Below are 55,364 nucleotides of genomic sequence, written 5' to 3'. Positions count from 1 at the left end.
GAGTCGCTTCTGATTATTTCCGAGAGCAGGGCGAACAGATTGAAATCATTCCACTGAATGGATCCATTGAGCTCGCGCCTCTGATCGGTTTGGCAGATCGAATTGTCGATATCGTATCGACAGGACGTACGTTGAAAGAAAACGGGCTGGTGGAGTATGAGAAGATTACAGAGATTACATCGCGTTTGATTGTAAACCCGGTCAGTTACCGTTTGAAGAGTAACGAAATTGAGGAAATGGTAAGCAAACTAAGTGAAGTGATGGAAGGGGAGCGCTGATGAAGATCATTAATAAGTCTGATTTACAGTCATTGAAGCGTTCCGTCGACCAAGGAACAGAGGAACAGCGAAAATCTGTCCAGGAGATTATTGCACAGGTGAAGAGCCGGGGAGACGAAGCGGTTAAAGAATACACAGCGCGTTTTGACAGGGCCACTATGGAAACGTTCAAAGTCTCAAAAGAAGAGTTTGAACAGGCGTATGCTTCTTTAGATGGGGAGTTCGTCCAAATCTTACAGGAGGCCGCAGCAAACATCCGAGCTTTCCACGAAAAGCAGAAGACCTCTTCTTGGTTTGATGCTTCAGAAGACGGCACTCTATTAGGGCAAAAAATCACCCCGATTGATGCCGCAGGGGTTTACGTGCCGGGGGGAACGGCCGCTTACCCTTCTTCTGTTTTTATGAATGTGATTCCGGCTCAAGTGGCAGGTGTAGAGCGGGTTGTCATGGTGACTCCTCCCGGACAGGATGGAAAAGTACCAGACGGGGTCCTTCTTGCTGCACAAATCCTTGGCGTGGAAGATGTGTTTAAAGTAGGGGGAGCGCAGGCCATTGCCGCTCTTGCTTATGGAACAGAAACGATTCCCTCTGTGGATAAAATAACGGGTCCTGGAAATGTCTTCGTTGCGCTTGCGAAGCGTGAAGTATTCGGGGATGTCGATATTGATATGATCGCCGGCCCAAGCGAGATTGCCATTCTTGCCGATGATTCCGCCCGTGCGGAAGAAATCGCTGCCGATCTTCTATCTCAAGCGGAACACGACGCCCGTTCTTCAAGCGTCCTTGTGACAACAAGTGAGCGTCTTGCAAAGGCTGTGGAAAAAGAAGTGCAGGTACAGCTGGATTCCCTGCCTCGTGCTGATATCGCAAGAAAGAGCGTGGAAGACTATGGAATGATCGTGCTCTGTGAGACTTGGACAGAAGCAGTTAGCACCATCAATGAAATAGCGCCCGAACACCTGGAAATAGTGACGGAAGATCCGTTCCAGGAACTGGGGAAAATCAAGCATGCGGGAGCGATTTTTCTAGGGCCATACAGCAGTGAGCCTGTCGGGGACTATTTTGCAGGACCCAATCATGTACTGCCAACGAATGGAACGGCGCGTTTTTCAAGTCCTCTCAATGTCGATGACTTTGTAAAAAAATCGAGCGTCATTTCATACAGCAGACAGGCTCTTGAAACGAACGTCGACAAAATTGCCCGGTTCGCCCGGCTGGAAGGGTTGGAAGCCCACGCACGCGCAGTAGAGACACGTAAGGAGCGATGGAAATGACAGAAACGAGAGCAGCTAGAATTGAGCGAAAAACGAGAGAAACAGATATTCAGCTTGAACTTGGAATCGATGGAGGAGGTAAAGCGGACTTAGATGTTCAAGTTCCTTTTCTTTCTCACATGCTGGAATTGTTCACAAAACACGGTCTCTTCGATTTATCCGTTGTCGGTCGAGGCGATGTAGAAGTGGATGATCATCACTTAACGGAAGATATCGGGATTTGTCTTGGACAGGCGTTACGAGAAGCGGCCGGCGATAAATACGGCATGAAACGTTACGGCTCCATGACTCTGCCCATGGACGAGACGCTTGTCACGGTAGCTGTAGATTTGAGTGACCGTCCGCACCTGGAGTGGCGGGCAGAGCTTCCCAAGGATCGTGTGGGTACCTTTGATACGGAAAATGTTCATGAATTCTTCTGGAAACTTGCTGTAGAAGCTCGGATGAACTTACATATCGTCTTACATCATGGGCATAACACCCATCACATTATTGAGGCGATGTTCAAAGCCTTTGCACGTGCTTTGGATGAAGCGACTCAAATCGATCCACGCGTCAAAGGAGTTCCGAGTACGAAAGGAAGTTTATAATGATAGGCATCATCGATTATGGAATGGGCAATTTATTCAGTGTTTCAAAAGCGCTTGAACGACTCGGCGTGGATTACAAAATCGGGGACCGCCCCCAGTCGTTGGGAGAATGTGATGGGTACATCCTCCCTGGTGTAGGCGCATTTCCGGATGCCATGAGAGCACTTCAAGAGCATGGATTCATAGATTTTATAAAAGATAAAGTGGCCGAGGGGACACCGGTCTACGGCATATGTCTCGGCATGCAGCTGCTATTCGAGAGTAGTGAAGAAGGTGGATTGACGGAAGGATTAGGATTGTTACCAGGCACCATATCCCGTTTTCCAGGAATGGATGAGCGAGGACGTTCTTATAAAGTTCCGCATATGGGCTGGAACGAGCTTGAGATTCATCAGCCGGACAAACCTTTGATGACAGACGTAAAGGAAGACCACGTTTACTTCGTCCACTCTTTTGTTGTGAAGACGAACAATCCTTCTATTTTATATGCGACCTCTGATTATCATATGGAAGTGCCTGCAATCATTGGAAAAGGAAACCTTGTAGCGAGTCAGTTCCACCCGGAAAAAAGCGGGAGAGCCGGCATGCAGCTATTAGAGAACTTTTGTAAAGTAATGTGTAAACAGTGAGGAGTTTTAACGATGAGCTTTACGATCTATCCTGCAATTGATATGCGTGACGGAAAGTGTGTGCGTCTTGAGCAAGGTGACTTTGATAAAGAAACCGTTTATGGGGAGAACCCTTTTGAAGTGGCAAAGGAATTTGTAGACGCAGGGGCCTCATGGATCCATATGGTGGATCTTGATGGTGCGAAACAAGGTTCCAAGCAAAATGCGGAGCATGTGCTGCGAGTGGCGAAGGAACTGGACTGTCGTGTGCAGATTGGCGGAGGGATTCGATCAGAAGAAGATGTCCGCTTTTACTTGGACGCTGGTGTCGACCGTGTCATCATCGGTTCTCTTGCTGTCCGCGATGTGGAAACAACCAAACAGCTTCTTTCCAAGTATGGGGAACGGATTGCCATTGGATTGGATGCGCGTGACGGTTTTGTTTCGACAGCTGGATGGCTGGAACAATCGGAAGTGAAGGCGGTGGATTTAGGGAAAGACCTGGCTTTTGCTGGAGCGAAAACGTTCATATATACAGATATTGCGAAGGATGGCATGCTTTCAGGTCCGAATACGAAGGAAATCGTCCGCCTGGCTGAAGAAACAGGTGTGAATGTGATTGCTTCTGGAGGCATTAAAGGTTTGGATGACCTTAACGAACTGAAAGAATATAAGGATCGAAATGTAATAGGTTCGATTGTTGGGAAAGCTTTATACACGAACCAGTTCACCTTAAAAGAAGCACTTGATGTGGAGGTGGACTGAATGTTGTCAAAACGAATCATTCCCTGCCTGGATGTGAAGGAAGGCCGTGTGGTAAAAGGCATACAGTTTGTTGATATCCGTGATGCCGGCGACCCTGTTGAACTTGCGAAAGTGTATGATGAACAAGGGGCAGATGAGCTTGTGTTTCTCGATATCTCCGCCAGTCACGAGGGAAAGAAAACGATGATCGATGTCGTCCGTTCTGTTGCTTCTGAACTTGCTATTCCTTTTACAGTTGGGGGTGGCATAAGGACACTTGAAGACATCAAGGAAACTCTCCGAAATGGAGCAGATAAAGTATCCTTGAATTCTTCCGCTGTGAAAAGGCCGGCTCTGATTACGGAAGGAGCGGATTACTTCGGGAGTCAGTGCATCGTGGTAGCCATAGATGCCAAGTATGATAAAGAGACAGCGAACTGGCGCGTTTATACGCATGGGGGGCGCACACCGACCGATTGGCTTGTGACAGACTGGGCGAAAGAAGCGGTGAAGCTCGGAGCAGGAGAGATTCTGCTGACCTCCATGAATAAAGACGGAGAAAAATCCGGTTTTGACCTTCCTTTATTAAAAGCCGTGCAGGAAGTTGTGAATGTTCCTGTCATCGCTTCCGGAGGGGCAGGATCGAGTGACCATTTTTATGACGTATTTACGGAAGCTGATGCAGATGCTGCGCTCGCCGCATCGATTTTCCACTATAAAGAAACATCTGTGCAAAACGTGAAAGCGTATTTGAAGGGAAAAGGAGTGCCTGTGCGATGAATATCGATGAAATTCAATTTGATGAACAAGGTCTAGTTCCGGCGATTGTGCAAGATGCCAAGTCCAAAGCTGTACTGACCTTAGCCTACATGAATGAAGAATCTTTGAAAAAAACGTTGGAGATCGGTGAAACGGTATTTTACAGCCGTTCCCGTCAGGAATTGTGGCACAAAGGGGAAACTTCCGGAAATACACAGGAAGTAAGGAGCATCCATTACGATTGTGACCAGGATGCTTTGCTTGTTCAAGTGGTACCGTCGGGTCCAGCTTGTCACAAAGGGGATTACAGCTGCTTCTCTGAAGAGCTTACAGATTCCGAAAAGAAGCTGAAGGAAAATCGTTATCACATTCTGGACGAGCTTCAAACTGTTCTGGCAGATCGAAAAGCGACCCTTCCTGAAGGATCTTACACATCCACTCTGTTTCAGGAAGGTGTCGACCGGATTGCGAAGAAAATCGGTGAAGAAGCAGGGGAAGTCATCATTGCTGCGAAAAATGATGATCCAGAGGAAATTGCTCTGGAGTCTGCCGATCTATTGTTCCATCTCTTATTAATTCTTACGGATCGTCAAGTTCCGTTGGATGATGTTCTTGATGTTTTGGAAAAACGTCATTCCTAAAAGGATTACATTTTTCTCCTATTTCTCTGTAAACATTTATGTTATACTGCATAATTAGTGAGATTTGAAACGGAAACAGGGGGACAGTCATGACGACAACACTTAAAGGAACTACAGCACAACAGGATACGAACATCATCCCATTTGTACCTACAGGTTCATTTTATTTTTCTCATGGGATTCAGGCTTTTCAAAAGCGTCGTTTCAGTGCTGCTGTCAAGTGGCTGAAAAAGGCGGTTGAAGCTTCTCCCGAGGAACCATTGTATCCATGCCAACTTTCTGTTGTTTACACGGAAGTTGGCTCTTATCATGCCGCCAATCAGGTACTGACTGAGGTGTTGGCTGAACACGGAAAAGAATACGTTGATTGTTACTATCTGATGGCAAATAATTACGCACACCTCGGTCTTCTTAATGATGCCAAAAAATATGTAGACACCTATTTAGAACAACCCGGTGACGGCGAATTTGAAGAAGCGGCTAAACAATTGAGGGATATGCTTGATTCTTTAGAGGAAGAAGATGAAGACGATGATTGGGCGTTTGAGGACGAAGATGAGCTCATCATCTATCAGGAAACTGCCTTTTACCATTTAGAACACGAAGAATGGGATCAGGCCTTAAGTGTTCTTGATGAAATGATGGAGCTTTTCCCAGAATTTAAAATCGCCAAACACCGATACGCCTACGCGTTATTCATGAACGGAAACCGTGACGAAGCGATTCAATTTGAAAAAGAGACCCTGGAGAAGGAACCAGCGAACATCCACTGTGACGTGAATTTGGCTGCCTTTTATTTGAAACAGGGCATGAAGGAAGAAGCGGCTTTTCACATTGAACGGCTCCGTAATGTATTTCCAATGCATGAACAGCAAAAACTAGCCGTAGCTGAGACGCTAGCGAGAGCGGGCTATTACAAGGAAGCGGTCGAACGGTTCAAGTCGCTTCGCGATAAGCAGGTCACTCGACGCAGAGTGTATTACAAATGGTACAGCATCTCTGTTTATCATACAGGTAACCCATCTAAAGCCTTGCAGCTTTGGGAACAGGGATGCAAACAGTTCCCGAAGATGGGAAAAGAAGGCGGGCCCTGGGAACAGGAATAGGTGAACATGCATTTCTTTTCTCTGTAAGCACATTAATGGACTGTTTTCGTATGATTTACTATGATATGTACAAGAAATGCAACTGAGATTATTCGGATTCATAAGGAGTGAAGATTGATGAGTGAAGATCGCATTTATGATGTCATCATTGCCGGGGCAGGCCCTGCTGGTATGACAGCAGCTGTTTACACTTCCCGTGCCAACTTGGATACGCTTATGATTGAGCGTGGGATTCCAGGTGGTCAGATGGCTAATACGGAAGATGTTGAAAACTATCCGGGCTTTGAAAGTATTCTTGGACCAGACTTATCCAACAAGATGTTCGATCACGCGAAAAAATTCGGTGCAGAATATGCGTACGGCGACATCAAAGAGGTCGTAGACGGCAAGGAATACAAGACAGTCAAAGCTGGTAATAAAGAATATAAAGCACGTGCTGTCATCGTAACGACAGGTGCTCAATATAAAGAACTTGGTGTGCAGGGTGAAAAAGAACTCGGAGGCCGCGGGGTTTCCTATTGCGCGGTTTGTGATGGCGCATTCTTCCGTGATAAAGAACTGGTTGTTGTAGGCGGAGGAGATTCTGCAGTAGAAGAAGGGGTCTACCTTACACGCTTTGCAAGCAAAGTGACAATCGTTCACCGTCGTGATGAATTACGCGCCCAGAAGATTCTTCAGGATCGCGCATTTGATAACGACAAGATCGATTTCATCTGGGATACCGTTGTCAAATCCATCAATGAAAAAGATGGTAAAGTAGGAAGCGTCACGCTTCACAATAAAAAAACAGATGAAGAATATGATTTCGATACCAATGGTACGTTCATTTATATCGGAATGATTCCATTGTCCACACCTTTCGAAAGCCTAGGCATTACAAATGAACAAGGATATATCGAAACAGATGAAAACATGGAAACGAAAGTACCTGGTGTATTCGCTGCCGGGGATATCCGTGAAAAAGAATTGCGTCAAATTGTGACAGCAACTGGTGATGGAAGTATCGCCGCACAATCGGCCCAGCACTATATTGAAAATCTTTTAGAGGAATTAAAGGTCGTCAATTAAAAAGAAACACCATCTTAACTCGGGTGTAACACCCATGAAATATTTTCCTGTTACGATGGAAATGATTAATTGACCCCCTTTTAATAGATTAATCTCTATGAGGCACAGGTGCTCGTCATCTGTGTCTTTTTTTGTTTTGATCTGTTAAATCGGGATGTTTGAATAGCAGGACTTTAATGGGTTGATTTCGAGATGGAATGGGAAAGGAGTGGCGGGGTATGACTCGCCTTCCCGTAAGCTTCCGTTCACACATGAATTTTGAAACCGGGTCTTCCAGGGCGACCTGTATAGATTCAAGATAAGTTTAAGGAAATAGTTTTCAATTCAGGCTGTGGAACATAATATTGTAGCAACCTGTGTATTCATTGTATAATGGGTGGAGATGCCCTCTAGAAAGAAATTGAGGTGACCATAACGATGCAGCGTGTAGCGAATTGTATTTTGAAAGTTGATGGTTCCGTATTGATGTTAAAAAAACCACGCAGAGGCTGGTATGTTGCCCCTGGCGGGAAGATGGAAGCCGGAGAGAATATTAAAGATTCTGTCGTCCGTGAGTTTAAAGAGGAAACGGGTCTTTCCATCGAAAATCCAGAGCTTCGTGGTTCCTTTACATTCGTCATGCGGGAAGAGGAGAAAACCGCTCAAGAATGGATGATGTTTACATTTTACAGTACGAGCTATTCTGGAGATCTGCTTGATGAAAGTGAAGAAGGTGAACTGGAGTGGGTTCCGGTTAGTGAAGTTCTACAAAAGCCGATGGCAGAGGGAGATCGGAGAATTTTCAAGCACATCTTAAGCAGTGAAGAGCAAGTATATGGAACATTTGTATATACGACGGACTTCCGCTTGATCGATGAAGATTTGGATCCGTCACGACCTGACTAATGGGGAGCGATGAAAGATGCCAGTAAATGCCAACGATACTCAGTTAGTAATCATCACAGGAATGTCAGGGGCAGGAAAAACCGTAGCTGTTCAAAGTTTTGAAGATCTCGGTTTTTTTTGTGTCGATAACTTACCACCGGCCCTGCTTCCGAAGTTTCTTGAACTGATGAAAGATTCCAGCAACAATATCCAAAATGTGGCTCTTGTGATGGATTTGCGTGGACGAGAATTCTTTGATGCGCTCTTTGATTCTCTTGACCGTCTTGGAAAAGAAGAATGGCTGCAGGAACACATTCTATTCCTTGATTCAGAAGATCAGGCGCTTGTTTCCCGCTATAAAGAAACACGAAGATCTCATCCACTTGCAAAAGAAGGGTTGCCCCTTGAAGGTATTCGTAGAGAGAGAAAAATGCTGGATGAGCTGAGAGGGCGTTCGCAGACGATTATTGATACGACATCGTTGAAACCGAAAGAACTGAGGGAGCGGATCATTGAAAAGTACCGTCAGCAGGAACAACAAGTGTTTTCCATTCAGATGGTATCCTTCGGTTTCAAGTATGGCGTTCCGATTGATGCAGACTTAATGTTTGATGTGCGTTTCCTTCCGAACCCGCACTATGTTGAACATATGCGGCCGTTGACAGGGTTGAATACAGAAGTCTCCTCCTATGTTTTTAAATGGACAGATACACAGAAGTTCCTTGAAAAACTGAAGGACCTGCTGCATTTCATGCTTCCTCAATATAAACGAGAAGGAAAAAGTCAGCTTGTCATTGCTATCGGTTGTACAGGCGGTCAACACCGTTCTGTAGCTCTTGCTGAGCATTTATCGGAATACTTCTCTACAGACTTCGTGACTCATGTCACGCATAGAGACATTGATAAAAGAAAGGGTTTGTAACGGATGGATCATAAGACCAACCCGCGTGTCGTCGTTGTAGGTGGCGGGACCGGAATGCCTGTGCTGTTGCGCGGATTAAAAAATTTACCGATTGATCTCTCAGCCATTGTCACGGTTGCTGATGACGGTGGAAGTTCCGGCCGCCTGCGGGACGAGATGGCCATTCCCGCCCCGGGGGATATCCGGAATGTCGTGGCCGCCCTATCCGATGCTGAACCTATGCTCCTTGAGCTTTTTCAACACCGGTTTGCAGCGGGGAATGGCCTGTCCGGTCATTCTATGGGGAATCTTCTGCTGGCTGCGATGGCATCAATGACGGGAGACTTTTATAAAGGAATTAAGGAAATCTCCAGAGTCCTGAATGTGCGTGGTCATATTTATCCGATTGCCAATCATTCCATGAACCTCCATGCGGAGATGGAGGATGGAACGGTCGTTACCGGTGAATCAAGTATTCCGAAACAAAACAAGAAAATAAAAAGGGTGTATGTAAGTCCTACGCCAATTCAGCCTTTGCCAGAAGCCGTAGAGGCCATTAAGTCTGCAGATTTAATTGTGATTTCTCCCGGAAGTCTGTACACCAGCATATTGCCGAATATCATCATTCCAGAAATCGGGCAGGCATTGAAAGAAACGAAAGCGATGGTCACTTATATATGCAACGTGATGACACAGGAGGGAGAGACTTCCGGTTACACGGCTGCTGATCATATCCAGGCCCTATTTGATCATATTGGAGAAGGTGTGTTACAGTCAGTGATTGTGCATAATCAACCCATTGATCAAGGAGTAAGGGCTGCGTATGCAGAAGAAAATGCAGAACCCGTTGTTTACGATATTGAAAGAATTAAATCCATGGGATTGAAAGTCATAGAAGAAGATATCATCGACCATAGCAAGCCTATGTTACGTCATGACACAGATAAATTAGCAAAATTATTGCACTCTATGCTTTAGGTGTTGCTTGGTAGGTAGAAGGGGGTGTACATCATGTCATTTGCATCAGAGATTAAAAAAGAATTAACGAACGTAGAAGCAGATACCTGCTGTATGGAATCGGAACTGGCTGCCCTTGTGCGCATGAACGGAACCTTTTCCCTTTCCAATCGTGAATATATTCTGGATGTACAAACAGAGAATGCAGCGATTGCCAGAAGGATCTACACGTTAATCAAAAAGCTTTATCCCTACCCGGTAGAACTCCTTGTCCGGAAAAAAATGAGGTTAAAAAAGAACAATGTTTATATTGTCAGGATGACGGAGAAAGCGAAAGTCGTTCTTGAAGATCTTGAAATTCTGAAAGGTCCTCTATCCATTAATCCAGACATCCCTCAAAAGTATTTGAACGATACGTGTTGTAAAAGGGCTTATTTACGAGGAGCATTTCTTGCAGGCGGTTCCGTCAATAACCCGGAAACCTCTTCCTATCATCTTGAGATTTACTCTTCTGATGAGGAACACAACGAGGCGTTGTGTAAGCTTATGAATAGCTTCGGGTTGCACGCAAGGACACTCAGTCGTAAAAAAGGATACATCACTTATTTGAAAGAAGCGGATAAAATTACGGAGCTCATTAGCAATATTGGAGCACACCAGGCCCTTTTCAAGTTTGAAGATGTAAGGATCGTCCGGGATATGAGGAACTCTGTCAATCGTCTCGTCAACTGTGAGACGGCGAATTTGAATAAAACGATCGGGGCCGCTTTCCGCCAAGTGGAGAACATAAAATTCATTAAACGGACAGTAGGTCTAGAAGCTCTGCCAGATAAATTGCAGGAGATTGCATCCTTAAGATTGCAGCACCAGGAAGTTTCCTTGAAAGAGCTTGGGGAGTATGTTTCCGGCGGGTCGATTAGTAAATCCGGCATCAATCACCGGCTGCGTAAAATCGACGAGTTCGCCGAAAAAGTAAGAAAAGGCGAAGTGACAGAAAACACAAGAAATTAATGTTTCCTTAACAAATTCATGCTATAATGAAATACAATTATAAACGCTTTCGAAAAGAGAGCGTTCTTTTTCCTAAGTATTGAATCCGCTTACAAAGAAGTTGAAATATAGAATGAGAGGAGAATGACAGGTGATTGAAAGGACGATCGTAATTGAGCTAGAGACAGGTTTACAGGCAAGGCCAGCTGCACAATTCGTACAAGAAGCGAACAAATTTACCGCAGACGTTTTTATTGAAAAAGGTGAAAAACGGGTGAATGCCAAAAGTATAATGGGGTTAATGAGCCTTGCTGTCGGAACTGATGAAGAAATCAAATTGATTGCAGATGGTTCTGATGAGGAAGAAGCGATGCAGGTGCTGACAGACTTCGTAAAGAATGAATAATCTGTATTTATGTGAAAAAATGAACGTTCTCCAGTGAGGGAACGTTCTCATACAGAACAAAAAAATCCGCTGTGGAATTCACAGCGGATTTTGCTTTTTATTATTGTTCGTTTTTCTCCATGACTTTGTCAATCAAACCATAGTCTACAGCTTCATGAGCAGACATGAAGTTATCACGATCCGTGTCGCGTTCGATGACTTCCATCGGTTGTCCAGTTCGCTCAGCAAGAATCTTATTCAGCTTCTCACGCATTTTGATGATACGCTTGGCGTGGATTTCGATGTCAGAAGCCTGACCTTGTGTTCCTCCAAGTGGTTGGTGAATCATGACTTCACTGTTAGGTAGTGCATAACGTTTGCCAGGCTCACCGGCGTTCAGCAAGAATGCTCCCATTGATGCGGCCATACCTGTGCAGATTGTAGATACGTTCGGTTTGATGAACTGCATCGTGTCATAAATCGCCATACCTGCTGTGATCGATCCACCAGGAGAGTTGATGTATAGGGAAATATCTTTCTCTGGGTCGTCAGCAGCAAGGAAAAGCAGCTGTGCAACAACAGAGTTTGAGATGTTATCATCAATCGGGCTTCCCAGCATGATGATGCGGTCTTTAAGTAAGCGGGAGTAAATATCATAAGCACGTTCTCCGCGGTTTGTCTGTTCAATAACTGTAGGGACTAAATTCATTTGAAATTCCTCCTTAACATCAAATTAATAATGATGGAATACATTCATCATACCTATAAGGTCAATAAAGGTCAAACAAAAACAATCGACCTTTTATTCTTTCATTCAGCAAGGGTTGCTGCGCCTTTTAAGTATGAAAAACGGTTATTATTATTCGTTCTATGTGATGTGTTCCAATTCCTTCTACCATCATACCCTAAATTTACCTATATAAACGTCCATACCTATATTTAAGCTATATGACAGGACCGGGTAAAACTAAATTTCGAGATGTTTGTGGGATTCTAGAGGCTCCGGGAAAAGTTTCGCTTCCCATGGACGCCCTGAACCGCTCACGCAAATGTCTCCTAATTAAGCCTACTAAAATAGTAAGCTTATCTTGAAGATCAAAAAATGGGTTGCGTTTTTTGCTGATTCTACTTATAATATTAAATGCATGTCGCTTTTGCGCCCGTAGCTCAGTTGGATAGAGCGGTAGATTCCGGTTCTACGTCAGTCGGGGGTTCGAATCCTCTCGGGCGCGCTAACCGTAAACAATCGTTGTTATGACGGTGTTTACATTCGAAAATTTCAGCGTAATCGTCTCCGGTAAGATAACGGAAGGACGTAAACCTCGTAAAACGGAACGCATATTTTCCGTGGGGTTATCGTCTTTATCTTACGGAGTATTTACGTCAATCCGAGGCCTCTCGCGCAACCAAACGGTTGTGAGCGGGAGGTCTTTTTTGTTATGCCGAAAATGAATCGTAGAGCAGCTCGTAAGCCTGGCGTAATGAAACGTTGGGATTCGACAGTTTATTCTCGATCGAACGAATCAATTTCCGTTTCAGATGCTTTGGAGAAAGTAATGCTCGTCTATGAAACGGAAGGTTATCGAGAAAAGACTGTCCGTAGTTATCGTTCTTACTATGAGGAGTTCATCGAGATTGTCCGCAGAGAGAACGTGTCAGATATCACAAAAGATGATGCGAGGCGTTATATAAAGTTTTTATTGGATAAACGAGGGTTATCTCCCGTCACCGTAAACATACGCCTTGCAAGCCTCCGTAGTGTCTTTAATCGCATGGTTTCCGAAAACATACTTGAAGAATCTCCTTTAGACAGTGTGAAAAAGCTTAGAACAGACGAAGGGAAAGTATTTTCACTTACAGATAATCAGGTGACGAGGCTTTTTAATGCAGTAGATACTGATACGTTTGCTGGATACAGAGACTATGTAGCTATGCTTGTTATGTTAAAAAGTGGGCTTCGTTCAAATGAAGTTAATTCACTAGATATCATAGACCTTGACCTAGATAATCGCGTGATGATGTTACCAGGTGCAAAGAACAAGAATCGTAAATCTAGAAGCGTGCCGATGACCGTGCAGGTTGCACAAGAGGTTAGAAATTTAATTGCAGAAGAGAGGGAGTATTTCGGACCCGATATTCAAAAAGTTTTCGTGAGTCAGTTCGGCCAACAATTAAGAGATGACCATCTTCGGAAGAGGTTGGATAAGTATGCGAGAAAAGCAGGTTTAAAAGGTGAGTGCCGCGCCTCTCCACATTCTTTGAGACATACTTTCGCTGTCAGGTTTCTGAGTTCTGGGGGCGATCTCAAATCACTTCAATCCATATTGGGGCATTCAGACTTAGCTTCAACTGAAGTCTATGTGAAGTACACAGATGAAAGAGTTAAGGAGAATTTCGATAAAGTCACAGCTAAAGACACAAAGAGACTTTAAGAATAAAAAAAGGGTGCAACCGCCGAAGTATGGACTTGCCACACTTGACGATATACACCGCTATGCCTAAGTGAAGTATATCGAAAAATTAAGGGACTGTCAATATTCTGCCAGTCTGCGCATTTTTAAGAACATACGTTCGGTATTGCCTCAAACGAGGAGCGAACCGCAATGACGATATATCTATCCAAATATTCAACGTTCAACAGCGTTGAGGAGATGAATCACCAAGTCTCCGCGCATGAGAAGGCGCAGGCAGACGAATTAACTGCGACCATGCGTACTGTTCTCCGTTTCATTTCGCGCTATGCCGTTAAGTACGCAGGAGCCGCGCATTTGAAGACGACAACCATAGCGGAATCCATCGGAAAGACTGACCGAACTATCAGACGCATATTAAGCCGCCTGGAAGCGTTAGGGATTATCGAGCGTATTCCGTTCATGCGCAAGAAATCAGGCGGATCAGGGGCGAATATTATCCGTATATTGCCGTATATGTCAGAGCGCATGTCCGACCGTGAAGTCGAGGAGAAGGCACGTCCAACAACGGTTGAAAGCGACAATTTGCGAAAAGAAACATTACCCAAGCGTAAATCAAATAATACATTATTAGATACGAGGAGCTTGCGCCAGTCTATTCCGGAATCCATCTATAACGTCATGGCTCCGTTCTTCAATGCGGAGGAGCTTTACGAGGTTTACGGCGTGCTTTTGAGAGCAAAGGCGAGTGTCGATCGGTCCATTAGGGCGGAAGATCATACGGAGTATATAGACGCATTCCTAGCGTGTGTGAGGCGTTATAAAGCGAGAAAGGTACGCAAGCTAACCGGTTATCTATATCGCTCATGGGTACGAGTTAGTCGGCGTATAATACTGCAAGAGATGGCGGACAGCGTGTATAATTAACGTAACTGTACGTAACAGATACCGCAAATACCAGGCGCAGGCTCCCGACGGACGCGCACGCTAAAAAACCGAGGGCTCAACCGTTTATGGACGTTCCCTCAGCGCTGAGATATATGCAATATTAACCGATGAGTCGATCGGTTAACCACCGCACAAACCGCGCCAAATCAACGATGTATGAATAAGTGAATAATCGATAATATCGCCAAGTCGAATAAACACCGTCAAATCAACGTTTATACAGCGATTGTATTCAGTATAACGGCGATTATGTTAACTAGAAATGAATATACTATACGTTAATTTGCATGCTGGAACGGTGTAATATTACCCGCCGGGGAGGGGTCGATCTGCGGGCCGCTGCCGGCTGTCGAAAGTAAGCGAGAACTAATTTTTGACCTCGGGGGTAAAAATACACAAACTAAGTTGTTACCTTGAGAATTAGTTGGCAATTATGAAATATTCACCATGCTTTTCGATATAAATATGAGGAAATTACGCCGCCTATAAAACTATTTCCAAAAGTTTAACAAATACATATTTGTTGGTGCTATATTAAAGTTAGAGGAGGAATTAAGTATGTCTATTTACAGAGCTAACGACAACGTTTATTCTGCAGTGGATGAATTGGTAGAAAGTGGAGTGGTAGCTATTTTGGATACTACACAAGCTGCGGAAAAATACATGGAAAGAATAATAAAAGCTGCTAAACCGTACAATGTTGATAGTCGAGCAGATTTTATGAAACACCTTGAGAATCACGATTATTTATACTTCGTATATGATGGTGAAAAGTATCCTCCAGGCGAGAGGTTAGAAAACAAGATAATAGAAATAGATAAAAATAACCCCTAAAAAAGCTCAATTTTGAGCTTTTTTTTATTTCCCAGTATTCGATCCTCGTTTATCGTGTGGAGTGGATATAATCATAGAAAAAAGACGCCTTACTTTTCGACGTCTACAATCTTCAATATCTTACCAATATCATCAATCTCTAAAGTTTCACAAACCTTCGCTAAAGTATCCCGTTGAAACCGCATAGTATCATCGTTATATAACCTACGTACAGATTCAAACTTACAGTCACTTCTTTTAGCTAGCTCCCTAATTGACCAACCTTTCTTATCCAATACTTCCTTTAATGTACACTTGATTTCAACTGTCATCCTAATCACTCCTTTACTTATGTAAAGATTTATCTTAAGTTTACCATATTTTATCCGATTGACTACGTATAATTGTCAGAAAGTTATTGACAACGTAAATTAGTCAGTTTATTATAAGGGTGTGACAACGAAAGTTAGTCAAATGTGAGGAGGGTTTTTGATGGTAAGAGAAGAAACGCAAGAGGTAAACGTACTGTTCCACGTTAAGGAAGAAAACGGCAGCACTAAGGTATTACCCGCAGACAAGGGGCGCATCCTGACGCCTGGATACGTCTTAGCTTACGGAGAAGGGTCCGAAGTTGATATTTACGCGTATGATCGTAGGGATGGCGATACGGTCGAAATCTGGAACGACAATCACGCATTGTTTTCGTTCAACTACCTCGTAGGTAACGAAGAAACACACGATAGGATTACGGCGATGATTAAGGAAGGCGTAAGTGTGGTCGACTGGTTGCGCTGTGCCGTTCAACTGAACAGCGAAGCACACGAAGGAGGTACGTACTAATGAGCGACTTCGTTTATCTGACGCCATCACCAGCAGAAACAATCGAGTTTCAAGTCGTATTCAAGCGCGAAAAGACGGGGAATATCTCCGCAAGGTTATTCGTAGCTGGACGAGTCTTTGCGAAAAGGGTTATATCAGCCGGTCGATTCTACGAGTTATATCCGGAAACGTCGAGGTACTTTACGGTGAAAGCCGATGAAATTTACCTGACGGAAATTACTGCGTTGTTCGGCGATTCTGTAGCGAGTCAATTATTCGATCAAATGGAGGTTGTTTAAATGAGTGAAGCGCAAATTTATTTCGAGGAGTTCAAGGCGTTGTCCGATCAGGTTACGGTAAGGTTCGAGGAATTAAACGCAGCCCAATCGGAACTCGACAAGGCTTTATCTCGGGCTTATCACGAGTTGGAACGTATCTCCGTGGACTTTTCACCGGACGAAGGGTATGAGCATTCTAAGCGCATCAAAACGATACTTCATCGACGTAGGGCCGTTAAGGACGAGCTAGTTCGAATCCAGCCGATGTACGACTTATTAAATAAGAACGTCGGAAAGGTCGAGGCGGATTATGTCCGGAGGGTGGAAAAAGGCGATGCTATGAAAAAAAGCCTCGGCTGCCCTATAACGGTTGAAGAAGCAATGCGCGAGTGGATCGATTAAATGAATACTTTGGTGCTCGATAAACTGCGGCAACAGTTCGAGGTAAATGGAGGTTTCTACATACGTAAAAAGACCCGAAGCGTTAACTTCGGATCCGGCGGTATCGTATGAGCGACCTTAACAGCCACGGTCTGGCGGCAAACAGATCGGCAAATACGAGGAGTCAGCGACGGCATATCGCTGGCTTCTTTTTTATTGTAAAGGAATATATCGGATAAATCAAGAACGTTTGTTCGTATTTGTGCGAAATGTTCGGTAGGGCGCAAACTTTCGTATCGGACGGACTATAACATATTACGCGCAAAGTTACGACTCAGGGCGCAAAGGTAGCGTTCGAGAACCGTATTACATCTTAGGAGGTGATCTTATTGCGGAAAAATCGAAAAGCCATCGTCAGCATCTATATGGCAGACCGCCTAATCAAGCGAGGATTCACTGTGGTCGAAGTAAAGCCGTCGAATGTGAGGCGAGGTAAGGCTGCGTTTATGTTTGAGGACACGCCGGAACTACATCGGGCCATGAGCGAATTATCTTATCGAAAAAATTAAAGGAGGAATACGACAGATGAAACAACGAAAAGAAATGCCGAATGATAAGCGAGTCTTATTAGATATGGAGGGATATGAGGTGTATAACCGTGAGCTAATTCGTAGGGTATTCCCGAGAATCATAGCGGAAGTAAAAGCGATAAAGGCGAGGAGTGGAGCCGGAGATATCATTCCGTTCTATTTTGCGATCCTTTCATATGTGGACGGAAATGAATACCGGAAAGACGGGGCGTTAAATATGCGCTATGGATACGGGTTCCCTAGTCAGGGACGTATCCAGGAGATGACCGGAATTGATCGGAAGAGGCATAAGTTGCTGACCGACATACTCCGGATAAACGGTATATTTTCGGATGTTCGAGATTTTTACGAGGGGACTAAGCGTTATAAGTGGTATAAACCGTCTTTTTGTCCTCGAATCTCGGAGGACGGATACCTTGTTGATGAAAACGGCGAGTGTATTGTACCGGATTATAGCTCCTTAAAATTCCCGTAGTTCCTTTAAAGTACACGCCATAAGTACCGCAGACGGAACAAAGGGAGATACCTTCTTTGTATCAGTAAAAAGAGCAATTAGTAAAAGAGCAACGGTAAAAGAGCAACAAGTAATAGGCGCGTTAAAAAGCGAAGGTCAAAACACATGGAAACTAATTCGCTTACGCTCATTGTTTCCGCAAGCAAAGAACGCTTGCAGTATATCTATATCGCAAAAGATATTCCGTAAAGGAAAGACCGAGCGAAAAGGTATAAGTAATATATCTTACGAACAAAAGAACTTTCCAAAGAAAGAAAAAGAGGCGCCAAAAAGAAAGAAAGGTTTTCACGGCCCAACGACAGACGAAACGACAGAGGAGAATGTTAAATGGGAATTAATCAGAAGGAGTATCGCAATCCTGGAACCGGAGCAATTGAATACGCGAGGACGTTTGTGGAAGGCATGGAAATGGAAGACTCTCTATCCGTCATCATTTCACTCATGAAGGATGAACTTCACGATACAGAAGATAAAAGGATTAAGCGTTGCGGCTATTGTGGTTATCCATATCGCGACCACACTCGGCCGAATAATAGTAAGACATGCTCGAAAGAGTGCAAGGTGGCTAGCGATACACTTAAACGGAGAATGAAACAAGCGGACAAAGCGCTCCTGAATCCGAAAAAGAAAACGAAACGAGAAGAATATTACCTCGATTGGTTGGAATACCCGTTCTGGCTCGATGAATACGAAATGCTGAAACAGTCATGGAAACATGAACCATCTTACGGATTGGACAAAGTGGAACAAATCGCCGCAGCCAAACAACGTACGGAGCTACTCGGCGGACGTAGGAAAAAGAAATACTTCGAGGCGAAGGACGATAGAGGCGAAAGAATGCATAAGGTACGCGTGAAATTTTCGCAAACTGACCGGAAACCTAGCGAATTAAAGACGTATCGAATGGATCCGAAGGAGATGGCGGAATATCTTGATAGGAAATACGGGCGCAATCATCTGAATTCAGCGCGAAGGAAGGCGTTGGAGCACCGTAAATTTAGGCGCAGTAGATAAGTATAGTGGGGAAAGTAAGCGTAGGCCTGGCTTACCTTCTCGTGATCGGATATACAGTATGAAGAGTATATTTTTTAAGTATATAGCTAATTAATCCAAAACTATTAAAAGGAGGAACGGAATGTTGAACGGGAAAGAATTAAGAAAAATAAGGTTTGAGCACAATTTAACTCAGAAGGAAATGGCGGAGCGTCTTTCAATCACCGATCCATACCTTTCGCAAATGGAAACAGGCGCCCGCAGGATTAGCGAGAAGCTACTTTACAGGATCAGAAAAGAATTTTTAAGCGATTTATGATTTTTATTCGAACTTACCCATAATCATATTACATTTTAAAAAGTCAATAGTCAAGGCTGGAAAAGGAGATATACGACGATCGAAAGCGCCTTATCGGGGTGCTTTTTGTTTTGAAAGGAGGAAAATAAATGGCTTACTACCCAAGGAATGAACAAGAAACGTTGTACTCCTACGATCCGGTGAGTGACGCCTGGTCGGTGCATTCGACCTATCCACCGCACATTAAAGCGATTCTAGAGCGTGTGCCTAACGTTACTTTAGCGCACAAGGACGAAGACGGGACGGTAATTGCAGCCGAAGGATATGCAGCAAAGGAGCAAATCCGGCTTTATCGAGGGAAATAGCAGCCCCCTTTTTCTGCGGAATAAGGCGGTTTGATACCTATGACACCTGTCGCTCCCGAAGTACATGAGAAATGCGGGGCTACCCCCGATTATTTTAGGCAGAATCACGCGTATGCGCTTGTAAACCGTCTTAGAGGAGGTGGCGCTATTGGCTCGAAACAATCAAAAGAAGTTACGCAGTCCGAGAGAGGACCGCAGAAGAAAGAGGATGAATGGCGGAAAAGGATGGACAGAGAAAATCCTAGAACAGATCAAAAATCAAAAAGGGGACGATCAGTAATGGCAAATTATAAAGAGCAATTCGAAAAGGCGCTAAACATGAGGATTAAAGAGGTAACCCCGTGGTATAACTCGGTGTCTCAGAAGCTACAATCCGCATTCAGCAAGATAAACCTAGATAAAGAACTCACGGAGGAGGGCAAGCAGAAGCGCAGAATGCAATTACAGCAGTCTGCCCGCAAGCAACTCCTCAAGGACGCTATCGAAATGAAACGTCAGCGCAACGAAATCCTCGATCAAGCGATCGCCGAAGCGAAGGAAGTCGCAGACAAACCGGTCGAGCTGCCGTCCGACGGGGATCAGGCGAGATTTAAACGGAATCTAACGAAATTCCAGACGGATTTAATGCTTACGAATCGATTCGACCAGGCCATGCGCAAGCTGAACGAGTTCACGGATCAGCACGTTAGCTCGCAGTATCATGCGGAAGAGTTGGCTGCGGTTTATCCGACGATTATCCAAACGTCACTAGGCGTCGCAGAAGAGCCGGGGAAAGCAAAATCGGAGCTCAGTAGCAAGTTTGATGAAATCAACACCGCGTTGGTGCCGGAAGATGTCCGTGAGGCTCGAAGCACAATCGAATCAGCCGAACGCGAGAAAGAGGCGCCATTGTTCGGGCTGGCGGTGACGAATCACGTCCGCGGATTGCTCGGGCAAGATATCGCGAATAACTTGAACAATCCGGAGGGTTACCTGACGGTGCTAGAAGCGCAGGAAGCTGACGATGATGACGGAAAATATAAGGGAGGCAATTACAAATGGATGAAAAGTTATTCACACAAGACGAAGTAAACAGAATTGTTCAAGAGCGGATTGCCAGGGAGAAGCAAAAGGAAGTCAAAGTAAGTGATGCTGCCGATTCTGAGGAAGAAAGCATCGACTATAAAACTGAAGCTCTGGATCTAGTTAAGAAAGTGAGTCTACTCAACGAAGGTGTTCCTTACGAGAAGGTCGACCACTACACCAAATATGTGAAAGGTTCTAGTGAATCTGAGATTAAAAGTGACGCACGAGAGCTCGCTAAAGACTTAGAAAACAAAAAGAAAAACTATACAGAGCCCGGCCAGAAAAAAGGAGCATGGAATCCATTTACCAAATAAGAAGGAGTTGTTGAATGTGGAACAAACAGTATTCCTATTTAAACCGTACGAAAATTACAAGCAACACTCGATTACAAACTTACCTGCTGAAACCGCAGAAAAATTAAAGGCGGAAGGTAAGGCAACCGAGATTTCACTTGGAAAACACGGTGAGTATCGAAAAAAAGCCGATGAACTGACGGCAAATTTCAAGAAAGGGGAACGCGCGGTCAAGGAAAGCGACAACCCGTATTATCAACAAGATGCAGTGCGGAAATACGAATTGGATAAGTTATGGAATGAGTACGAGTCTGAAACCAAAGCCCTTCAAGCTGAGTATGCGCAATATCGAGCAGACCAACTTGAACATGCACGGAGAAAGGCGGCCCAAGCCCAAATAAACGTCACAGATACGGATAAGAGAGTTGCAGAGCAGATGGCTAATCGCTTGAAACTAAATATTTCCCAAATTTCAAACTCTCACGATTTAAGCGTGTTATTAGGCGAAGCAGAAAAAGATATATCCTATCTTTCTGATGCTCAAAAAACTGCATTTCAAGGTTATATAGGCGACGTTATTAACCAAGTAGAAGAAAAGGCGGGGAAGTATGATGATCCTGTTAGAACGTACAGCCTAGTATCTTCTGTTCAAGACGTCCGCAACATGGACTTGCTTAGCGTTAAGGCAGCCGAGCAGTTGCCGGAGAGAGTAGATATAAATTACCGACAAACAGCATTAATCCGAAAGAAACTATAAATCAATATAAAAGTATCACAAATCTAATTCAGTTATTTTAAAAATTAACGCTCCGATGATGCCACCTGCCAGGCGGAGGAGTTGAAAAGGCGCTCATAGGCGTCGTATCCATGCTCGGGCCGTCCTTCGGGGCGGTTTTTTATTATCTGAAAAGTCAAAGACAGTCAAAGTCAAACTAAAGGGAGATGAAACAGTGTGAGTAGATATATGAAATTAGCACATAAAGCACAGCGAACCTGGCGGAATTACAGCAAAGATCCGCGAAGGGTTGCGGAACAACTAAAACGCAGAAAGGCGGAAATTGAGCAGTTGCCCGAATCGGAGTTATCGTCTCATGAAAAGGTATCCAGACAGTACCTCATTGCGGCTTTAACTGGCCTTATTCATGCGGCTGATACGCTCAATGAACCTAGCCTAGATTTAGCGACGTATAACCTTAACCTCGCCCGCATTGCGTTAGAGGGCGGTGGGGAACGTGGCCAGTAAACGGAACATCCAGTACAGAGTTTCGGTTGTCGACCGGTTCACGAAACCTCTTCGCCGCATGCAATCCCAGCTTGAGAGCTTCAAACGTACGGTCGAGAGCGTAGACAATAAAGTAATTAACCCGAAAGTCGACGTTCAAACCGCGAAGGCAACCGCGGACCTCGAGAATGTTAAACGGAAGGCGAAGTCGATCCCTAACCTAATTTACGTCCACGTCGTTTCTAACGTCGATAAATTTAACCAGGACATCGACTCAGTAGCCGACAAGATCCGGAACTTCTCAACCGTCTATAAAAGCGCATTTAGTGGCGGGCTCATGGCCGGAACACCTATCGCAGCTAACGCATTGGGCGTCTTAGCAGGCGGGATTGGATCTTTGCTACCGGTGCTTGGAACGCTTGGGGGCGGATTTATGGGGCTCGCTAGTTCGATGGGTGCCGCGGCAGCAGGAGCCGGTTTACTTGCGCCTTTTATAGGGACTTTAGGGGCCGACCTCTTCAAACTCGATGAGAACGTAGATAAAACGTCGGCTAAGTTCCGAGGGTTCTCACAGGAAACGCAAAACGCTCTTACTGCCCTCGATGGGATGCAAGGGGCGTTCGGTAAACTCAAGTACGAGATAAGGGATCCGATTTATCAAGGGATGGCCGGGTTCTTCAACGCTGCAGAACAGGCAATCGGATTAGCGCGACCGGCGATTCATTCAACAGCTGACGCATTCTCGCGGATGGGTGAGGCGATGAAGAACAGCATGGGGGACGCGGACGTTAAATCGTTCTTCAGCTGGCTTACTACGGCGGCTCCGAGGGCTTTCGAGAACTGGAGCAGGATAATCGGCAATACAACGGTTGGCCTTTTAAACTTACTGCGCGCATTTTCGCCGCTGGCTATCACGATGGAAGCCGGACTATTACGAATGTCCTCGGCATTCCGTGAATGGGCGGACTCTCTATCGGCATCGGACAAGTTCCGCAGGTTCATCGATTACGTGAAAGAAAACGGCGGGAAGCTATTATCCATTGTCGGAAATATCGTGATGGGGCTCGTCGGTATGGGGACCGCATTTGCTCCTCTATCCGCAGAAATGTTAACCGGATTCGAAAAGATGACGCAGAAGTTCCGAACCTGGGGTGAAACGCTCTCACAAAACGAAGGGTTTAAGTCGTTTGTGGAGTTCGTCCGTACAAATACTCCCCAAATAATGACGCTTATCGGAGAGCTCGTTACTATCGCCATCAACCTCGGAAAAGGTTTCGCGTGGGTCGGCGAGATAATGACGCCATTAGTTTCGAAGTTCCTCGGATTTATGAATACGTTAATGGAGGGTAATCCGATTATTGCGCGTTTGGTCGCTATACTCCCCGTTTTAATCGGCGGACTGAAGATGCTAGTTCCGGCGTTCATCCTTGTTACAAACGTGGTTAATACGATATGGCCGGCTATTTCGATGTTATTCGGATGGATCGGAAAGCTAGGCGGAGCTTTCATTCGCATGTTGCCGATTATTTCACGAGCAGGGACGTTCTTGCTAACATTCTCCAATCCAGTCGGAATTATTATTTCAATCGTTGCTCTGTTGGCGACAGTCATCATCGCGAATTGGGATAAAATCTGGGCTTGGACGAAGAAAACGTTCAGTGCGGCAAAAACCTTCATGACTTCGGCTTGGGCCGTTATGAAAGCTAAAACGATTGAGGCGGCAGTTGCAATTTATACGTGGGCCTATAGGAAGTTTAGCGAAATGAAGACAGCTGTAACCGACAAGATGTCTCAAATTAAGTCTCAGGTACAGCAGAAGTTCCAACAGGCGAAAGACCAAGCAAGGTCAATCATTGTAAATATGGTCAGCGCCGTTAAGAGTAAGTTCGTTGAGATGAAAATAGCTGTTCAAAACAAGATGATCGAAGTGAAAAATAAGATTATCGAATTATGGAACAGGGCGAAAGAATTTTTATCAAACATCGACCTTGTACAAATTGGTAAGGATATCATCCAAGGTTTAATCAACGGTATAACGTCAATGGGCGGAGCTGTTTGGGAAGCTGCGAAAGGAATCGCGAAGAAGGCGAAGGACGCAATCACCGGTTTCATGGACTCTCATTCCCCTTCCCGCGTAATGATCGGAGTAGGTAACGATGTTGGTTCCGGTCTAGTCATCGGTATCAGTAACATGGAATCTCCGGCAGCTCGCGCAGCAACTCGCCTAGCTGAAGCCGTGAATAAGCCGTTGCAAGGAATTAAAAAGTCGGCACAGAAGGCGTTCAAGTTCAGCGGTAACTCCGCGTTAGGTAAGTACCTGAACGTAATGATCGGAGATGACCCCGATTATATGAACGACTGGCTTACGCACATGCCTAAGTCTATGCGCAATCAGGCGAAGAACCTCGGGAAACAAATTGCGGAAGCACGGGCGAACGGATCCTTCAGCTTCGGTAATAACCGGGCGAACGAACAGCAAGAGGCAAGCGGCGGAAGATACACGGTGGAAGTTCCGGTATATCTCGACAGTAGGCAAATTGCGAAGGCTACGGCGGCAGATATCACGAAGTATCAGAAACTTAACGCACAAAAAGCGAGAGGAGCGATATAAATGAGCGAAAGTAGAGAAGAGGTACGCGAAAGAATTGAGCAAATGCGGGAAAAGGTGCGGGAAAGGCGGGTTAAGTCCGGCCTTCCTCCGGAATCTCCGGATATGGAGTTCGTAGATGGTGCGCTGGCTCGCGTCTTATTCGAAAGTGAGATTAAACCATTCATACCGGTCGTAACGAAGTATATCGCTAGTACGATAAAAGCCGGGCGAATATTTCCGGTTGATACGAGTTTTTTCGAGGGATCAGAGCGCACCTTCGCGATTCTTAAGTATTCCGAGTCAGATTTTTATAGCGGTTCGATCCGCGGAGTAATAGATATCATGAAGAAAAATAACTCCCGATTAGAAAGCGGCGAAGATCACGATTTTCAGGACATCAAAAAGAGGTTATTCAATTGCGGCAGATTTCTTAAAATATTTCAAAAGGAAGGGCACATCTTCTATAACATACTGGAAGAAGACGGGAAAACGCACGATGCAAAGGTTAAAAGGTTTAGGGAAGATGAGTCTCTTTTAAACTCAGAAATACAAAAAGTAATCGAGCACTATAATTCGATTGAGCATTTACTGGAAGAAATGCATAAAGAGGAGGAACTGAAGTATGAAAACAATTAAAGATATTGAAGCACACTTAGATAACCGAAAGATCAAGGCGGCACATCTATTAGTTGCTAATGACTTCGCACCAAAGGGTGAGGTAAGAACGGTTGAAGATATCTCCGAAGAGGTGGGAGTATCCAGAAAAACTATTTACGAGTGGAAGAAGGAGATTATCTTCATTAAGTATATGGAAGCTCTTTCTGATGTCTCTCTGGCGTCCTATCGTAGTAAAGTCGATTCGCAATTAATGAAGCTGATCGAAGGAACATCAAATAACGGGCAGGCTTCCGTTAAAGCTCTCGAGATGTGGTATAAGTTGCACGGACGATTAGTCGAACGCTCCGAGATCATGGACGAAAGTTCTCCGAAGGCCACTCGCACTTATTCCGACGAAGAGATGCAACGAGAGATGGACGAACTGAGCGAGATGATGAAGACGAAGCATTAGATGAATGCCGCTAGGCTTTTTGCCTGGCGGCGTTTGAGTTTGTAGCATAATGGCTATAGTTAGAATATATAGTTTATAAAAGGTTTTTTTTTTAGTAAAACCTAACGGTCAGTTGATGAAAGTGGTAAATTATTGTATAATTTTCTCAAAGGGAACTCACACTACCATCATTTATAAGAATGGATGGTGGATAGTTGTGGAAAAATGGGAGGGAAAACTAATGGCAAAACCAATTGAAGCGACACCAGTGTTAAAAGGTGAAGATTTAAAGAATTTTGTTAAAACATTAAATAAAAAAGATACGGAATACAGTAAACAAAGAAGAAACTCTGCACTTTCTTTGTTGCAAAGAATATCTCAATAATTTGAGGATGCTTCTTTGAAATACAGAGATAGTACCGTCTATGGAGAAATATCAAGCTATACAAGGTTTGTTCCCTATTCTAAAGATTACGACCTTGAAAGCTTTGAATGTGGAATAGACGATTATAATAATTTTTTGATTCACGATGCAGAGTATTATATTGAAAATGGCATCAGTTCAATGCATCTGTTAATCGATAAGAGAAATAATAACGTTATCGGTTATTTAGCTGTTTTGGCTGATGCTTTTTTATTACATAAACAGGAAAAAAAAGACCTGGAGTTAGATGTGCCTTTTAGTTCTGTCCCTGCTATGAAAATAGGGAAGTTAGCTGTATCAAAAGAATATAAAGATTATCCATATGGGTCATTTTTGCTAGAAATAAGCTTAGGGATTGCTCAACAAATGAAAGAAAACGGAATCGGGTGCAGGTTTCTAACTGTAGATGCAGATATAGAACATGATTCAGACACACCAGTTTTTTATGAAAAGAATGGCTTTATTGTTAATGAGCATAAGATGCAAAAGCAAGGGAAAGGATCAGTAAGTATGAGGTATGATTTGCATGATTTTTAACTTACAATTCGGTGGCTAGCCGAGTTGTTTTTTTTTTTTTATTTTTTAGAGGAGGCAATAAATACTTTGTCGAATTAATACATCCGACTACATTAAAAAGGAGTGTATTTATGAACGATTACAAAAACCGCAAGAAAATGTTCCTCGAATTTGCCGGCCGCGGACGCTATGAAATTACCGCCACGTTTGAAATGCCGGATGGCAACCGCCTCATCGACGTAGGCGACCGCCATTCCAATTCCTATCCGATCACCTACGTACAATCCGAAATCCACGATCTTCCCTACGGTGAACTCCGCAACTTTTTATTCCGCCATATTAGACTTATCCAAGACGGTATTTACGACGTTTGAACAATAGCTCCAAATCTTCATTTTAAACCTAATAAAAAAAGTGAGCTTGGTAGCCCACTTTGAATATGTTGTTAATTTAATTCGATCGTTTTGGAGACTGTGCCGAAAACTCCTTCCTGAGCAACCACGGAGAAACCGGCAGCGTCAGCTATTTCTGGTGCCACATCAAATGCGATTTTTCCAGAGAGCTCAGATCCAGGGTTGAGTTGTTCTAAAAAGAATGTATCACCCATAGTACCGTCTTCATTTTGATTGGCAGACGTACTTGCCATCGCGTCAGACTCAAACGTTTTATCGCCTTGTGTTAATTTAAAGTATGAACCATCAATCATTACCGACTCGTTACCGTTATTCTTTGCGGTGACTTCAAGAACTACGTATTTACCACTTGCTTCTGTAGGGAATGCGCTTGGTCCGACTTGGTCAGTAGTTGAAACCCCGTTTACAGTGTATGTCATTGCTCCTACTTCAACTGTGTCTCCTATCTTGTATGATTTTTCTTCTGACTCAGAGGACTCTTCCTCTTTGCTTTCTACATCTTCAGTATCGCTTGCCTCAGCAGTGGCGGGTTCTGCAGTCTCGTTTTCCTTAGTGGTGTCTTCCCCGTCTCCTCCAAAAGCAGCTGCTAATCCGCCAATCACAATGATCGCAAGAAAAGCATAAAGTACAAATTTTAATAATTTCTTCATGCTACAAACCTCCTATGTAATAGATATAAACTTATAATAATTATGGAAGGATTATTTTTCCATATTATTTACTTAACTAGTGTAAATACGACTACCTTAGTGTTTTTCTGAAGCAATCCGACATATACTATATGATGTTTCTCGACAAGCCCTCTGAATATATATCGTTGCATAAGCGATGTATTCCGTTTATAATAAGGATAAATTCCGAAACGGAGCGTCCGTCATTTGACGACCAGTAACCGTCTACTCGGAAAATTTCTCGCAATCGTTGCGGTAAGATACCGTGCATTGGCGAGGGGTTAACGGATGAACCTTGCGTTGATAGTTTCGAATAGATTCCGGTTCTACGTCAGTCGGGGGTTCGAATCCTCTCGGGCGCGCTAAACTAAAAGGACCTTCCTCAGATGTAAGGAAGGTCCTTTTTTTACAAGAAATTCATTATATTAGTATAATGAAGTTTGTCGAATCTTTAATGGTTACATCAATGTTATTTAAATATTAATTGAACAGGAATCTCACAGAAATTATACGAACGTTTATTTGGTTATATTATCGCGATGTAGTTTATTTCGGGCTTTTTCTATGTTACTATTGAAGAAATAAAGTCAGACTTTTCGCTTTATTTAGAAGAGGGGTATTTATGACAAACCTAATCCGTTACAAAATGTTGTCGACTGAAGAGGTTTCTGAAGACCGGCGGATTCACGTGTTCGACATGCAGGAACAGCAAAAGTTATCCTTCAACTATAAGTTATTGAAACGGACACCCGAAAGTTATGTAGGCGAAGAGTTAGCACATTTCTTGGATAAACGGAAGTTGAAAATCGATAATGGTTTTTATGATAAAAAAGGGCACGCATCCTAACAGCGTGTCTTTTTTTGTGAATAAATAGTAGTGAGAAATGGATGGGGCAGCCTTCCTTTGGTATGATGAAGAAGGAAGTTCAGGGAGGCCTGTATATGTCTGAAGTTATTTTATACGTTAAAGAAAACTGCGGATTATGTGAGGAAGTTAAGGATCTCTTGTCTCTATTTGATGTCGCAGTGGTATTGGTGGATATTGGTACTGACCCTGTCCTGCTGAATAAGTATATGCTTGAAGTGCCGGTATTGAAGATTGGTGAAGAAGAGCTGGATTATCGTCATATTGATTACTTCGAACTAATGAAGCGTTTACAATGAAAAACGTCTAGGTTTTCACTTGCACGAGGACTACCCCACTGTTAATATAAAACTGAAATAAGATATTTTTTTGCTCCGAGCGGGACATAATATGACTAGCTGGGACGTAATACATCCCGGTTGGTACCATTTCAAAGAAGGGGCTTTTTCCATGAGAGCGTTCATCGACTTACAAAAAAAATTATTCCCGGATGTCCTGGACGTTATACAGCGCCGTTATCAGCTGTTGTATTATATCCAGATCATGCAGCCCGTGGGCCGAAGAGCGTTAGCTGAAAGTGTTGAACTGGCTGAACGTACGGTTCGAAGTGAAGTGGACTTTCTGAATAAACAAGGAGCTGTAGAGATTACCTCACGAGGTATGCACTTAAGTTATGAGGGACAGAACATTCTTGATCAGTTAGCCGAATTTATTAAAGAGGTCTCTGGGATAAAGGTTTTAGAACAACAATTAAAGGATAAATTAAATTTAGACTATGTCGTTGTTGTTCCGGGTGATAGTGATGAGCTTAATTGGGTAAAACAAGAGATGGGAAAAGCATGTGTCCAATATTTGAAAGAACATATGTCGCCGGATCAGGTGATTGCCATTACTGGCGGAACAACGATGGCATCCGTCGCACAAGTGATGACGCCGCTGTCTGGAGCTGATCAATGCTTATACGTGCCTGCACGTGGAGGTTTAGGTGAAAGAGTTGAAAACCAGGCCAACACGATCTGTGCGGAAATGGCGAAAAAAGCCAGGGGTGATTATCGTCTTTTATATGTACCCGATCCTCTTAGTGAGGAATCTTATCAGACGATAAAAGAAGAACCTTCAATTAAAGAAGTGTTGGATATCATCCGTAATGCTGAAATCGTTATTCATGGTGTCGGAGATGCACTCACGATGGCAGAACGAAGAAAGACTTCTCCTGAACAGTTAGAGTTAATCAAAAAACACAACGCTGTAGGCGAAGCTTTTGGTTATTACTTCAATGTTGAGGGTGAGATCGTTCACAAAGTTCGTACGGTGGGTCTACAGTTAGAAGATCTGAAGCGTGCGAAACATGTCATTGCTGTTGCTGGAGGTCGCTCGAAAGCACAAGCCATCTCATCTTATTTCCAACCGGGCCAGAGTAATGTCCTGATCACTGATGAAGGTGCAGCCCAAGAGTTAATAAGGGGTTTATCCCTTTAAATAAATATGATTTCAATCATCCTAAGGAGGAATTTTGCATGACAGTAAGAATTGGTATTAACGGATTTGGACGTATTGGACGTAATGTTTTCCGTGCTGCTTTGAACAACAATGAAGTAGAGGTAGTAGCGGTTAACGACTTGACAGATGCAAACATGCTGGCACACTTGCTTCAATACGATACAGTACATGGCAAGCTTGATCAAGAAGTGACAACAAACGGTGACAACCTGATTGTCGGCGGTAAAGAAGTCAAAGTACTTTCTGAAAAAGATCCAGCTCAACTTGGTTGGGGAGATCTTGGCGTAGATATCGTTATCGAATCTACAGGTCGCTTCACTCAGCGTGACGATGCTAAGAAACACTTGGATGCAGGTGCTAAGAAAGTAGTCATCTCTGCTCCAGCGAAACAAGAAGACCTTACAGTCGTTATGGGTGTAAACGAAGATCAGTACGACAAAGATTCTCACCACGTTATCTCTAACGCGTCTTGCACAACGAACTGCCTTGCTCCATACGCAAAAGTTCTTGACGAGAAATTCGGTCTTAAGCGCGGTATGATGACAACTGTTCACTCTTACACGAACGACCAGCAGATCCTTGATCTTCCACACAAAGATTACCGTCGTGCTCGTGCAGCTGCTGAAAACATCATCCCAACAACAACTGGTGCTGCACAAGCTGTTGCAAAAGTACTTCCACACCTTGATGGTAAGCTTAGCGGTATGGCTATGCGTGTACCAACGTCTAACGTATCCATCGTAGACTTGGTTGCTGAGCTTGATAAAGACGTAACTGCAGAAGAAGTGAACGAAGCACTTCGCGCAGAAGCTGAAGGTAACCTTAAAGGAATCCTTGGATACAGTGACGAGCCACTTGTTTCTACAGACTACAATGGCAACACTCACTCTTCTATCATTGATGGTCTTTCTACACTTATCCTTGAAAACAACATGGTTAAAATCGTTTCTTGGTATGACAACGAAACTGGTTACTCCAACCGTTGTGTAGACTTGGCTGTATACCTTAAAAACCAAGGCTTGTAATATCTGAGCCTTTTTAGAAAATACTATGAAAAAGCTGGAAAGGAGGAGGTCTCAGGTCCTCCTCCTTTATCCATGTTTTTTCGCATCCTGCTTATCGGCGTTTCTGCAACATGAATCTGTGGAAACGTACATAAGGGCAGGCGATGAACCTGACCACAAACCAAGGAGGTTGTCATTCTATGAATAAGAAAACAATCCGCGATGTTGAAGTGAACGGGAAAACCGTCTTTTGCCGTGTTGACTTCAACGTACCGATGAGTGAGGGAGAGGTCACAGACGACACTCGAATCAAAGCTGCCCTCCCAACAATCAAGCACCTGACTGGAAACGGTGCGAAAGTCATTCTTGCCAGTCACCTTGGACGTCCTAAAGGGGAAGTTGTCGAAGATCTTCGTCTTGATCCTGTAGCCAACCGTCTAAGTGATGTTCTTGGACAAACGGTTACAAAAACGGATGAAGTACACGGGGCTGAAGTGAACAAAGCCATCTCTGAAATGGAAAACGGCGATGTTCTTCTGATCGAAAACGTGCGCTTCCATCCTGGTGAAGAAAAGAATGATGCGGAACTAGCCAAGGCATTTGCAGACATGGCTGACCTCTACGTAAACGATGCTTTCGGTGCTGCACACCGTGCGCATGCTTCCACAGCAGGTGTGGCAGAATATATTCCTGCTGTTGCTGGTTTCCTGATGGAAAAAGAAATCAATGTTCTAGGTAAAGCCCTGTCTAATCCAGAGCGTCCATTCACAGCCATCATTGGTGGTGCGAAAGTGAAAGATAAGATCGGTGTCATCGACAACTTGATCGATAAAGTCGATAACTTGATTATCGGTGGAGGGCTTGCTTACACATTCGTAAAAGCCCAAGGTCATGAAATCGGTAAATCGCTGCTGGAAGAAGATAAAATTGATCTAGCTAAAGAATATATGAAAAAAGCAGAAGAGAAAGGTGTAAACTTCCTTATGCCTGAAGATGTCGTCGTTGCTGATGATTTCTCTGATTCTGCTAACAAAGAAGAAGTAGGAATCGATAGCATTCCAGCTGACTGGGAAGCGCTGGATATCGGTCCGAAGACGAGAGAAAAATATGCAGAAGTGATTAAAGATTCTAAATTGGTCATCTGGAACGGACCAATGGGTGTCTTTGAAATCGAATCATTTGCTAACGGTACAAAAGCTGTAGCGAATGCTCTTTCTGAAACAAAGGGTTACACGGTCATCGGTGGAGGAGACTCTGCAGCAGCCGTTGAAAAATTCGGATATGCAAATGACATGGACCACGTTTCCACTGGTGGCGGTGCTTCCTTGGAATTCATGGAAGGTAAAGATCTTCCAGGCGTATCCTTGTTGAACGATAAATAAAAAGGAGAGGTGAAACCATATGCGTAAAAAAGTAATCGCTGGTAACTGGAAAATGAATAAAAACCACCGTGAAGCGGAAGATTTTATTCAAACAGCTAAGAACGAAGTTCCTTCCTCTGAGCAGGTAGAATCGGTTGTTTGTGCTCCATTTCCTTTTCTACAAAAACTCGTAGAGGAAACAGAAGGTACAAGTCTTAAAATCGGTGCTCAAAACATGCACTTTGAAGAAAGTGGTGCGTTTACAGGTGAAGTAAGCCCGGTCATGCTGAAAGAGCTTGGCGTATCTTACGTCGTACTTGGTCACTCCGAACGTCGTGAAATTTTCAAGGAAACGGATGAAGAGGTGAACAAGAAAGTTCATGCTGCATTTAACCATGGCTTGACACCGATCATTTGTGTAGGGGAATCTCTAGAACAACGGGAAGCGAACGAAACGATGAACGTTGTAGAGACACAGGTGAAAAAAGCATTGGACGGTCTGACAAATGATCAATGTGCAGAGACAATCATTGCTTATGAGCCGATCTGGGCGATTGGTACAGGCCGTACAGCTACATCTGAACAAGCGAATGAAGTATGTACACACATTCGTAAAGTTGTCACTGATTATGTAAGTGCTGATGCAGCGGAAGCTGTCCGCATTCAATACGGCGGCAGCGTGAAGCCTGCAAACGTTGATGAACTACTATCTCAGTCCGACATTGATGGTGCTCTAGTAGGAGGAGCCAGCCTTGAAGCTGATTCTTTCCTAAAACTAGTGGAGGCAGGTAAAAATGAGTAAGCAAAACCTGGCTGCCTTAATCATCCTTGACGGCTACGCTCTTCGCGATGAAGAAAAAGGCAATGCTGTCAAACAAGCGAACACACCGAACTTTGATCGTTACTGGAACCAATTTCCGCATTCTCAATTAATGGCATGCGGGGAAGCTGTCGGACTGCCAGAAGGTCAAATGGGTAACTCAGAAGTTGGGCACTTGAACATCGGCGCAGGCCGTGTCGTCTATCAAAGTCTGACGAGAATTAACTTTTCCATTCGTGAAGGTGACTTCTTTGAGAATGAAGTGCTGCTGAACGCAGTTCGTGAGGCGAAGACTAAAGATAAAGCTCTTCACATTTTCGGCCTGTTATCTGATGGCGGGATTCATAGTCATATCGACCATATGATCGCTACCTTGAAGCTGGCGAAAGAAGAAGGAATCGAAAAAGTTCTCATTCACGCTTTCCTGGATGGACGTGATGTTGGTCAGCAATCAGCTAAGACCTATATCAAACAGACTCAGGAAGCGATTGAAGAAGTCGGCGTAGGGCAAATCGCTACTCTTTCCGGACGTTACTATGCGATGGATCGTGACAATCGCTGGGAACGTGTGAAGAAAGCTTATGATGCCATCGCTTATGGTGAGGGTCCGACGTACAAGGATCCAATTAAAGCCATCGACGATTCTTATGAGCAGGAAGTGTACGATGAGTTTGTTGAGCCTGTCGTTTTAACAGATGAGGACAACAACCCGATTGGATCAGTGGAAGATGAAGATAGCATCATTTTCTTCAATTTCCGTCCGGACCGTGCGATCCAACTCTCCCGTACATTCGCAAACGATGACTTTGATGGTTATGAGCGCGGAGAGAATGCACCGAAGAATCTACACTTTGTAGGGATGACGCAATACAGCGATCAGGTGCGAAGCAAGATTGCTTTCCCTCCGAACGACTTGAAAAATACCGTTGGAGAAGTCCTTGCTGATAATGATATGAAGCAGCTGCGCATCGCCGAAACGGAGAAGTATCCACACGTGACCTTCTTCATGAGTGGTGGTCGTGAGAAAGAATTTGAAGGGGAAGAGCGCATCCTCATCGATTCTCCTAAAGTTGCGACATATGATCAGAAGCCGGAGATGAGTGCGTATGAAGTTACAGATGCTCTTCTTGAGGCGATTGACTCAGAGAAACACAATGCTATCATTCTAAACTTTGCCAATCCTGATATGGTTGGACACTCAGGAATGCTTGAGCCGACGATTAAAGCAATTGAAGCCGTAGATGAATGCCTAGGTAAAATTGTAGATAAGATCCATGAAAAAGGTGGACATGCCATCATTACAGCTGACCATGGGAACTCTGATGAGGTGACGACCTTGGATGGAGACGCTATGACAGCTCATACGACAAACCCTGTACCTGTCATCGTGACTAAAGATGGGGCAGAACTCCGTGATGGTGGAATTCTTGGTGATCTATCACCAACATTGTTAGAACTCTTGAACGTTGAACAACCTGAAGAAATGACAGGTAAATCACTAATTAAAAAATAAGGGAGAGATATTCATGCCTTACATTACTGACGTATATGCACGTGAAGTCCTTGACTCTCGTGGTAACCCAACTGTTGAAGTAGAAGTTTATACAGAATCCGGAGCTTTCGGTACAGCTCTTGTTCCAAGTGGTGCTTCTACTGGTGAATACGAAGCCGTAGAACTTCGTGATGGTGACAAAGAACGTTACCTTGGCAAAGGCGTACAAAACGCTGTAGATAACGTAAACGAAAAGATTGCTCCAAACCTTCTGGGTATGGACGTAACGCAACAAGTAATCATCGACCAAATGATGAGAGAACTTGATGGTACAGAAAACAAAGGAAACCTAGGTGCAAACGCTATTCTTGGCGTATCCATGGCTGTAGCACACGCTGCTGCAGATGTTGTAGGTCTTCCACTTTACAAATATCTTGGTGGTTTCACAGCAGCTACGCTTCCAACACCGATGATGAACATCCTTAACGGTGGAGAGCACGCAGATAACAACGTAGACATTCAGGAATTCATGATTATGCCAGTTGGTGCGCCAACATTCAAAGAAGCTCTACGTATGGGTGCGGAAATTTTCCATTCTCTGAAAAAAGTTCTTGGCAGCAAAGGCTACAACACTGGTGTAGGTGATGAAGGTGGCTTCGCTCCAGACTTAGGTTCTAACGAAGAAGCTCTATCTACAATCATCGAAGCAATCGAAGCTGCTGGCTACAAGCCTGACGCTGAAGTGAAGCTTGCAATGGACGTTGCCTCTTCTGAAATTTATGAAGACGGTAAGTACAACCTGAAAGGTGAAGGTGTGGTACGTACGTCTGAAGAAATGGTTGACTGGTACGAAGAGCTTGTAAACAAGTATCCAATCGTTTCTATTGAAGATGGTCTTGATGAAAACGACTGGGAAGGTACGAAACTTCTTACAGACCGTATCGGAGACCGAGTACAGCTTGTCGGTGACGACTTGTTCGTAACAAACACAGAGAAGTTAGGCCGCGCGATTGAAGAAGGCGTGGGTAACTCCATCTTGATCAAAGTGAACCAAATCGGTACACTGACTGAAACATTTGAAGCCATCGAAATGGCGAAGCGCGCCGGTTATACTGCTGTCATTTCTCACCGTTCTGGTGAAACAGAAGATGCAACAATCGCAGACATCGCTGTTGCTACAAATGCAGGTCAAATTAAAACAGGTGCTCCATCCCGTACAGATCGTGTAGCGAAGTACAACCAGCTTCTTCGTATTGAAGACCAGCTGCTTGGAACAGCGACATACGCTGGCGAGAAAGCATTCTACAACTTGAATAAATAAGTTCTAAAATGAGCCTCTCTGATGATTCAGAGAGGCTTTTTTCTATGATATGATGGAACATATATTCAGGGAGTAGGAGAACCAGGTGATATGAAACGATTCATTCAAATCATTTTATTATTGATGATCAGCTATGCCTTATACACGGGCTATTCTGTATGGACCTATGGGGATGAAAAAGTATCAGAAGCGGATGCAGCTATCGTTCTCGGGGCCGCACAATGGAATGGAAAGCCAAGCCCTGTCTTTGAGGGGCGTTTGAAGCAGGGGATTGAATTATACAAAGAAGGACACGTCGAATACCTTATTCTTACGGGTGGTAAAAGTGAACAAGCCGCCTCCTCTGAAGCAGAAGTAGGGAAAGGTTATGCGATGGAGCATGGAGTAAAAGAAGAAGATATTCTGTTTGAGGACCAATCCCTCATAACAGAAGATAACTTGAGTAACGCGAAAGAAGTCAGTGATGAAAAAGGAATTCGGTCCTTTTTCATCGTCAGTGACCAGTTTCATTTAAAAAGGGCTGTAGCTATGGCCAAGCACCTGGGTATGAAGGTTGAAGGTGTGCCCACGCAGTATTCGGCTTATAAAAGCATGGAAACGAAAGTTCCTTTTTTCTTGCGTGAATGGGGCTATTGGATGGTGCAGCCTGTAACTAAGTTGATTATGTTGTGAGGTGTGCCTGATGGAATTGTTGGAAGCGATTAGAAGCCGACGTTCGGTTCATGAGTATAAAGAGGAGAAAGTGGATGAGGGAGTACTGGAGCGTATCTTCGCTGAATCCGCATGGGCACCTAACCACCGGATGAAAGAACCATGGCAGATACGGTTGTACCAGGATAATGGGAAGATAGGGTATGCTCAGGCTGTTATGGAAAGCTATCAAAGGCAGGGGTTCTTTGATGGTTATGAGGAAGACAAGACGAATCGACTTCAGGAAGGAATTCGCGATTTTTTAATGAATATCCCACATCATGCCTTGATCTATATGGAGAGGGATGAGGATGTACGTAAATATGAAGAAGATTATGCTGCTGTATGCGCCTATATACAAAATGTGCAGCTACTAGCGTGGGAAGCGGGAGTTGGCGTTCTTTGGACCACGAGTCCATACTTACACGATGCTCAATTTTCGGAAGCTATAGGGCTCGATAGCCGGCACTTTAAATTGGTATCTGTACTGCAGATGGGCTATCCAAAACGAATTCCGAAGCCAAAAATGCGTACACCTATTCACCATAAACTTGATTTACATGATGGAAATGAAAAAAGCTGACGCTCTTGTTAAGCGTCAGCTTTTTTATGTTCATCTTTATGACGTTTGTCGTCTGGTAAGGGGTCAACGGTGTGTTCGTAATCGTATCCTTTAGAGACAGCCATGCCGAACATGGCGGCAATCCCCAGAACAATTGCGATACATACAATCATGATCACAGTAAATGTCATGGAAACACACTTCTTTCTCGTTTATAACTAGAACCGGATGTAGACCGGCACACACCTATTGTCCCACACTCATTCAACAAATACTACTTCATTTGTGTTTTTTCTTTGACAAATGCGACAACTTCTTCTGCTGTACCCATAGAAAGGATTTCTTCTTTATAAGAAGTCCATTCCTTCCTGGATAGATCTCTAATCTGTGTACGGGCAGGAAGAATGGATGTTGCACTCATACTGAATTCATCCAAACCAAGTCCAAGTAGGAGAGGGATAGCAATTTCGTCGCCAGCCATTTCCCCGCACATGCCAGCCCATTTGCCTTCGGCATGAGCGGCTTCAATCACATTATTGACCAGGTTCAGAATGGCTGGGTTGTAAGGCTGATACAAGTATGACACGCGCTCATTCATGCGGTCTGCGGCCATTGTATATTGAATCAGATCATTGGTACCGATACTGAAGAAATCGACTTCTTTAGCGAACTGACGGGCAATTACTGCTGTTGCAGGAATTTCAACCATCATTCCGACTTCGATATCATCTGAAACATCCTGACCTTCTTCCTTAAGGTTTGCGCGCTCTTCATCAAGAATTGCCTTAGCTTGGCGGAATTCTTCCAATGTAGCGATCATTGGGAACATGATTTTCAAGTTTCCGTGGACGCTGGCACGCAGCAATGCACGAAGCTGAACGCGGAAAATATCGTCGCGCTCTAAGCAAAGGCGAATGGCACGGTAACCAAGGAATGGGTTCATTTCTTCAGGAAGATCCAAGTAGTCAAGCTCTTTGTCTCCACCGATATCCAGTGTACGTACGACGACAGGCTTGTCCCCCATTTGCTTCAGTACTGAAGAGTATGCATCAAACTGCTCTTCCTCTGTTGGCAGCTGGCTCTTGCCCATATAAAGGAACTCTGTACGATAAAGGCCGACACCTTCGCCACCGTTGTTCAAGACACCTTCAACATCGTCAGGGGTTCCGATATTAGCAACAAGCTCTACGTGGTCGCCTTCAGAAGTGACAGTGGCTTCATCCTTAAGCTTCGCCCACTCTTGTTTCTGTTTCTCGAAATCGTCCTGCTTCTGCTTATACTCCGCAATCTGATCGTCACTTGGATCAATGATGACATCTCCGTTGATTCCGTCGACAATAATCATGGTATCCTTTCCAGCTTGGGAAGTGATATTTTTCGTTCCAACAACGGCTGGAATTTCAAGAGAACGAGCCATGATCGCTGAGTGAGAGGTACGGCCCCCGATATCTGTCGTGAAGCCTTTTACGTATTGTTTGTTCAATTGCGCGGTATCCGAAGGTGTTAAATCGTCTGCGACGATGACCACTTCTTCGTTAATCAGCGCAGGGTCCGGGAATGTTACACCTAGAAGGTGTGCCATTACACGCTTGGTAACATCATTGATGTCTGCTGCTCGTTCACGCATGTATTCATTATCCATGCCTTTGAACATGTCGATGAACATGTTGGCCGTCTCAGAAAGAGCGGCTTCTGCGTTAACGTTCTCGCTCTTGATTTTATCTTCAATCGGTTGAATCAATTCTGGATCGCTTAAGACCAATAGGTGGGCAGAAAAGATTTCCGCGTGTTCGTCACCTAGAGATTTTCTTGTATGTTCTTTAATTTTCTCAAGCTCTGATTTTGAAATATCCAGAGCCTCATGCAGGCGCTTGACTTCTTGTTCCGGCTGTTCAATATCTTTCTTATTGAAAGAAAGGTCCGGAGCTTCCAAGCGGTAAACTTTTGCAATAGCAATTCCGCTGGAAGCTGCAATACCTTGAAGCTGTGTCATGCTGTTATTCCCCCAAGCCTTCGTTCTTCATTGTAGTTTCCATATGGTCGATCGCTTCTTGTTCGTCACTGCCTTCCGCTGTAATTTTAACTTCAGCGTTTGCAGGGATCCCAAGGCTCATGATTCCCATGATGGATTTAAGATTTACGGATTTTTCTTTGTAATGTAGGTTGATATCAGACTCGTACTTTCCTGCATTTTGTACAAGTACTGTTGCTGGACGAGCGTGAACACCGTCAGACGATGTAATTTTAAAAGATTTCTCTACCATTATAATTCCTCCTTAAACATGCTATTGTTTATGACTTACCCTAACTTTATTATTTTAAGCCTTTTGGATGTCTTTTTTCAAGAATCCTACAACAATTGCTGCAAGAATTGTACCGGCAATGATTGCCACTAGATAAAGGAGGATCTGCATGAACCCACCTTCTACGAGCGGGGCAACGATAATACCGCCGTGCGGAGCGCGTAGACCGATTCCGAACAACATCGTCAGCATACCTGTCAAAGCACTTCCTGCGACCATAGAAGGAATCACACGGGCCGGGTCAGCTGCTGCGAATGGAATGGCTCCTTCTGTAATGAAGAAAGCTCCAAGTGGATAAGCGGCTTTTCCTGTTTCGCGCTCCTGTTTCGTGAACTTGTTTTTGAAAAGGGTCGTAGCTAATCCCATCGCAAGAGGTGGAACCATGCCACCAGCCATCGCGGCTGCTATAAATGTATAGTTCCCTGCATCGAGGGCTGCAATTCCGAATGTGTAGGCCGCTTTGTTCACTGGGCCTCCCATATCGACTGCCATCATACCACCGACAATGAGACCAAGAAGAGCGAGGTTCGATCCACTCATGTTTTCAAGAAATCCGAATAATGCTGTATAAACGCTTGTCAGCGTAGGGTTAATCAGTAACATTATCATACCAGTAGCAAAGATCGTGATAACAGGATAGAAGAGTACGGTCTTCATCCCATCCAATATAGCAGGTAAACCTTCCAGCCACTTTTTAACAAGCAGTGTCAAATAACCGGCTAAGAAACCTGCAATCAATCCGCCAAGGAAACCAGAACCGTTCGTTGCATTTTCATTGGCCGTTTGTGTGATAGCGATTAATCCACCAACCATTCCCGGCGCAAAACCTGGCCGATCCGCAATACTGGAAGCAATAAAACCGGCAAGGACTGGCACGAGCAGGAAGAAAGCATTTCCGCCACCTATGATATTAAGCATTTCTGCGAAGCGGTTGTATTCCTCATTTGATGGATCCGCAGAATTGATTCCCCAGAAGAAGGAAAGGGCAATTAAAATTCCTCCTCCAACAACGAAAGGCAGCATGTTTGATACACCATTCATCAAATGTTTGTAAAAACCTGTGCGCTGTCCTTTATCCTGAGAACCTTCTTTTTTCTCTCCAGTACCCTGGTAAATAGGCGCATCTTTCTTGGTAGCTTTTTCAATCAATTCTTTCGGTTCATGAATGGCCTTAGCGACGGGTACCTCAATGACCGGCTTTCCTTGGAAAGGTTCCATTTCAACTTTTGTATCCGCGGCAACGATAATCGCATCAGCCTCAGCAATATCCTCACTTGTCAGGCGGTTTTTGACTCCACTGGAACCATTGGTTTGAACTTTGATGTTCACACCCATTTCTTTCGCTGTCGCTTTAAGTTTGTCGGCTGCCATATACGTATGGGCAATTCCGGTAGGACACGCTGTAACCGCAAGAATTTTACCTGTGTTTTGTTCTTCCGTTTCTTCCTCATCGTCTTCTTCCGCTTCTTTGGCATTGATCGCTTCAATCACATCAGCTTCTGTCTTCGCTTCCTCCAGCTGCTGACGGAATTTGTTATCCATTAAAAAGGAAGAAAGACGGGACAGTGTTTCCAAATGAGTGTTGTTAGCGCCTTCAGAAGCTGCGATCATAAAAAATAGATTCGTCGGCTGACCGTCCAGTGATTCATAATCCAATCCATCCTGGGACCTTCCGAAAGCAATGGCAGGATCCTTTACAGCAGAAGTTTTTGCGTGCGGGATGGCGATTCCGTCCCCAATTCCTGTGGTACTCTGCTGTTCACGTGCTTCAATGGCTTGCTTGAAATCATCGCGATCATTCAGCTTACCGGCATGGTCCAATTGACCAACAAGCTCATCAATAGCCTCTGGTTTGGAAGAGGCAGACATATTCAATACGATGGTTTCTTTCGTCAGTAAATCTGTAATTTTCATGTGATTCACTCCCCTTAGTTTATATTGGAAACTTGGATTTCTGTCAGTAAACGTTCAACATCTTCTTTTTGACAAAGGTCATCCTGAAAAGCTGTGGCACTTCCTGATGCCACTCCATAACGGAAAGCTTCCTGGATGGATTCCTCATTTTCCAGTGCGGCTAGAAAACCTGAGACAACGGAATCTCCTGCTCCGACTGAGTTTTTCACTTGACCTCGAGGAACATTGGCGAACATTTCGTGTTCTCGGCCCATATATACAGCACCTTTACCGCCCATAGATACAATGACGTGCTCAACACCTTGATCAATCAACCGCTTTCCGTATTGAGCTGCTTTTTCTTTAGTATCAATCTCTACATTGAAAAGCTCGCCCAGTTCATGATGGTTTGGTTTCAGTAGGAAGAGCGGGTGACCGAGCAATTGTTCCAATGCTTTGCCGGATGTGTCAGCCACGACTTTTGTTCCATTTTCAGCGCAGATGGCCGCCATGGTTATATAAAAGTCGGACGGGAGGGAAGAAGGTAGACTTCCAGCAAGAACAAGTGTGTCGCTGGTAGAAAGGTTTCTCACTTGCTCTAACAGCTCTTCTTGTAATGGTTTTGATATTTCAGCTCCAGGCCCGTTGATCTCTGTTTCCATGTCACTTTTCAGCTTGACGTTCACTCTTGTCGTTTGAGACGTTTCAATAAAAGCATGATCAACAGCTTCCCTGTCTAAAAACTGCTGGACATAAGCACCTGTGAAGCCACCAATATATCCAAGTGCTTTTGTTTTAACACCAAGCCGGCCCATGACACGAGAAACGTTGATGCCTTTTCCTCCTGGGTAATAGAAGGTTTCCTTGGCTCGGTTCAAAGCTCCTGCCTCAAAAGCATCGACGTTCATGATGTAGTCGATGGAAGGGTTTAATGTACACGTGTAAATCATGTTGTCACAACCTTTATATTCGTTTTCTTACGGTAATCTTCGATGGATGCTCCATTAAAATCGGTAATGATTTCTGCTTCTGAAAGATCAGAGAATTTCATGAAAGCGACTTTCTCAAATTTAGAATGATCAGCAAGTACAAAACGATTCTTTGATAAATTCAATGTCATCTCTTTAATTGCCGCTTCTTCAGGGTCGGGAGTGGTGTACCCATCCTTGAGGGTTACTCCGTTTGCTCCCATGAAACACTGGTCGAAGCGGTATTGTTGAAGGTTTTGAATCGCCCCGGCACCGACGACAGCGCCTGTCTGGTGTTTAACAAGACCGCCTAGGACGTAGGTTTTAATTTGATGATTATTCAGCGCGTCTAAGTGACTTAATCCGTTCGTTACAACAATGATGTTTTTCTCTTTCAAGAAGGGAATCATCTCATAAGTAGTGGAACCAGCATCAATGAAAATACAATCCCCCTCCTGGACGAGCGAGGCTGCGAATTGGGCAATGGCCTGTTTTTCACTATGGAATTTTGTGACTTTTTCCACCATAGTCGGCTCTTCACTTGCAGAGCTATTTAATGAAGCTCCGCCATGAACCCGCCTTAAGAGTCCTTGTTCCTCCAACTGATCTAAGTCACGACGGATGGTTGATTCTGACGCTCCTGTTACTTCAACTAGACGTTTGATTTTTGATGTATGATCGTTTTTGACTGTTTTTATTATAAGTTGATGACGTTCTGGTGTAAGCATGTTCCTACACTCCCTGCTTGTTATCTATATTTATAATAAAAGAAAACCCTTACAAAAATCAACCATAAACTTTCAAAAACGTTCAAAAACAATCAAAACTGTTCAAGGAAGAGCGGATATTAGGTTCAGTTTTTTGTACCTCGCTGAAAAAAGCGTTACGTGTCAAAAGGGGTGACCACCAAAAGTACTTGTCCTCTGATTCATTAAACATCTTTAGTTTTATATAATCGATATTCTCTTTCTTATCGCTTTTCCTATACGTGTGTCCATACCTTTAATGAATCTAGAATAAGCTTGCTGATGAAAGGCTTTTATGCTACATTTAAACTAGTTATCTGTACGTTTTTAGGAGGTGTGGGCACATCATGGAAACACTTGCAATTACTTTATTAACCATTAACACGATTGCAATGATCGTCCTTGTACTATTGCAATCCGGAAAAAGTGCCGGTCTTTCAGGAGCGATTTCTGGCGGAGCGGAACAATTATTTGGGAAGCAGAAAGCACGAGGAATTGATGCCGTATTGCACAAGGCAACGGTAGTAACAGGCGTTCTTTTCTTTGTATTAGCTTTCTTAACTGCATATATCCTCGGTTAATCAAAAAAACTGCGCTTCATGAAAACGAAGCGCAGTTTTTTTATGTTCTCCTTTTCAAGCTTAATCCTTCACAATAGCCCCCTTTAGTTGAAAACTCAGTTTCGAGATTTTTGTGTAATTCTAGGGGCTCCGGGAAACGATTCGCTTTCCATGGGGCGGGCGGTGAGCCTCCTCAGGCTACGCCTTCCGGGGTCTCACCTGTCCCACACGTCCCATAGGAGTCTCACCGTTTCCCTCCGCCCCTTTACCTTATAAGTGTCTCGGAACCACTTCTAAAAGGGTCAGCTTGAATGGTTGAGGGAAGTCGATGATTAGAACACTTGTATTCATAAGTAATGTTCCAATTCTTCTCTCCTAGGCGGGCATATAGTGCGTAGTATCAAGCATTTGCGTATGCTAAAAGTCAATGTGGTAGAGATTATATCATTTACTTCTCTTAACCATACAAGCTGATTTTTTAGGTAGTAGTTTCGAGAAACTTCCTTGGTTAAGGGACGGAGGGGAATGGCGAGACTCCTGTGGGAAAAGAGTGCTAGGTGAGACCCCGGAAGGCGTCAGCCTGAGGAGGCTCATCGCGCTCCCGCGGAAAGCGAGTCATTCCCCGCAGCCCCCATCCACTTAACAAAAGTCTCGAAACTGAGTCTTTCACAATCCTGCCATATAGCTGAATAACAGCGGGAAAAGCTTGTTGAGGTTCAAAATGTGCCAGGGGAACTTAATTTTGGTAAAATAGAATACATTGCCCTTTAGAATGAAATCTTAAAAACAGGACATAGATGAAGTAAGGAGAGAATGACATGAAAATTAAACAACCTCAGCCATTTACGTTTGAGGAAGGAGAGCGTGCGGTATTATTACTACATGGATTTACTGGCCATTCTGCTGATGTGCGGATGCTTGGCCGGTTTTTGCAAAAGCACGGCTATACCTCACATGCTCCAATTTATGCAGGGCATGGTAAAGAACTTGAAGCATTGATCGAAGCAAGACCCGAGGACTGGTGGGCGGATGTCCAGGCCGCCTTGAACCATTTGCGCGGACTCGGCTATAAGAAAATTGCTGTCGCGGGCTTGTCCCTTGGAGGTGTACTTGGCCTGAAGCTTGCTTATTCAGAGCCTATCAAAGGAATCATTACCATGTGCTCGCCGATGTTCTTTGATAATGAGAAGCAATTGACCCAAGGGTTCGAATTCAAAGCGAGACAGTATAAACAACTCGAAGGAAAAGATAAAGAAACCATTGATCGTGAAGTACAGGAACTTCTTAATGAATCGCAAGAGATGTTCAAACAGTTAGGCGGGTTTATTACGGAAGTTCATGATGAAGTCGATCAAATCTACACACCTACTTTTGTTGTACAGGCAGAAAATGATGAAATGATTAACACAGAAAGTGCAAACTATATTTATGAACAAGTAGAAGCCGATCAAAAAGATATTAAATGGTACAAAAACTCTGGTCATGTGATCACGATGGATAAGGAAAAAGAGCAGCTGCACGAAGATATCCTCGCTTTCCTGGAGTCTCTGGACTGGTCATGATGCCGGAGTCTTGTCCTTCATTTAAAAGGAGGTAAGACAAATGAGTATAGAGTTAAAACAACAAATCTTAGACTTTTTCAAAGAAACAGCGTCAAAACCACTATCTGTACAAGAGCTTGAAGAGACATTGGAACTTGGAAGTTCTGATGAATTCAAGAACCTCATGAAGGTACTGAATGAACTTGAGGAAGAGGGGGAGCTTGTCCGGACCCGTAAGAATCGCTTCGGTCTTCCTGAGAAGATGAACCTGATTCGTGGTCGTATACAAATGCATGCGAAAGGATTCGCTTTTCTAATTCCTGATGAGGAGGATAAGGATGATGTGTACATTCATCATTCCGACCTTCATTCAGCGATGAACAATGATAAAGTCCTCGTTCGCATTGAGAAAAGGAAAGAGGATGGAACACGCCCGGAAGGCACAGTCATCCGTATTTTGGAAAGAGCTACGACACGTGTCGTAGGAACATACGAATCCAGCCGGAATTTTGGTTTTGTCATTGCCGATGATAAACGGATTCCAAATGATATCTTCATCCCGAAGAGTCAGAATAACGGAGCGATTGATGGACATAAAGTTATTGTGAACATTACGAAGTTTCCCGAAGACCGGATGAGTGCTGAAGGAGAGATCGTAGAAATTCTAGGCCATAAAAATGATCCTGGTATTGATATCATCTCCATCATTTATAAACATGGCATTAAAGTGGACTTTCCTGAGGAAGTATTACAACAAGCGGCAGATACGCCGGATGAGATCCATCCGGACGAAATCAAAAACCGCCGCGATCTTCGTGATGAAATGATTGTCACGATCGATGGAGCGGACGCTAAAGACCTTGATGATGCTGTCATGGTCAAGAAGCTTGATAACGGAAACTATAAGCTGGGTGTTTCCATTGCCGACGTCACCTATTATGTAAAAGAAGGTTCGCCTATTGATCAGGAAGCGAGAGAACGCGCGACGAGTGTGTATCTGGTGGATCGTGTTATTCCCATGATTCCACACCGTTTATCCAACGGGATCTGTTCCTTGAATCCGCAAGTGGATCGTCTTACATTAACATGTGAAATGGAAATCAACAGTAGTGGGGAAGTCGTGAACCACGAAATTTTCCAAAGTGTTATCAAGACCAATGAACGAATGACTTATAAAGATGTGAACAGCATTTTACAGGACGAAGATCCTGAATTGATGAAAAAATATGAAGAGCTTGTGCCGATGTTCAAAGACATGGAGAAGCTGGCCAGTATTTTGAGAGGAAAAAGAATGGGACGCGGTGCCATTGATTTTGACTTTAAAGAAGCTGGCGTTGTCGTTGACGAGGAAGGGAAAGCTGTCGACGTCCGCCTTCGTGAGCGTTCTGTGGCAGAGCGTTTGATTGAAGAATTCATGCTGGCTGCGAACGAGACTGTAGCAGAACACTTCCATTGGATGGATGTTCCGTTCATTCACCGTATTCACCAGGATCCGGATGAAGATAAGCTGCAGAACTTCTTTGAGTTCGTTGCAAATATGGGATATTCCGTCAAAGGAACAGCAGACAATGTTCATCCACAGGCTTTGCAGAAGGTGTTAGAAGAAGTGAAGGGTACACAGGAAGATATGATTATCTCGAAGCTGATGCTGCGCTCCATGCAGCAGGCGAAGTATGATCCTCAAGGTCTAGGCCACTTCGGATTGGCAACGGATTTCTATACCCACTTCACTTCTCCGATCCGCCGATACCCTGACTTGATCGTCCACCGTCTAATCCGCACTTACTTGGTCGAAGAAAAACTGGATTATAAGACACGGAAACATTGGAAAGATCAAATGCCGGAAATTGCCCGCCATTCTTCCGAGATGGAACGTGCGGCTGTGGATGCGGAACGAGAAACGGATGACCTGAAAAAGGCAGAATTCATGCAGGATAAAATCGGAGAAGAATATGAGGGTGTCATCAGCTCTGTGACCAGTTTCGGAATGTTCGTCGAACTTCCGAACACGGTAGAAGGTCTGGTGCACGTCAGTACATTGACCGACGATTATTATCATTATCATGAAAAACAGTATGCCATGATTGGGGAACGCACAGGGAATGTTTATCGAATCGGTGATGAAGTAACCATCAAGGTGACCAATGTCAATATTGAAGAACGCGTCGTTGATTTTGAAATTGATGGTATGAAACCGAGAAAAGAACGGAAGCGTCCAGAACGTCCAAAACAGATTAAATCTAAGGGTCCTGACCGGAAAAAAGAGAAGAAGAAAAACAAACAAAAAGGGAACAAACCTTTTTACAGAAATAAAGGTGTTCCTAAAAAAGGAAGCAAAAAGAAGAAATAAGAAAAACGCGCGAAATCATTTCGCGCGTTTTTTAGTGGCGTTTTATGCACTGATCGTATTTTGAACAGTGGCTACATCCTGTGCATTTAAATAGCGTGCGGAATTGGTAAGGTCCAGATCTACGAAACGGGACCACTGTGACAATTCATCTTCTTCTACGAGGCGGTTGTTCATAATGCTGCCTTTGTTTTCGGAGCAAATGTGATAAGAAACAAAAAGTTTACCCTGCATCAATTCGCGGTCATGGGTGACAGAAACAATCGTCCATTGATCTTTGTCTGTTTTTTCCCAATCAGAAGCGAGAGCATCCTCTGTAGTTAAAGAATAAAAAGCAGGTTCATTATGATCAAAGAAAACAATTTTTCCTTTTTCATCCTTTACAATATATCCGGAATTCTTCCATGTATGACGTTCCAAAGCATGACCTTCATCTAACAGCTGAACGGCTTGCATAAAGTTCATAGTCTTTAATCCTTTCTTGCGTTAAAATTTTTCCTTAGAGGATTCTAAATACTATGAAGGAGCTTGTCAATATATGCGGGAGTATTTTCATAATTGTGGCTTTTTCCAAGAGCCATAAAGGATCCAAGGTTCCTGGACATCATAGGCGGTCAGTTCAGGAATGTTCTTAAATCCCTGGTCTGAAAAATCGATCCAGCAGCCAACATTATCTGGGTTGTTCTTCCAATGATGAAGAATGGTTTCAAAAAAACCTGGTTGATTGTAATGATCGTCCCAGAAGTACTTAACATGGGAATAATCGTATTTTTTTGTATCGTTTTTAATGATGACGAAGCGACTTTGATCATCATTTTCAAAAAAGGAACAAGCCTGTAAATAATCATCGGTAAAAAGAGCTCCGTCAAAAGGAAAAGGATAGTAGCATTCGTATGGAAAGGTTCCTAAGGAGTTTCCTTGCAAACTGTTCAGCAGGCTGCGCTTTCTTTTTAGAGTGTGAACAGGCTTCCATACAGCTCCCGGCGTGTGGCCTGTCAACAAGTCAGGGCGTTTTAAAGTGAGGTAGTGGATGATTGGTCCCTGGTTGATTTCGAGTTTTTCAAGGACACGCCTTGCTGGTAAATTGCCAAGGTGTGTATTCGCCCCGATCCAGCTGACTCTTGGGTCTTTTTTTAATTGATCTACAACAGGTTTTAGCAATTCTGTGGCGTGCCCTTTCATATGAAAGCGGCGGTCACTTCGAAGCCTGCCAAGCATGGCAAATTTGTCCTGACCAAAGAGGCTGTAACCGCCGACAGCGAGCATGTGCCCATGCTGAAAAAGCCCGAAGAGCTCATGACTGTCCGACGTGACGAGTCGATCGAAAATCCTTACCACATAGTCGTCTTCAATTCCTGTATCCATTTCTTTGAGAGCCGTGTAGTCTTCTATCGTTAAGGGTTTTACATTCATGACTTGTTCCATACGTTGTATCTCCTTTATCAAGCATATGCAACTTTATATTCTCACACGCTGACAGAAAAAGTCTATTCAGAAAGGTCAAATCTCATCCGCAAGCTATCAATTGGAAATGACTAAGAGATTTGGTACAATGAAGGGACGCAACAGAGGAGGAAAAGGTATGCCAAGAGGACATGGAAAAACGTTAGCTCAAAATAAAAAAGCCCGTCACGATTTTGCCATTGAAGAAACGTTTGAAGCAGGAATCGTTTTACAGGGCACAGAAATCAAATCGATTCGTAATGGACGTTTGAACTTGAAAGACAGCTTTGCCCGTATCAATAAAGGTGAAGTGTATCTGCACAACATGCACATTTCTCCATACGAGCAGGGGAATATTTACAACCATGAACCCACTCGGGCACGTAAGCTGTTGCTGCACCGAAAGGAAATCAATCAACTGATCGGCCAAACACAACAGAAAGGCTATTCTTTAGTTCCATTGAAGGTCTATATAAAGAATGGTGTGGCTAAAGTGCTGGTTGGAGTTGGTCGAGGCAAGAAGAAATATGATAAGCGGGAAGATCTGAAACGTAAACAGCAGAAGCGTGAAATCGACCGTGCGATCAAGGACAGTCTTCGATAACGCCTACCCCTTGAAAAATATTATATTTCTGCTATAATAGAATTTGTCGTCAACGCGACATGGATGAACAGCTTGACTGTTATCCCTTAATCCTAACGGGGACGTTACGGATTCGACGGGGATAGGTCGAGCTCGGGTTGCGAGTCGAGCGACGCCTCGTAAAACCGTCATTTGCCTAAATATAACTGGCGAATCTAACGAAAACCTAGCTGTAGCTGCGTAAGTAGTCTATAGCTGATCCTTCCTGGTATCGCCCATGTGCTAGATGAAGGGTCTCAAACTAAAGTGGGCTACGCGTTTTTCCACCGCCTGAGGAAAAACGAAGAGAACAATCAGGCTAGCTCCTCGGAAGCCTGTTGGTAGGCTGAAGAGGCAGTGAAATATAATATATCAACTACGCCCGTAGAAGCCCGAGTGCCGATATCTCCGGACGTGGGTTCGACTCCCACCGTCTCCACCAATACATACATTGGTGGTTTTTTTATGCTTAATTCTTCCCACAGGGGTTTGTCACGCCTCTTCACCTCTCATTCATAATAGCCCCCTGAAGAAAACGGGATTCCTTAGCAATGAATTTTTTGTATTTATAAGAGAGTAGATTTGATAAAATATTTATAAGTAAACCTTTAGCATAACGATTGAATCATCAAAAGTCTTCGAAGGAAAAGGATCTTTTTTTATGACAATGAAAGCGATTTCTTTTTGTGGTGAAGCCATCTATTCATTATTTTCTATGAAGGAGTGAATGTAAATGACAGAAAAAATTCTAGTGCCGATTGATGGTTCGGATTTTTCGATTAGAGCTTTACAACATGCAATGGAGATAGCAAAAGCAATGGGGGCTGAGATTCTTCTCTTAAATGTTCAATATAATTATAATTCCCCTAATATTAATCGGTTTGTATGCAGAGAAGAAGTGCGTCAGTACCAGCAGGAAAACGCTAAAGAAGTAATTGATGAAGCCTTGAAAGCAATCGGTAATTCTGATATCGCCGTACACACAAAAATGAGAATTGGTTCACCCGACTTTGAAATTGCTAAAGAAGCAAAAGAATCAAATGTCTATAGTATCGTTATGGGGTCTCGAGGATTAGGTGCAATCAAAAGTAAGATTGTGGGCAGTGTTAGCTTTAATGTTTTACATGTAGCTACCTGTCCAGTCACAATGGTTAAATAATTCAACACAGGAAGAAGACAAGCAAATGTCCATAAAAAAAGAAGACCTGGTCCCCCTAATGTTGGATGACTAGGTCTTACATTAATTCCCACTTCTGCACGGTCAAGAACCTTGTACTCCCCGATGGCATAACCCACCAGACTCAGGACAAAGCTGATCAGAGAAACATCTCCAAACGAAATCTTAAATCCTCCACCTAAAATGAGGAAAAGGACGACAAATGTAAAGATGAATTTCATTGCGAATAGTTTTACATGTTCCAAATGCACACCTCCTCGGTCCTATCCTTTCTCACTCCATCGTCCATCATTCCTACTTGAAAAGCTCGTTCATGTTAAGCTTTTGGCCCTGCTTCAGAACGCTTTCTATCGTCGTTCAATAGGCAAGGTCATACATCGAATTCCGCCTCCGCCCGCTTCTAATTCGTCAACATCCACTTCAATCAGCCGTTTCTTTTTCAATTGTTCAATGTGGAAAATCTTTTTGTGGGCTTTCGTGCTGATTAATAACGTTTCGGGATCCAAATTCAAAAAGTTGATATCAGCCACGGTATGTTTCACTTCATCGGTCCAAATGATTTCAAACCCATGACGGTGAAGGAATTCGTGCATCATGACATAGGAGGCTCCGTTTGCAGATAAAACTTCGACAGGAAAATAGCGCATATAACTTTTGGCCAAAGCTAGTCCATGTCCTGCAATATTGAAGTTCATATCAAGGTGCATCGTATCTCCACGACGGGGAAGGTCGATGATCCCCACTTCGGAAAAACCGAGAGGGATTAATTTCTCTTTTAATGCCTTTCCGCTTTCGTAGCTTGACCGCATTCCTACATTGATAAAAACCGCATCCTTGTTTAAAACGAATACATCCCCGTTCTCAAGTGCATTTACTGTATCATTTTGGTGGATGGAGAAATGTCTTTCATCAAACCACTGCTCAAAAACTTTATGGGCATGAATGTACTCAGGCCTTCTCATGGTAGTACCCGCTTCCCCGGGAATTACCTGATTCCCGAACACGCATGCGAGGTCACGGACAAAAACGCGGTTAATCAATTGTTCATGGAACGCCCGTTCCTCACTCTTAAGAAAAGTGGAATAGTCAATGACTTGAACACCTTCGTTATTCATGGCGTCCACCATTTTGTTGAAACAATGTCTTGTTTTATCGCTGTCAGCTGTCTTTTCCCAACGAAGATCTGTTGCCGTTTGTTTATCAGGGACATGGAGGACGGATGGTTTACAAACGACGACACTTTTAAGTTCGTCGGATTCATTCCAGCAATGAGGGGTCAATGAGATCATGAATATCACGCTCCTTTTTTCATCTCTTGATACTTTCTCCTCATCACGAAAAAACATTCTTGCTCTCCCGCACATAATCCTGACGATTCATTTCAAACTAATTGCAGGAGGAGGGGTGGGAATGACAGACGTACATAAAAAAGGAAAGCTATCCTGGTGGCAGCTTTCATTCATTGGAATTGGGTGCATTATTGGAACAGGTTTCTTTCTAGGATCGAGCATTGCTATCGAAAAAGCAGGACCTGCTGTGCTGTTAGCTTATTTATTGGCGGGGATCGGGACCTATATTGTTTTCCGTTCGCTCGCAGCTATGACGGCGAACCATCCTGAAAAAGGGTCATTTCGTACTTATGCCAAACAAGCTTTTGGACCATGGGCTGGATTTAGTAACGGCTGGGTTTACTGGTCCTCGGAAATGTTAATCATGGGGAGCCAGCTGACAGCCCTCGCCATATTTGCGCAGTTCTGGTTTTCTAAGGTCCCACTGTGGATGCTGGCTTGTGTTTTTGCTGTCCTTGGTCTCTTAGTGCTTTGGCTAGGTGTAAGACAAGTTGAGCGGATGGAGAATGTTTTCGGACTGATAAAAATTTCTGCGATCATCATGTTCATTATCATTGCGATCCTCGCTATGACTGGAAATATCGGTGGAGGAACACCGAGGCCTTTGACAAGTCCGCTGGCTTCTTTTTTTGATGGGAATTGGTCTGGTCTTTGGGTCGCTCTGCTCTATGCGTTTTATGCATTTGGAGGGATTGAAGTCATGGGGTTGATGTCTAATGAATTGAAAGATCCAAAAGATGCACCCAAATCAGGGACACTGATGCTGATGGTACTCACCGTGGTTTACGTGACCGCCTTTTATTTTGTGATTAAGCTCACTTCATGGAAGAACATCTCGACAGACGAAAGTCCTTTCCTCACAGCCTTAACGGAATATTCTCTTCCATGGGTGCCACATGTTTTCAACAGCGTTTTAATTATTGCCGGATTCTCCACCATGGTCGCTTCCCTTTATGCTGTGACGACGATGTTGATGACGTTGAGTGAGGAAGGGGACGCACCAGGGGTATTTGCAGAAAAAGAAGAAGGGAAAGTCTCAAAGCCTGCGTTTCTTCTGACGATTGTCGTCGTCATTCTTTCTATTATACTTGCCGTACTCCTTCCTGATCGCATTTTTGAATATGTAACGACTGCAGCAGGGTTGATGCTCTTATACAACTGGGCATTTATCCTATTGTCTTACCGGAAATTGATGGTGAAAGGGAAAAAGGGAGTGACGCTCGTATTCTTCGGTATCGGCCTGATCGGTGCTGCCATTACAGGGACATGGATGGACGCCATGACACGAATCGGATTTTTAGTAAGCCTTTCATTCTTGGTCCTCATCTCAATGGCTACATGGGTGAAGCAAAAGAAAACACCCCATTCAGGGGCGTAAACTTTTCCACTTGTTTTTCAAAGCTGTAAAAGGACATTGGGGTAAAGTTGACTCATCGTCTTTTAAAAAGTACTGCTTCCACTCATGGTTGTCTTTTTGCCCATACCACTTTAAAGCCGGGTGTGAAGGGATGCCGTCATACTCCACCAAACGCTTACGAATCACCTTTTTAATCTTCCTGCCAAAAGGAGTAGAATTATTGATTTCCTCAAAAACCCAACGAGGTTGAAAAGCGAGGAGCAGACAAGGAAAGCGGCGGCTGTTTCTTATTTCATGAGCAGGTGTTGCACAGAAAGCGAAGTAAGGTTCCCCATTGAAACAAAATTCCCAAGCAGGGTCCTCAGGGTCTCTCGGGATGTCTTCAGGCCAGGGGGCAGGATCTTTTTTGTGTATTTCATTGAGTATGGTCCAAAAATGCTCTTCATATCCATCGATGGTTGTTTGTTCATCCAACAATGATCGGGTATCACAAAAGATGACAAGAGAAGCATAATTCCCTGTGTCTCTTGAAACTTCCCCATAATCTTTTAATAAACGAGCCAACTGATCAGTACTATTACCTGTACGTGGATCGTCCAAGAATCCGAAACGCAGCATATTCTTCATGAACCCTTGTATGCCGGGGACACACGGATAAGGGGTTTCCCGCTGATTCATCATGCTCGAAAATTTTTCGTAAACCTCATACTGCCACAGGTCCAAATCGTTCACGTGGTTCTCTATATCTTCTTTGGTGTACAACATAAGAAATCTCCCTCCTAGGATACATCCATATCCTATTGGAGAGAGCATATATAGGTGACTGTCTATCCAACAAACATCTTGATTGCCTGATATCCAAAATAAAGCCCGAAACCAATCAGCATAAGTCCTGAAAGTACAGAAACGCCTCGGAGCACTCTTGATGTCATCCATCTTCTAGCACCTGAAGCGGCTCCAGCCATTGTCAGGTCCCACAACATGATCCCAATAAAAATTCCCCCGCTGTAAACAAGAAGTTGAGCTTGTTCATATTGAGAAGAGATTTGAGCTAAAATGGAGCCGTAAATGCCGATCCAGAAAAGAATATTCAAAGGATTGGATAACGCCATAAGAAACCCTGTCCGAAAAGCCTTCTTTTTTGTAGATGATAGGGAACGAACCGTTTCTTCTGTATGGGATGCAGTCATACTTTCTATGCCTGTATAAATCAGGACGAAAGCACCGAAAGACCAAAGGAACGTTTTTACTAAAGGCAGTTCTACGTATTGAGCAAGTCCAAAGTAAATCAGGAGCATAAATAAGGCATCTGCACACATCGCTCCTACTCCCACAAGCCAGGCATGCCAAAAACCATACCGAATACCCTTGTCAAACTGGGCAGCATTGATGGGACCAATTGGAGCAGATAATGATAGGCCGAGAAGAATATAACTGAAAAGCATGATGAGCTGCCTCCTTTATAGGTGCATGTCCCTATACTATATTAAAACGTTGCTCTTTGTATTAATAAAATCCTAAATTCCCTAATTCCACTATAGCTCCCGTTTGTGGAAGACTCAGTTTCGAGACTTTTGTTGAGTGGATGGGGGTCCGGGGAATAGCTCGCTTTCCGCGAGAGCGCGG

67 protein-coding genes, 1 tRNA gene and 1 other RNA gene (1 of these 69 running past the window's edge) are annotated in these 55,364 nt (G+C 43.9%); 54 read left to right on the top strand and 15 right to left on the bottom strand.

What is annotated here, in order from left to right:
- From hisG to J0K78_RS17105, 14 genes are all read left to right on the top strand, one after another.
- A protein-coding gene (hisG, locus tag J0K78_RS17170) for an ATP phosphoribosyltransferase (RefSeq protein WP_206948226.1) crosses the window boundary here: on the top strand, positions 1–278 show its 3' end. It extends 358 nt beyond the left edge of the window; the window shows 278 of its 636 coding nt (coding positions 359–636); its start codon lies beyond the left edge, outside the window; it ends in the stop codon at positions 276–278.
- Positions 278–1,552 (top strand): histidinol dehydrogenase, encoded by a 1,275-nt coding sequence (gene hisD / locus J0K78_RS17165; protein WP_206948225.1) that lies wholly within the window; start codon positions 278–280, stop codon positions 1,550–1,552. Before hisG ends, hisD begins: the two co-directional genes overlap by 1 nt.
- Entirely contained in the window at positions 1,549–2,142 is a 594-nt protein-coding gene (gene hisB, locus J0K78_RS17160) for an imidazoleglycerol-phosphate dehydratase HisB (protein WP_206948224.1), read from the top strand. The genes hisD and hisB overlap by 4 nt, the downstream gene beginning before the upstream one ends.
- Positions 2,142–2,771 (top strand): imidazole glycerol phosphate synthase subunit HisH, encoded by a 630-nt coding sequence (gene hisH, locus J0K78_RS17155; protein ID WP_206948223.1) that lies wholly within the window; start codon positions 2,142–2,144, stop codon positions 2,769–2,771. The genes hisB and hisH overlap by 1 nt, the downstream gene beginning before the upstream one ends.
- Positions 2,772–2,783: 12 nt before the next feature.
- A complete protein-coding gene (gene hisA / locus J0K78_RS17150; protein WP_206948222.1) occupies positions 2,784–3,515 on the top strand; it encodes a 1-(5-phosphoribosyl)-5-[(5-phosphoribosylamino)methylideneamino]imidazole-4-carboxamide isomerase in 732 nt (243 codons plus the stop codon).
- On the top strand, positions 3,516–4,274 hold the full coding sequence (hisF, locus tag J0K78_RS17145) for an imidazole glycerol phosphate synthase subunit HisF (RefSeq protein WP_206948221.1): 759 nt from the start codon (positions 3,516–3,518) through the stop codon (positions 4,272–4,274). It abuts the gene before it with no gap.
- Entirely contained in the window at positions 4,271–4,894 is a 624-nt protein-coding gene (hisIE, locus tag J0K78_RS17140; protein ID WP_206948220.1) for a bifunctional phosphoribosyl-AMP cyclohydrolase/phosphoribosyl-ATP diphosphatase HisIE, read from the top strand. Before hisF ends, hisIE begins: the two co-directional genes overlap by 4 nt.
- 89 nt (positions 4,895–4,983) lie before the next feature.
- Positions 4,984–6,000 carry a tetratricopeptide repeat protein gene (locus J0K78_RS17135; protein WP_206948219.1) on the top strand — a complete coding sequence of 339 codons (1,017 nt, stop codon included), beginning with the start codon at positions 4,984–4,986 and terminating at the stop codon, positions 5,998–6,000.
- 117 nt (positions 6,001–6,117) lie between these two features.
- A complete protein-coding gene (gene trxB / locus J0K78_RS17130) occupies positions 6,118–7,068 on the top strand; it encodes a thioredoxin-disulfide reductase (RefSeq protein ID WP_206948218.1) in 951 nt (316 codons plus the stop codon).
- Positions 7,069–7,485: 417 nt separating this feature from the next.
- Positions 7,486–7,953, top strand: a complete 468-nt coding sequence (locus tag J0K78_RS17125) for an 8-oxo-dGTP diphosphatase (protein ID WP_160911537.1) — start codon at positions 7,486–7,488, stop codon at positions 7,951–7,953.
- 16 nt (positions 7,954–7,969) lie between these two features.
- On the top strand, positions 7,970–8,854 hold the full coding sequence (gene rapZ, locus J0K78_RS17120) for an RNase adapter RapZ (protein ID WP_160911539.1): 885 nt from the start codon (positions 7,970–7,972) through the stop codon (positions 8,852–8,854).
- Between the two features lie 3 nt (positions 8,855–8,857).
- Positions 8,858–9,811 (top strand): gluconeogenesis factor YvcK family protein, encoded by a 954-nt coding sequence (locus J0K78_RS17115; protein ID WP_206948217.1) that lies wholly within the window; start codon positions 8,858–8,860, stop codon positions 9,809–9,811.
- A 33-nt stretch (positions 9,812–9,844) separates the two neighbouring features.
- Positions 9,845–10,801 (top strand): DNA-binding protein WhiA, encoded by a 957-nt coding sequence (gene whiA, locus J0K78_RS17110; RefSeq protein WP_206948216.1) that lies wholly within the window; start codon positions 9,845–9,847, stop codon positions 10,799–10,801.
- Between the two features lie 130 nt (positions 10,802–10,931).
- Positions 10,932–11,186 carry an HPr family phosphocarrier protein gene (locus J0K78_RS17105; RefSeq protein WP_160911545.1) on the top strand — a complete coding sequence of 85 codons (255 nt, stop codon included), beginning with the start codon at positions 10,932–10,934 and terminating at the stop codon, positions 11,184–11,186.
- Between the two features lie 100 nt (positions 11,187–11,286).
- Here J0K78_RS17105 and clpP read toward each other — a convergent pair whose 3' ends face one another.
- A complete protein-coding gene (clpP, locus tag J0K78_RS17100; RefSeq protein WP_089651364.1) occupies positions 11,287–11,874 on the bottom strand; it encodes an ATP-dependent Clp endopeptidase proteolytic subunit ClpP in 588 nt (195 codons plus the stop codon).
- A 447-nt stretch (positions 11,875–12,321) separates the two neighbouring features.
- Between clpP and J0K78_RS17095 the strand changes: the two genes are divergently transcribed.
- From J0K78_RS17095 to J0K78_RS17080, 4 genes are all read left to right on the top strand, one after another.
- Positions 12,322–12,397, top strand: a tRNA-Arg gene (locus J0K78_RS17095).
- A gap of 207 nt (positions 12,398–12,604) precedes the next feature.
- Entirely contained in the window at positions 12,605–13,597 is a 993-nt protein-coding gene (locus J0K78_RS17090) for a tyrosine-type recombinase/integrase (RefSeq protein ID WP_242517936.1), read from the top strand.
- A 171-nt stretch (positions 13,598–13,768) separates the two neighbouring features.
- On the top strand, positions 13,769–14,503 hold the full coding sequence (locus J0K78_RS17085; protein WP_206948215.1) for a helix-turn-helix domain-containing protein: 735 nt from the start codon (positions 13,769–13,771) through the stop codon (positions 14,501–14,503).
- 579 nt (positions 14,504–15,082) lie between these two features.
- On the top strand, positions 15,083–15,358 hold the full coding sequence (locus tag J0K78_RS17080; protein ID WP_206948214.1) for a hypothetical protein: 276 nt from the start codon (positions 15,083–15,085) through the stop codon (positions 15,356–15,358).
- Between the two features lie 89 nt (positions 15,359–15,447).
- Here the strand turns inward: J0K78_RS17080 and J0K78_RS17075 are convergent, their stop codons facing one another.
- Positions 15,448–15,669 carry a helix-turn-helix domain-containing protein gene (locus J0K78_RS17075; RefSeq protein ID WP_206948213.1) on the bottom strand — a complete coding sequence of 74 codons (222 nt, stop codon included), beginning with the start codon at positions 15,667–15,669 and terminating at the stop codon, positions 15,448–15,450.
- Positions 15,670–15,829: 160 nt separating this feature from the next.
- Here J0K78_RS17075 and J0K78_RS17070 point away from each other — a divergent pair, with 160 nt between their 5' ends.
- From J0K78_RS17070 to J0K78_RS16985, 19 genes are all read left to right on the top strand, one after another.
- Complete coding sequence (locus J0K78_RS17070; RefSeq protein ID WP_206948212.1) at positions 15,830–16,177, top strand: hypothetical protein; 348 nt, start codon at positions 15,830–15,832, stop codon at positions 16,175–16,177.
- On the top strand, positions 16,177–16,455 hold the full coding sequence (locus tag J0K78_RS17065) for a hypothetical protein (RefSeq protein WP_206948211.1): 279 nt from the start codon (positions 16,177–16,179) through the stop codon (positions 16,453–16,455). Before J0K78_RS17070 ends, J0K78_RS17065 begins: the two co-directional genes overlap by 1 nt.
- Before the next feature lie 39 nt (positions 16,456–16,494).
- On the top strand, positions 16,495–16,836 hold the full coding sequence (locus tag J0K78_RS17060; RefSeq protein WP_206948210.1) for a hypothetical protein: 342 nt from the start codon (positions 16,495–16,497) through the stop codon (positions 16,834–16,836).
- Positions 16,837–17,204: 368 nt separating this feature from the next.
- Positions 17,205–17,384: a DUF5659 domain-containing protein gene (locus tag J0K78_RS17055; RefSeq protein ID WP_206948209.1), complete on the top strand. Its 180-nt coding sequence runs from the start codon at positions 17,205–17,207 to the stop codon at positions 17,382–17,384.
- Positions 17,385–17,400: 16 nt separating this feature from the next.
- Positions 17,401–17,880, top strand: a complete 480-nt coding sequence (locus tag J0K78_RS17050) for a hypothetical protein (RefSeq protein ID WP_206948208.1) — start codon at positions 17,401–17,403, stop codon at positions 17,878–17,880.
- Positions 17,881–18,246: 366 nt separating this feature from the next.
- Positions 18,247–18,933 (top strand): hypothetical protein, encoded by a 687-nt coding sequence (locus tag J0K78_RS17045; RefSeq protein WP_206948207.1) that lies wholly within the window; start codon positions 18,247–18,249, stop codon positions 18,931–18,933.
- Positions 18,934–19,054: 121 nt separating this feature from the next.
- The gene (locus J0K78_RS17040) at positions 19,055–19,231 is read left to right on the top strand and encodes a helix-turn-helix domain-containing protein (RefSeq protein WP_206948206.1); all 177 of its coding nucleotides are present in this window, start codon (positions 19,055–19,057) and stop codon (positions 19,229–19,231) included.
- A gap of 128 nt (positions 19,232–19,359) precedes the next feature.
- Positions 19,360–19,575: a hypothetical protein gene (locus tag J0K78_RS17035; protein WP_206948205.1), complete on the top strand. Its 216-nt coding sequence runs from the start codon at positions 19,360–19,362 to the stop codon at positions 19,573–19,575.
- A 148-nt stretch (positions 19,576–19,723) separates the two neighbouring features.
- A complete protein-coding gene (locus J0K78_RS20195) occupies positions 19,724–19,855 on the top strand; it encodes a hypothetical protein (RefSeq protein WP_255534840.1) in 132 nt (43 codons plus the stop codon).
- Positions 19,855–20,646 carry a hypothetical protein gene (locus J0K78_RS17030; protein ID WP_206948204.1) on the top strand — a complete coding sequence of 264 codons (792 nt, stop codon included), beginning with the start codon at positions 19,855–19,857 and terminating at the stop codon, positions 20,644–20,646. Before J0K78_RS20195 ends, J0K78_RS17030 begins: the two co-directional genes overlap by 1 nt.
- Positions 20,613–20,954 carry a hypothetical protein gene (locus tag J0K78_RS17025; RefSeq protein WP_206948203.1) on the top strand — a complete coding sequence of 114 codons (342 nt, stop codon included), beginning with the start codon at positions 20,613–20,615 and terminating at the stop codon, positions 20,952–20,954. Before J0K78_RS17030 ends, J0K78_RS17025 begins: the two co-directional genes overlap by 34 nt.
- A gap of 16 nt (positions 20,955–20,970) precedes the next feature.
- A complete protein-coding gene (locus J0K78_RS17020) occupies positions 20,971–21,690 on the top strand; it encodes a hypothetical protein (protein WP_206948202.1) in 720 nt (239 codons plus the stop codon).
- A 195-nt stretch (positions 21,691–21,885) separates the two neighbouring features.
- A complete protein-coding gene (locus J0K78_RS17015) occupies positions 21,886–22,176 on the top strand; it encodes a hypothetical protein (protein WP_206948201.1) in 291 nt (96 codons plus the stop codon).
- Positions 22,166–24,766: a phage tail protein gene (locus tag J0K78_RS17010; RefSeq protein ID WP_206948200.1), complete on the top strand. Its 2,601-nt coding sequence runs from the start codon at positions 22,166–22,168 to the stop codon at positions 24,764–24,766. Before J0K78_RS17015 ends, J0K78_RS17010 begins: the two co-directional genes overlap by 11 nt.
- On the top strand, positions 24,767–25,381 hold the full coding sequence (locus J0K78_RS17005) for a hypothetical protein (RefSeq protein WP_206948199.1): 615 nt from the start codon (positions 24,767–24,769) through the stop codon (positions 25,379–25,381).
- The gene (locus J0K78_RS17000; protein ID WP_206948198.1) at positions 25,368–25,814 is read left to right on the top strand and encodes a phBC6A51 family helix-turn-helix protein; all 447 of its coding nucleotides are present in this window, start codon (positions 25,368–25,370) and stop codon (positions 25,812–25,814) included. Before J0K78_RS17005 ends, J0K78_RS17000 begins: the two co-directional genes overlap by 14 nt.
- 220 nt (positions 25,815–26,034) lie before the next feature.
- A complete protein-coding gene (locus tag J0K78_RS16995; protein ID WP_206948196.1) occupies positions 26,035–26,178 on the top strand; it encodes a hypothetical protein in 144 nt (47 codons plus the stop codon).
- A gap of 15 nt (positions 26,179–26,193) precedes the next feature.
- The gene (locus tag J0K78_RS16990) at positions 26,194–26,754 is read left to right on the top strand and encodes a GNAT family N-acetyltransferase (protein ID WP_206948194.1); all 561 of its coding nucleotides are present in this window, start codon (positions 26,194–26,196) and stop codon (positions 26,752–26,754) included.
- 110 nt (positions 26,755–26,864) lie between these two features.
- Positions 26,865–27,107: a hypothetical protein gene (locus tag J0K78_RS16985; protein ID WP_206948192.1), complete on the top strand. Its 243-nt coding sequence runs from the start codon at positions 26,865–26,867 to the stop codon at positions 27,105–27,107.
- 71 nt (positions 27,108–27,178) lie between these two features.
- Here the strand turns inward: J0K78_RS16985 and J0K78_RS16980 are convergent, their stop codons facing one another.
- Positions 27,179–27,796, bottom strand: coding sequence for a DUF4352 domain-containing protein (locus tag J0K78_RS16980; RefSeq protein WP_206948189.1), 618 nt, complete (start codon positions 27,794–27,796; stop codon positions 27,179–27,181).
- A gap of 643 nt (positions 27,797–28,439) precedes the next feature.
- On the opposite strand from J0K78_RS16980, the gene J0K78_RS16975 reads away from it, so the two are divergent.
- The 10 genes from J0K78_RS16975 (at position 28,440) to J0K78_RS16930 (ending at position 37,453) form a co-directional block, all read left to right on the top strand.
- Positions 28,440–28,664 carry a hypothetical protein gene (locus J0K78_RS16975; protein WP_160911549.1) on the top strand — a complete coding sequence of 75 codons (225 nt, stop codon included), beginning with the start codon at positions 28,440–28,442 and terminating at the stop codon, positions 28,662–28,664.
- A gap of 95 nt (positions 28,665–28,759) precedes the next feature.
- Positions 28,760–28,981: a glutaredoxin family protein gene (locus J0K78_RS16970; RefSeq protein ID WP_206948187.1), complete on the top strand. Its 222-nt coding sequence runs from the start codon at positions 28,760–28,762 to the stop codon at positions 28,979–28,981.
- A gap of 151 nt (positions 28,982–29,132) precedes the next feature.
- A complete protein-coding gene (locus tag J0K78_RS16965) occupies positions 29,133–30,161 on the top strand; it encodes a sugar-binding transcriptional regulator (RefSeq protein ID WP_206948185.1) in 1,029 nt (342 codons plus the stop codon).
- Between the two features lie 38 nt (positions 30,162–30,199).
- Positions 30,200–31,207: a type I glyceraldehyde-3-phosphate dehydrogenase gene (gene gap, locus J0K78_RS16960; RefSeq protein ID WP_160911555.1), complete on the top strand. Its 1,008-nt coding sequence runs from the start codon at positions 30,200–30,202 to the stop codon at positions 31,205–31,207.
- A gap of 179 nt (positions 31,208–31,386) precedes the next feature.
- Positions 31,387–32,568 (top strand): phosphoglycerate kinase, encoded by a 1,182-nt coding sequence (locus J0K78_RS16955; protein WP_206948183.1) that lies wholly within the window; start codon positions 31,387–31,389, stop codon positions 32,566–32,568.
- 19 nt (positions 32,569–32,587) lie between these two features.
- Entirely contained in the window at positions 32,588–33,349 is a 762-nt protein-coding gene (tpiA, locus tag J0K78_RS16950; RefSeq protein ID WP_206948181.1) for a triose-phosphate isomerase, read from the top strand.
- Positions 33,342–34,880 carry a 2,3-bisphosphoglycerate-independent phosphoglycerate mutase gene (gene gpmI, locus J0K78_RS16945; RefSeq protein ID WP_206948179.1) on the top strand — a complete coding sequence of 513 codons (1,539 nt, stop codon included), beginning with the start codon at positions 33,342–33,344 and terminating at the stop codon, positions 34,878–34,880. Before tpiA ends, gpmI begins: the two co-directional genes overlap by 8 nt.
- A gap of 13 nt (positions 34,881–34,893) precedes the next feature.
- Positions 34,894–36,180: a phosphopyruvate hydratase gene (gene eno / locus J0K78_RS16940; protein ID WP_089651372.1), complete on the top strand. Its 1,287-nt coding sequence runs from the start codon at positions 34,894–34,896 to the stop codon at positions 36,178–36,180.
- Positions 36,181–36,270: 90 nt separating this feature from the next.
- Positions 36,271–36,852 carry a YdcF family protein gene (locus tag J0K78_RS16935; RefSeq protein WP_206948177.1) on the top strand — a complete coding sequence of 194 codons (582 nt, stop codon included), beginning with the start codon at positions 36,271–36,273 and terminating at the stop codon, positions 36,850–36,852.
- A gap of 10 nt (positions 36,853–36,862) precedes the next feature.
- On the top strand, positions 36,863–37,453 hold the full coding sequence (locus J0K78_RS16930) for a nitroreductase family protein (protein WP_206948175.1): 591 nt from the start codon (positions 36,863–36,865) through the stop codon (positions 37,451–37,453).
- Positions 37,454–37,461: 8 nt separating this feature from the next.
- On the opposite strand, the gene ytzI is transcribed toward J0K78_RS16930, so the two are convergent.
- The 6 genes from ytzI to J0K78_RS16900 all read right to left on the bottom strand — a co-directional run bounded on the left by ytzI (position 37,462) and on the right by J0K78_RS16900 (position 43,324).
- Entirely contained in the window at positions 37,462–37,623 is a 162-nt protein-coding gene (gene ytzI, locus J0K78_RS16925) for a YtzI protein (RefSeq protein WP_115894427.1), read from the bottom strand.
- An 83-nt stretch (positions 37,624–37,706) separates the two neighbouring features.
- On the bottom strand, positions 37,707–39,425 hold the full coding sequence (gene ptsP / locus J0K78_RS16920; protein WP_206948173.1) for a phosphoenolpyruvate--protein phosphotransferase: 1,719 nt from the start codon (positions 39,423–39,425) through the stop codon (positions 37,707–37,709).
- A gap of 4 nt (positions 39,426–39,429) precedes the next feature.
- Complete coding sequence (locus J0K78_RS16915; protein ID WP_115894425.1) at positions 39,430–39,696, bottom strand: phosphocarrier protein HPr; 267 nt, start codon at positions 39,694–39,696, stop codon at positions 39,430–39,432.
- A 54-nt stretch (positions 39,697–39,750) separates the two neighbouring features.
- The gene (locus J0K78_RS16910) at positions 39,751–41,649 is read right to left on the bottom strand and encodes a PTS fructose transporter subunit IIABC (protein ID WP_206948171.1); all 1,899 of its coding nucleotides are present in this window, start codon (positions 41,647–41,649) and stop codon (positions 39,751–39,753) included.
- A 14-nt stretch (positions 41,650–41,663) separates the two neighbouring features.
- Positions 41,664–42,578, bottom strand: a complete 915-nt coding sequence (pfkB, locus tag J0K78_RS16905) for a 1-phosphofructokinase (protein ID WP_206948169.1) — start codon at positions 42,576–42,578, stop codon at positions 41,664–41,666.
- Positions 42,575–43,324, bottom strand: a complete 750-nt coding sequence (locus J0K78_RS16900; protein WP_206948167.1) for a DeoR/GlpR family DNA-binding transcription regulator — start codon at positions 43,322–43,324, stop codon at positions 42,575–42,577. The genes pfkB and J0K78_RS16900 overlap by 4 nt, the downstream gene beginning before the upstream one ends.
- 365 nt (positions 43,325–43,689) lie before the next feature.
- Between J0K78_RS16900 and secG the strand changes: the two genes are divergently transcribed.
- The 3 genes from secG (at position 43,690) to rnr (ending at position 47,793) form a co-directional block, all read left to right on the top strand.
- The gene (gene secG / locus J0K78_RS16895) at positions 43,690–43,923 is read left to right on the top strand and encodes a preprotein translocase subunit SecG (protein ID WP_089651380.1); all 234 of its coding nucleotides are present in this window, start codon (positions 43,690–43,692) and stop codon (positions 43,921–43,923) included.
- A gap of 797 nt (positions 43,924–44,720) precedes the next feature.
- The gene (locus J0K78_RS16890; protein WP_206948165.1) at positions 44,721–45,464 is read left to right on the top strand and encodes an alpha/beta hydrolase; all 744 of its coding nucleotides are present in this window, start codon (positions 44,721–44,723) and stop codon (positions 45,462–45,464) included.
- 40 nt (positions 45,465–45,504) lie between these two features.
- Positions 45,505–47,793, top strand: a complete 2,289-nt coding sequence (gene rnr, locus J0K78_RS16885) for a ribonuclease R (RefSeq protein ID WP_206948163.1) — start codon at positions 45,505–45,507, stop codon at positions 47,791–47,793.
- A 42-nt stretch (positions 47,794–47,835) separates the two neighbouring features.
- Here rnr and J0K78_RS16880 read toward each other — a convergent pair whose 3' ends face one another.
- Together J0K78_RS16880 and J0K78_RS16875 are read right to left on the bottom strand one after the other, a co-directional pair.
- Entirely contained in the window at positions 47,836–48,255 is a 420-nt protein-coding gene (locus J0K78_RS16880; RefSeq protein WP_206948153.1) for a Thoeris anti-defense Tad2 family protein, read from the bottom strand.
- Positions 48,256–48,342: 87 nt separating this feature from the next.
- Entirely contained in the window at positions 48,343–49,215 is an 873-nt protein-coding gene (locus J0K78_RS16875) for a GNAT family N-acetyltransferase (RefSeq protein WP_206948152.1), read from the bottom strand.
- Positions 49,216–49,372: 157 nt separating this feature from the next.
- Here J0K78_RS16875 and smpB point away from each other — a divergent pair, with 157 nt between their 5' ends.
- From smpB to J0K78_RS16860, 3 genes are all read left to right on the top strand, one after another.
- Positions 49,373–49,837 carry an SsrA-binding protein SmpB gene (gene smpB / locus J0K78_RS16870; protein WP_089651385.1) on the top strand — a complete coding sequence of 155 codons (465 nt, stop codon included), beginning with the start codon at positions 49,373–49,375 and terminating at the stop codon, positions 49,835–49,837.
- Between the two features lie 97 nt (positions 49,838–49,934).
- Positions 49,935–50,297, top strand: a transfer-messenger RNA (tmRNA) gene (gene ssrA, locus J0K78_RS16865).
- A 291-nt stretch (positions 50,298–50,588) separates the two neighbouring features.
- Positions 50,589–51,014 carry a universal stress protein gene (locus tag J0K78_RS16860; protein ID WP_206948150.1) on the top strand — a complete coding sequence of 142 codons (426 nt, stop codon included), beginning with the start codon at positions 50,589–50,591 and terminating at the stop codon, positions 51,012–51,014.
- Here J0K78_RS16860 and J0K78_RS16855 read toward each other — a convergent pair.
- Positions 50,900–51,283 (bottom strand): DUF2512 family protein, encoded by a 384-nt coding sequence (locus J0K78_RS16855; RefSeq protein ID WP_370551167.1) that lies wholly within the window; start codon positions 51,281–51,283, stop codon positions 50,900–50,902. The two genes, J0K78_RS16860 and J0K78_RS16855, sit on opposite strands and share 115 nt — an antisense overlap.
- Before the next feature lie 96 nt (positions 51,284–51,379).
- Positions 51,380–52,321 carry an arginine deiminase family protein gene (locus J0K78_RS16850; protein WP_206948147.1) on the bottom strand — a complete coding sequence of 314 codons (942 nt, stop codon included), beginning with the start codon at positions 52,319–52,321 and terminating at the stop codon, positions 51,380–51,382.
- A gap of 121 nt (positions 52,322–52,442) precedes the next feature.
- Here J0K78_RS16850 and J0K78_RS16845 point away from each other — a divergent pair, with 121 nt between their 5' ends.
- Positions 52,443–53,759, top strand: a complete 1,317-nt coding sequence (locus J0K78_RS16845) for an amino acid permease (RefSeq protein ID WP_206948145.1) — start codon at positions 52,443–52,445, stop codon at positions 53,757–53,759.
- Here J0K78_RS16845 and J0K78_RS16840 read toward each other — a convergent pair.
- Positions 53,748–54,503, bottom strand: a complete 756-nt coding sequence (locus tag J0K78_RS16840) for a YqcI/YcgG family protein (RefSeq protein WP_206948142.1) — start codon at positions 54,501–54,503, stop codon at positions 53,748–53,750. The two genes, J0K78_RS16845 and J0K78_RS16840, sit on opposite strands and share 12 nt — an antisense overlap.
- Positions 54,504–54,565: 62 nt before the next feature.
- Entirely contained in the window at positions 54,566–55,183 is a 618-nt protein-coding gene (locus J0K78_RS16835) for a LysE family translocator (protein ID WP_206948141.1), read from the bottom strand.
- Positions 55,184–55,364 lie beyond the last annotated feature (181 nt).

Source organism: Halobacillus sp. GSS1, from assembly GCF_017307035.1.
In the GTDB taxonomy this organism is placed as follows: domain Bacteria; phylum Bacillota; class Bacilli; order Bacillales; family Halobacillaceae; genus Halobacillus; species Halobacillus litoralis.
The sequence above is the reverse complement of the archived record's forward strand: the minus strand, read 5'-3'. Positions and strand labels throughout refer to the sequence as shown.

What these genes read in the sequence shown, in the direction of transcription:
- J0K78_RS17085 (WP_206948215.1), top strand. Translation starts at nt 13,769, where the DNA reads ATGACGATATATCTATCCAAATATTCAACGTTCAACAGCGTTGAGGAG.
- secG (WP_089651380.1), top strand. Translation starts at nt 43,690, where the DNA reads ATGGAAACACTTGCAATTACTTTATTAACCATTAACACGATTGCAATG.
- J0K78_RS17090 (WP_242517936.1), top strand. Translation starts at nt 12,605, where the DNA reads ATGCCGAAAATGAATCGTAGAGCAGCTCGTAAGCCTGGCGTAATGAAA.
- J0K78_RS16880 (WP_206948153.1), bottom strand. Translation starts at nt 48,255, where the DNA reads ATGAACTTTATGCAAGCCGTTCAGCTGTTAGATGAAGGTCATGCTTTG.
- J0K78_RS16875 (WP_206948152.1), bottom strand. Translation starts at nt 49,215, where the DNA reads ATGGAACAAGTCATGAATGTAAAACCCTTAACGATAGAAGACTACACG.
- J0K78_RS16915 (WP_115894425.1), bottom strand. Translation starts at nt 39,696, where the DNA reads ATGGTAGAGAAATCTTTTAAAATTACATCGTCTGACGGTGTTCACGCT.
- clpP (WP_089651364.1), bottom strand. Translation starts at nt 11,874, where the DNA reads ATGAATTTAGTCCCTACAGTTATTGAACAGACAAACCGCGGAGAACGT.
- J0K78_RS17035 (WP_206948205.1), top strand. Translation starts at nt 19,360, where the DNA reads ATGGCTTACTACCCAAGGAATGAACAAGAAACGTTGTACTCCTACGAT.
- J0K78_RS17075 (WP_206948213.1), bottom strand. Translation starts at nt 15,669, where the DNA reads ATGACAGTTGAAATCAAGTGTACATTAAAGGAAGTATTGGATAAGAAA.
- rapZ (WP_160911539.1), top strand. Translation starts at nt 7,970, where the DNA reads ATGCCAGTAAATGCCAACGATACTCAGTTAGTAATCATCACAGGAATG.
- J0K78_RS16860 (WP_206948150.1), top strand. Translation starts at nt 50,589, where the DNA reads ATGACAGAAAAAATTCTAGTGCCGATTGATGGTTCGGATTTTTCGATT.
- pfkB (WP_206948169.1), bottom strand. Translation starts at nt 42,578, where the DNA reads ATGATTTACACGTGTACATTAAACCCTTCCATCGACTACATCATGAAC.
- J0K78_RS17005 (WP_206948199.1), top strand. Translation starts at nt 24,767, where the DNA reads ATGAGCGAAAGTAGAGAAGAGGTACGCGAAAGAATTGAGCAAATGCGG.
- J0K78_RS16965 (WP_206948185.1), top strand. Translation starts at nt 29,133, where the DNA reads ATGAGAGCGTTCATCGACTTACAAAAAAAATTATTCCCGGATGTCCTG.
- J0K78_RS16840 (WP_206948142.1), bottom strand. Translation starts at nt 54,503, where the DNA reads ATGTTGTACACCAAAGAAGATATAGAGAACCACGTGAACGATTTGGAC.
- J0K78_RS16980 (WP_206948189.1), bottom strand. Translation starts at nt 27,796, where the DNA reads ATGAAGAAATTATTAAAATTTGTACTTTATGCTTTTCTTGCGATCATT.
- J0K78_RS16935 (WP_206948177.1), top strand. Translation starts at nt 36,271, where the DNA reads ATGAAACGATTCATTCAAATCATTTTATTATTGATGATCAGCTATGCC.
- hisF (WP_206948221.1), top strand. Translation starts at nt 3,516, where the DNA reads ATGTTGTCAAAACGAATCATTCCCTGCCTGGATGTGAAGGAAGGCCGT.
- J0K78_RS16970 (WP_206948187.1), top strand. Translation starts at nt 28,760, where the DNA reads ATGTCTGAAGTTATTTTATACGTTAAAGAAAACTGCGGATTATGTGAG.
- trxB (WP_206948218.1), top strand. Translation starts at nt 6,118, where the DNA reads ATGAGTGAAGATCGCATTTATGATGTCATCATTGCCGGGGCAGGCCCT.
- J0K78_RS16890 (WP_206948165.1), top strand. Translation starts at nt 44,721, where the DNA reads ATGAAAATTAAACAACCTCAGCCATTTACGTTTGAGGAAGGAGAGCGT.
- J0K78_RS16930 (WP_206948175.1), top strand. Translation starts at nt 36,863, where the DNA reads ATGGAATTGTTGGAAGCGATTAGAAGCCGACGTTCGGTTCATGAGTAT.
- gap (WP_160911555.1), top strand. Translation starts at nt 30,200, where the DNA reads ATGACAGTAAGAATTGGTATTAACGGATTTGGACGTATTGGACGTAAT.
- J0K78_RS17135 (WP_206948219.1), top strand. Translation starts at nt 4,984, where the DNA reads ATGACGACAACACTTAAAGGAACTACAGCACAACAGGATACGAACATC.
- J0K78_RS16900 (WP_206948167.1), bottom strand. Translation starts at nt 43,324, where the DNA reads ATGCTTACACCAGAACGTCATCAACTTATAATAAAAACAGTCAAAAAC.
- hisD (WP_206948225.1), top strand. Translation starts at nt 278, where the DNA reads ATGAAGATCATTAATAAGTCTGATTTACAGTCATTGAAGCGTTCCGTC.
- J0K78_RS17125 (WP_160911537.1), top strand. Translation starts at nt 7,486, where the DNA reads ATGCAGCGTGTAGCGAATTGTATTTTGAAAGTTGATGGTTCCGTATTG.
- whiA (WP_206948216.1), top strand. Translation starts at nt 9,845, where the DNA reads ATGTCATTTGCATCAGAGATTAAAAAAGAATTAACGAACGTAGAAGCA.
- J0K78_RS17080 (WP_206948214.1), top strand. Translation starts at nt 15,083, where the DNA reads ATGTCTATTTACAGAGCTAACGACAACGTTTATTCTGCAGTGGATGAA.
- J0K78_RS17040 (WP_206948206.1), top strand. Translation starts at nt 19,055, where the DNA reads ATGTTGAACGGGAAAGAATTAAGAAAAATAAGGTTTGAGCACAATTTA.
- J0K78_RS16995 (WP_206948196.1), top strand. Translation starts at nt 26,035, where the DNA reads ATGGCAAAACCAATTGAAGCGACACCAGTGTTAAAAGGTGAAGATTTA.
- J0K78_RS16975 (WP_160911549.1), top strand. Translation starts at nt 28,440, where the DNA reads ATGACAAACCTAATCCGTTACAAAATGTTGTCGACTGAAGAGGTTTCT.
- J0K78_RS16910 (WP_206948171.1), bottom strand. Translation starts at nt 41,649, where the DNA reads ATGAAAATTACAGATTTACTGACGAAAGAAACCATCGTATTGAATATG.
- J0K78_RS16955 (WP_206948183.1), top strand. Translation starts at nt 31,387, where the DNA reads ATGAATAAGAAAACAATCCGCGATGTTGAAGTGAACGGGAAAACCGTC.
- J0K78_RS17000 (WP_206948198.1), top strand. Translation starts at nt 25,368, where the DNA reads ATGAAAACAATTAAAGATATTGAAGCACACTTAGATAACCGAAAGATC.
- hisB (WP_206948224.1), top strand. Translation starts at nt 1,549, where the DNA reads ATGACAGAAACGAGAGCAGCTAGAATTGAGCGAAAAACGAGAGAAACA.
- hisIE (WP_206948220.1), top strand. Translation starts at nt 4,271, where the DNA reads ATGAATATCGATGAAATTCAATTTGATGAACAAGGTCTAGTTCCGGCG.
- rnr (WP_206948163.1), top strand. Translation starts at nt 45,505, where the DNA reads ATGAGTATAGAGTTAAAACAACAAATCTTAGACTTTTTCAAAGAAACA.
- ptsP (WP_206948173.1), bottom strand. Translation starts at nt 39,425, where the DNA reads ATGACACAGCTTCAAGGTATTGCAGCTTCCAGCGGAATTGCTATTGCA.
- J0K78_RS16985 (WP_206948192.1), top strand. Translation starts at nt 26,865, where the DNA reads ATGAACGATTACAAAAACCGCAAGAAAATGTTCCTCGAATTTGCCGGC.
- J0K78_RS17025 (WP_206948203.1), top strand. Translation starts at nt 20,613, where the DNA reads ATGGATGAAAAGTTATTCACACAAGACGAAGTAAACAGAATTGTTCAA.
- ytzI (WP_115894427.1), bottom strand. Translation starts at nt 37,623, where the DNA reads ATGACATTTACTGTGATCATGATTGTATGTATCGCAATTGTTCTGGGG.
- hisH (WP_206948223.1), top strand. Translation starts at nt 2,142, where the DNA reads ATGATAGGCATCATCGATTATGGAATGGGCAATTTATTCAGTGTTTCA.
- J0K78_RS17070 (WP_206948212.1), top strand. Translation starts at nt 15,830, where the DNA reads ATGGTAAGAGAAGAAACGCAAGAGGTAAACGTACTGTTCCACGTTAAG.
- J0K78_RS17050 (WP_206948208.1), top strand. Translation starts at nt 17,401, where the DNA reads ATGAAACAACGAAAAGAAATGCCGAATGATAAGCGAGTCTTATTAGAT.
- smpB (WP_089651385.1), top strand. Translation starts at nt 49,373, where the DNA reads ATGCCAAGAGGACATGGAAAAACGTTAGCTCAAAATAAAAAAGCCCGT.
- J0K78_RS17030 (WP_206948204.1), top strand. Translation starts at nt 19,855, where the DNA reads ATGGCAAATTATAAAGAGCAATTCGAAAAGGCGCTAAACATGAGGATT.
- J0K78_RS17115 (WP_206948217.1), top strand. Translation starts at nt 8,858, where the DNA reads ATGGATCATAAGACCAACCCGCGTGTCGTCGTTGTAGGTGGCGGGACC.
- hisA (WP_206948222.1), top strand. Translation starts at nt 2,784, where the DNA reads ATGAGCTTTACGATCTATCCTGCAATTGATATGCGTGACGGAAAGTGT.
- J0K78_RS17065 (WP_206948211.1), top strand. Translation starts at nt 16,177, where the DNA reads ATGAGCGACTTCGTTTATCTGACGCCATCACCAGCAGAAACAATCGAG.
- J0K78_RS16835 (WP_206948141.1), bottom strand. Translation starts at nt 55,183, where the DNA reads ATGCTTTTCAGTTATATTCTTCTCGGCCTATCATTATCTGCTCCAATT.
- eno (WP_089651372.1), top strand. Translation starts at nt 34,894, where the DNA reads ATGCCTTACATTACTGACGTATATGCACGTGAAGTCCTTGACTCTCGT.
- gpmI (WP_206948179.1), top strand. Translation starts at nt 33,342, where the DNA reads ATGAGTAAGCAAAACCTGGCTGCCTTAATCATCCTTGACGGCTACGCT.
- J0K78_RS16845 (WP_206948145.1), top strand. Translation starts at nt 52,443, where the DNA reads ATGACAGACGTACATAAAAAAGGAAAGCTATCCTGGTGGCAGCTTTCA.
- J0K78_RS17045 (WP_206948207.1), top strand. Translation starts at nt 18,247, where the DNA reads ATGGGAATTAATCAGAAGGAGTATCGCAATCCTGGAACCGGAGCAATT.
- tpiA (WP_206948181.1), top strand. Translation starts at nt 32,588, where the DNA reads ATGCGTAAAAAAGTAATCGCTGGTAACTGGAAAATGAATAAAAACCAC.
- J0K78_RS16850 (WP_206948147.1), bottom strand. Translation starts at nt 52,321, where the DNA reads ATGATCTCATTGACCCCTCATTGCTGGAATGAATCCGACGAACTTAAA.